The sequence below is a fragment of the Paenibacillus sp. LHD-117 genome (assembly GCF_030929555.1).
GTDB lineage: Bacteria > Bacillota > Bacilli > Paenibacillales > Paenibacillaceae > Pristimantibacillus.
Genome location: NZ_JAVFVT010000029.1, coordinates 1 through 57671 on the forward strand (window position 1 = coordinate 1; position 57671 = coordinate 57671).

57 protein-coding genes, 1 tRNA gene and 1 rRNA gene (1 of these 59 running past the window's edge) are annotated in these 57671 nt (G+C 52.9%); 42 read left to right on the top strand and 17 right to left on the bottom strand.

All coding sequences use genetic code 11. From position 1 onward, the window contains the following. The 3 genes from RB620_RS20800 to gyrA all read right to left on the bottom strand — a co-directional run. Window positions 1–76: ribosomal RNA gene (locus RB620_RS20800) — 16S ribosomal RNA — on the bottom strand; the annotation flags it as partial. Between the two features lie 297 nt (window positions 77–373). Continuing rightward, window positions 374–1441, bottom strand: coding sequence for an HD-GYP domain-containing protein (locus RB620_RS20805; RefSeq protein ID WP_308097652.1), 1068 nt, complete (start codon window positions 1439–1441; stop codon window positions 374–376). A 69-nt stretch (window positions 1442–1510) separates the two neighbouring features. Further along, complete coding sequence (gene gyrA / locus RB620_RS20810; RefSeq protein WP_308097654.1) at window positions 1511–3994, bottom strand: DNA gyrase subunit A; 2484 nt, start codon at window positions 3992–3994, stop codon at window positions 1511–1513. Window positions 3995–4403: 409 nt separating this feature from the next. Here gyrA and RB620_RS20815 point away from each other — a divergent pair, with 409 nt between their 5' ends. Beyond that, window positions 4404–5183, top strand: a complete 780-nt coding sequence (locus RB620_RS20815) for a YheC/YheD family protein (protein WP_308097656.1) — start codon at window positions 4404–4406, stop codon at window positions 5181–5183. A gap of 35 nt (window positions 5184–5218) precedes the next feature. On the opposite strand, the gene gyrB is transcribed toward RB620_RS20815, so the two are convergent. From gyrB to dnaA, 6 genes are all read right to left on the bottom strand, one after another. After that, on the bottom strand, window positions 5219–7126 hold the full coding sequence (gene gyrB, locus RB620_RS20820; RefSeq protein ID WP_308097659.1) for a DNA topoisomerase (ATP-hydrolyzing) subunit B: 1908 nt from the start codon (window positions 7124–7126) through the stop codon (window positions 5219–5221). 38 nt (window positions 7127–7164) lie between these two features. Beyond that, window positions 7165–7416 (bottom strand): extracellular matrix regulator RemB, encoded by a 252-nt coding sequence (remB, locus tag RB620_RS20825; RefSeq protein WP_087572529.1) that lies wholly within the window; start codon window positions 7414–7416, stop codon window positions 7165–7167. A 73-nt stretch (window positions 7417–7489) separates the two neighbouring features. Next, window positions 7490–8599, bottom strand: a complete 1110-nt coding sequence (recF, locus tag RB620_RS20830) for a DNA replication/repair protein RecF (protein ID WP_308097663.1) — start codon at window positions 8597–8599, stop codon at window positions 7490–7492. Window positions 8600–8617: 18 nt separating this feature from the next. Continuing rightward, window positions 8618–8839 carry a S4 domain-containing protein YaaA gene (yaaA, locus tag RB620_RS20835; protein ID WP_308097666.1) on the bottom strand — a complete coding sequence of 74 codons (222 nt, stop codon included), beginning with the start codon at window positions 8837–8839 and terminating at the stop codon, window positions 8618–8620. 31 nt (window positions 8840–8870) lie between these two features. Beyond that, window positions 8871–10007, bottom strand: coding sequence for a DNA polymerase III subunit beta (gene dnaN / locus RB620_RS20840; RefSeq protein WP_308097668.1), 1137 nt, complete (start codon window positions 10005–10007; stop codon window positions 8871–8873). Window positions 10008–10199: 192 nt separating this feature from the next. Continuing rightward, window positions 10200–11552 (bottom strand): chromosomal replication initiator protein DnaA, encoded by a 1353-nt coding sequence (gene dnaA, locus RB620_RS20845; protein ID WP_308097670.1) that lies wholly within the window; start codon window positions 11550–11552, stop codon window positions 10200–10202. Window positions 11553–12123: 571 nt separating this feature from the next. On the opposite strand from dnaA, the gene rpmH reads away from it, so the two are divergent. From rpmH to RB620_RS20905, 12 genes are all read left to right on the top strand, one after another. After that, entirely contained in the window at window positions 12124–12258 is a 135-nt protein-coding gene (gene rpmH / locus RB620_RS20850) for a 50S ribosomal protein L34 (protein WP_087572533.1), read from the top strand. Window positions 12259–12359: 101 nt separating this feature from the next. Then, a complete protein-coding gene (gene rnpA / locus RB620_RS20855; RefSeq protein WP_308097673.1) occupies window positions 12360–12707 on the top strand; it encodes a ribonuclease P protein component in 348 nt (115 codons plus the stop codon). Window positions 12708–12979: 272 nt separating this feature from the next. Beyond that, window positions 12980–13759: a YidC/Oxa1 family membrane protein insertase gene (locus RB620_RS20860; RefSeq protein WP_308097675.1), complete on the top strand. Its 780-nt coding sequence runs from the start codon at window positions 12980–12982 to the stop codon at window positions 13757–13759. Then, window positions 13756–14376 (top strand): RNA-binding cell elongation regulator Jag/EloR, encoded by a 621-nt coding sequence (jag, locus tag RB620_RS20865; RefSeq protein ID WP_308097677.1) that lies wholly within the window; start codon window positions 13756–13758, stop codon window positions 14374–14376. Before RB620_RS20860 ends, jag begins: the two co-directional genes overlap by 4 nt. A gap of 122 nt (window positions 14377–14498) precedes the next feature. Beyond that, on the top strand, window positions 14499–15878 hold the full coding sequence (mnmE, locus tag RB620_RS20870; RefSeq protein ID WP_308097801.1) for a tRNA uridine-5-carboxymethylaminomethyl(34) synthesis GTPase MnmE: 1380 nt from the start codon (window positions 14499–14501) through the stop codon (window positions 15876–15878). Window positions 15879–15890: 12 nt separating this feature from the next. Further along, the gene (gene mnmG / locus RB620_RS20875) at window positions 15891–17786 is read left to right on the top strand and encodes a tRNA uridine-5-carboxymethylaminomethyl(34) synthesis enzyme MnmG (RefSeq protein WP_308097678.1); all 1896 of its coding nucleotides are present in this window, start codon (window positions 15891–15893) and stop codon (window positions 17784–17786) included. After that, window positions 17787–18509, top strand: coding sequence for a 16S rRNA (guanine(527)-N(7))-methyltransferase RsmG (rsmG, locus tag RB620_RS20880; protein WP_308097679.1), 723 nt, complete (start codon window positions 17787–17789; stop codon window positions 18507–18509). A gap of 548 nt (window positions 18510–19057) precedes the next feature. Further along, window positions 19058–19876, top strand: coding sequence for a nucleoid occlusion protein (gene noc, locus RB620_RS20885; RefSeq protein ID WP_308097680.1), 819 nt, complete (start codon window positions 19058–19060; stop codon window positions 19874–19876). 187 nt (window positions 19877–20063) lie between these two features. Beyond that, window positions 20064–20837, top strand: coding sequence for a ParA family protein (locus RB620_RS20890; RefSeq protein ID WP_308097681.1), 774 nt, complete (start codon window positions 20064–20066; stop codon window positions 20835–20837). Further along, window positions 20818–21672, top strand: a complete 855-nt coding sequence (locus RB620_RS20895; RefSeq protein WP_308097683.1) for a ParB/RepB/Spo0J family partition protein — start codon at window positions 20818–20820, stop codon at window positions 21670–21672. The genes RB620_RS20890 and RB620_RS20895 overlap by 20 nt, the downstream gene beginning before the upstream one ends. 262 nt (window positions 21673–21934) lie before the next feature. Further along, complete coding sequence (locus RB620_RS20900; RefSeq protein WP_308097685.1) at window positions 21935–23107, top strand: aminotransferase class V-fold PLP-dependent enzyme; 1173 nt, start codon at window positions 21935–21937, stop codon at window positions 23105–23107. A 15-nt stretch (window positions 23108–23122) separates the two neighbouring features. After that, window positions 23123–23605, top strand: a complete 483-nt coding sequence (locus tag RB620_RS20905; protein ID WP_308097687.1) for a DUF4446 family protein — start codon at window positions 23123–23125, stop codon at window positions 23603–23605. A 7-nt stretch (window positions 23606–23612) separates the two neighbouring features. Here the strand turns inward: RB620_RS20905 and yyaC are convergent, their stop codons facing one another. Further along, window positions 23613–24221, bottom strand: coding sequence for a spore protease YyaC (gene yyaC, locus RB620_RS20910; RefSeq protein WP_308097689.1), 609 nt, complete (start codon window positions 24219–24221; stop codon window positions 23613–23615). Window positions 24222–24326: 105 nt separating this feature from the next. On the opposite strand from yyaC, the gene RB620_RS20915 reads away from it, so the two are divergent. From RB620_RS20915 to RB620_RS20935, 5 genes are all read left to right on the top strand, one after another. Beyond that, on the top strand, window positions 24327–24566 hold the full coding sequence (locus RB620_RS20915; RefSeq protein ID WP_308097691.1) for a putative Se/S carrier protein: 240 nt from the start codon (window positions 24327–24329) through the stop codon (window positions 24564–24566). A 52-nt stretch (window positions 24567–24618) separates the two neighbouring features. Next, on the top strand, window positions 24619–25473 hold the full coding sequence (locus tag RB620_RS20920; RefSeq protein WP_308097693.1) for a mechanosensitive ion channel family protein: 855 nt from the start codon (window positions 24619–24621) through the stop codon (window positions 25471–25473). 2 nt (window positions 25474–25475) lie between these two features. Beyond that, complete coding sequence (locus tag RB620_RS20925; RefSeq protein ID WP_308097695.1) at window positions 25476–25694, top strand: DUF951 domain-containing protein; 219 nt, start codon at window positions 25476–25478, stop codon at window positions 25692–25694. Between the two features lie 179 nt (window positions 25695–25873). Continuing rightward, window positions 25874–25964: transfer RNA gene (locus tag RB620_RS20930), tRNA-Ser, on the top strand. A gap of 93 nt (window positions 25965–26057) precedes the next feature. Continuing rightward, window positions 26058–26768, top strand: coding sequence for an ankyrin repeat domain-containing protein (locus tag RB620_RS20935; RefSeq protein ID WP_308097696.1), 711 nt, complete (start codon window positions 26058–26060; stop codon window positions 26766–26768). A 287-nt stretch (window positions 26769–27055) separates the two neighbouring features. Here RB620_RS20935 and RB620_RS20940 read toward each other — a convergent pair whose 3' ends face one another. After that, window positions 27056–27238 (bottom strand): YjzC family protein, encoded by a 183-nt coding sequence (locus RB620_RS20940; RefSeq protein ID WP_308097697.1) that lies wholly within the window; start codon window positions 27236–27238, stop codon window positions 27056–27058. Between the two features lie 242 nt (window positions 27239–27480). Here RB620_RS20940 and rpsF point away from each other — a divergent pair, with 242 nt between their 5' ends. The 3 genes from rpsF to rpsR are packed head-to-tail and all read left to right on the top strand — an operon-like array spanning window position 27481 to window position 28662. Next, on the top strand, window positions 27481–27765 hold the full coding sequence (gene rpsF / locus RB620_RS20945) for a 30S ribosomal protein S6 (protein ID WP_108994426.1): 285 nt from the start codon (window positions 27481–27483) through the stop codon (window positions 27763–27765). A gap of 36 nt (window positions 27766–27801) precedes the next feature. Continuing rightward, window positions 27802–28350, top strand: a complete 549-nt coding sequence (ssb, locus tag RB620_RS20950) for a single-stranded DNA-binding protein (protein WP_308097700.1) — start codon at window positions 27802–27804, stop codon at window positions 28348–28350. Between the two features lie 27 nt (window positions 28351–28377). Continuing rightward, entirely contained in the window at window positions 28378–28662 is a 285-nt protein-coding gene (gene rpsR / locus RB620_RS20955) for a 30S ribosomal protein S18 (RefSeq protein WP_068681551.1), read from the top strand. A gap of 151 nt (window positions 28663–28813) precedes the next feature. Here rpsR and RB620_RS20960 read toward each other — a convergent pair whose 3' ends face one another. The 3 genes from RB620_RS20960 to RB620_RS20970 all read right to left on the bottom strand — a co-directional run bounded on the left by RB620_RS20960 (window position 28814) and on the right by RB620_RS20970 (window position 31199). Beyond that, entirely contained in the window at window positions 28814–30205 is a 1392-nt protein-coding gene (locus tag RB620_RS20960) for a TrkH family potassium uptake protein (protein WP_308097702.1), read from the bottom strand. Continuing rightward, complete coding sequence (locus tag RB620_RS20965; protein ID WP_308097704.1) at window positions 30192–30854, bottom strand: potassium channel family protein; 663 nt, start codon at window positions 30852–30854, stop codon at window positions 30192–30194. Before RB620_RS20965 ends, RB620_RS20960 begins: the two co-directional genes overlap by 14 nt. 87 nt (window positions 30855–30941) lie before the next feature. Next, entirely contained in the window at window positions 30942–31199 is a 258-nt protein-coding gene (locus RB620_RS20970) for a hypothetical protein (RefSeq protein ID WP_308097706.1), read from the bottom strand. Between the two features lie 320 nt (window positions 31200–31519). On the opposite strand from RB620_RS20970, the gene RB620_RS20975 reads away from it, so the two are divergent. Genes RB620_RS20975 through mnhG form a run of 6 tightly spaced genes read left to right on the top strand, consistent with a single transcriptional unit; the run spans window position 31520 to window position 37204 of the window. Further along, window positions 31520–34399: a Na+/H+ antiporter subunit A gene (locus tag RB620_RS20975; RefSeq protein ID WP_308097708.1), complete on the top strand. Its 2880-nt coding sequence runs from the start codon at window positions 31520–31522 to the stop codon at window positions 34397–34399. A 2-nt stretch (window positions 34400–34401) separates the two neighbouring features. Further along, complete coding sequence (locus tag RB620_RS20980) at window positions 34402–34740, top strand: Na(+)/H(+) antiporter subunit C (RefSeq protein WP_308097710.1); 339 nt, start codon at window positions 34402–34404, stop codon at window positions 34738–34740. Continuing rightward, the gene (locus RB620_RS20985; protein WP_308097712.1) at window positions 34733–36211 is read left to right on the top strand and encodes a Na+/H+ antiporter subunit D; all 1479 of its coding nucleotides are present in this window, start codon (window positions 34733–34735) and stop codon (window positions 36209–36211) included. Before RB620_RS20980 ends, RB620_RS20985 begins: the two co-directional genes overlap by 8 nt. Before the next feature lie 6 nt (window positions 36212–36217). Beyond that, window positions 36218–36553 carry a Na+/H+ antiporter subunit E gene (locus tag RB620_RS20990; RefSeq protein ID WP_308097714.1) on the top strand — a complete coding sequence of 112 codons (336 nt, stop codon included), beginning with the start codon at window positions 36218–36220 and terminating at the stop codon, window positions 36551–36553. Beyond that, complete coding sequence (locus RB620_RS20995; protein WP_308097716.1) at window positions 36550–36834, top strand: Na(+)/H(+) antiporter subunit F1; 285 nt, start codon at window positions 36550–36552, stop codon at window positions 36832–36834. The genes RB620_RS20990 and RB620_RS20995 overlap by 4 nt, the downstream gene beginning before the upstream one ends. Before the next feature lie 4 nt (window positions 36835–36838). Then, entirely contained in the window at window positions 36839–37204 is a 366-nt protein-coding gene (gene mnhG, locus RB620_RS21000; RefSeq protein ID WP_308097803.1) for a monovalent cation/H(+) antiporter subunit G, read from the top strand. A 64-nt stretch (window positions 37205–37268) separates the two neighbouring features. Here mnhG and RB620_RS21005 read toward each other — a convergent pair whose 3' ends face one another. Continuing rightward, window positions 37269–37622, bottom strand: coding sequence for a DUF4870 domain-containing protein (locus tag RB620_RS21005; protein ID WP_308097718.1), 354 nt, complete (start codon window positions 37620–37622; stop codon window positions 37269–37271). 233 nt (window positions 37623–37855) lie between these two features. Between RB620_RS21005 and RB620_RS21010 the strand changes: the two genes are divergently transcribed. The 14 genes from RB620_RS21010 (at window position 37856) to RB620_RS21075 (ending at window position 55296) form a co-directional block, all read left to right on the top strand. Further along, a complete protein-coding gene (locus RB620_RS21010; protein ID WP_308097719.1) occupies window positions 37856–38908 on the top strand; it encodes an LCP family protein in 1053 nt (350 codons plus the stop codon). A gap of 7 nt (window positions 38909–38915) precedes the next feature. Then, on the top strand, window positions 38916–39326 hold the full coding sequence (locus tag RB620_RS21015; RefSeq protein ID WP_308097720.1) for a CBS domain-containing protein: 411 nt from the start codon (window positions 38916–38918) through the stop codon (window positions 39324–39326). 147 nt (window positions 39327–39473) lie between these two features. Beyond that, window positions 39474–40379 (top strand): DUF2232 domain-containing protein, encoded by a 906-nt coding sequence (locus RB620_RS21020; RefSeq protein ID WP_374121442.1) that lies wholly within the window; start codon window positions 39474–39476, stop codon window positions 40377–40379. A 19-nt stretch (window positions 40380–40398) separates the two neighbouring features. Next, window positions 40399–42360 carry a DHH family phosphoesterase gene (locus tag RB620_RS21025; RefSeq protein ID WP_308097723.1) on the top strand — a complete coding sequence of 654 codons (1962 nt, stop codon included), beginning with the start codon at window positions 40399–40401 and terminating at the stop codon, window positions 42358–42360. Further along, complete coding sequence (gene rplI / locus RB620_RS21030; RefSeq protein WP_308097725.1) at window positions 42357–42800, top strand: 50S ribosomal protein L9; 444 nt, start codon at window positions 42357–42359, stop codon at window positions 42798–42800. Before RB620_RS21025 ends, rplI begins: the two co-directional genes overlap by 4 nt. A gap of 48 nt (window positions 42801–42848) precedes the next feature. Next, window positions 42849–44210, top strand: a complete 1362-nt coding sequence (gene dnaB / locus RB620_RS21035; protein WP_308097727.1) for a replicative DNA helicase — start codon at window positions 42849–42851, stop codon at window positions 44208–44210. A gap of 394 nt (window positions 44211–44604) precedes the next feature. After that, window positions 44605–45891 carry an adenylosuccinate synthase gene (locus tag RB620_RS21040; protein ID WP_308097730.1) on the top strand — a complete coding sequence of 429 codons (1287 nt, stop codon included), beginning with the start codon at window positions 44605–44607 and terminating at the stop codon, window positions 45889–45891. A gap of 165 nt (window positions 45892–46056) precedes the next feature. Next, window positions 46057–46773 carry a hypothetical protein gene (locus tag RB620_RS21045; RefSeq protein ID WP_308097731.1) on the top strand — a complete coding sequence of 239 codons (717 nt, stop codon included), beginning with the start codon at window positions 46057–46059 and terminating at the stop codon, window positions 46771–46773. A gap of 143 nt (window positions 46774–46916) precedes the next feature. Continuing rightward, window positions 46917–48509 (top strand): M23 family metallopeptidase, encoded by a 1593-nt coding sequence (locus RB620_RS21050; protein WP_308097733.1) that lies wholly within the window; start codon window positions 46917–46919, stop codon window positions 48507–48509. Between the two features lie 219 nt (window positions 48510–48728). Then, complete coding sequence (yycF, locus tag RB620_RS21055; RefSeq protein WP_308097735.1) at window positions 48729–49487, top strand: response regulator YycF; 759 nt, start codon at window positions 48729–48731, stop codon at window positions 49485–49487. Next, on the top strand, window positions 49484–51334 hold the full coding sequence (gene walK, locus RB620_RS21060; protein WP_308097737.1) for a cell wall metabolism sensor histidine kinase WalK: 1851 nt from the start codon (window positions 49484–49486) through the stop codon (window positions 51332–51334). The genes yycF and walK overlap by 4 nt, the downstream gene beginning before the upstream one ends. Further along, entirely contained in the window at window positions 51331–52899 is a 1569-nt protein-coding gene (locus RB620_RS21065; protein WP_308097738.1) for a YycH family regulatory protein, read from the top strand. The genes walK and RB620_RS21065 overlap by 4 nt, the downstream gene beginning before the upstream one ends. A 139-nt stretch (window positions 52900–53038) precedes the next feature. Next, entirely contained in the window at window positions 53039–53803 is a 765-nt protein-coding gene (gene yycI / locus RB620_RS21070) for a two-component system regulatory protein YycI (RefSeq protein WP_308097740.1), read from the top strand. 644 nt (window positions 53804–54447) lie between these two features. Further along, window positions 54448–55296 (top strand): MBL fold metallo-hydrolase, encoded by an 849-nt coding sequence (locus RB620_RS21075; RefSeq protein ID WP_308097805.1) that lies wholly within the window; start codon window positions 54448–54450, stop codon window positions 55294–55296. Here RB620_RS21075 and RB620_RS21080 read toward each other — a convergent pair. After that, window positions 55223–55444, bottom strand: coding sequence for a hypothetical protein (locus RB620_RS21080; RefSeq protein WP_308097741.1), 222 nt, complete (start codon window positions 55442–55444; stop codon window positions 55223–55225). The two genes, RB620_RS21075 and RB620_RS21080, sit on opposite strands and share 74 nt — an antisense overlap. Window positions 55445–55677: 233 nt before the next feature. Between RB620_RS21080 and RB620_RS21085 the strand changes: the two genes are divergently transcribed. Further along, the gene (locus RB620_RS21085; protein ID WP_308097744.1) at window positions 55678–57117 is read left to right on the top strand and encodes a S1C family serine protease; all 1440 of its coding nucleotides are present in this window, start codon (window positions 55678–55680) and stop codon (window positions 57115–57117) included. A gap of 543 nt (window positions 57118–57660) precedes the next feature. On the opposite strand, the gene RB620_RS21090 is transcribed toward RB620_RS21085, so the two are convergent. Next, a protein-coding gene (locus RB620_RS21090; RefSeq protein ID WP_308097746.1) for an SDR family oxidoreductase crosses the window boundary here: on the bottom strand, window positions 57661–57671 show its 3' portion. It continues 748 nt past the right edge of the window; 11 of the gene's 759 nt are visible here — the last part of the coding sequence; its start codon lies off the right edge, out of view; the stop codon is at window positions 57661–57663.

Below are 57671 nucleotides of genomic sequence, written 5' to 3' on the forward strand. Positions count from 1 at the left end.
ATCAGATCCGCTCGACTTGCATGTATTAGGCACGCCGCCAGCGTTCGTCCTGAGCCAGGATCAAACTCTCCATAAAAGTGTTTGATAGCTCTAAAACGTTGTTGCTATTTCGATCATTAAAGCTTGCGAAGTGTTTTGCTTCGCAAAACTTTAGATCGGGCAGTTTCGCTCGTTGTTCAGTTTTCAAAGAACAATTTCTTGTCTTTCGTTTCTTGCGTGTCGGCCGTTTTTCTCATCGGCGACTTTTATAATATATCACGTTCGCCTAGTGAAATGCAAGTCCTTTTTTTCATTTTTTTCGAGAAAGTTTTCTGCCCCATAAAAGGACATAAATATACGCTTCCGCATGAAGCGGAAGCGTATGAGTTCAACTCTATTTTAATACTTCTTTGATATGCAATTGACGTTCGGTGGCTAGATTCACGATCTTGCCGTCAATCGAAACCCAAGGACGCGTAGGATGCGTACGATCCGAGAATACAATCTCGCCTACCCGGTCATCGCTCAGCCGTACAACCGTTCCATTATGGAACTGGGTTACTTTCTCTACGAACGTTCTCACATAACCCGGATCGAGCTTTCCGAACGCATCGCTCTGAATTTGTTCAAGTACGAGATAAGGAGAAACGGCTTTGCGATAGCCTCGATTCAATGTCATCGCATGGAAGATATCCGCGATACACACGATCTTCGCATACGGGTGAATCTGGCTAGCGTCGATACCTAGCGGATAACCCGTCCCGTCCACCTTCTCATGGTGCTGAAGAGCGGCGAGTTTAACGCCTTCGTTGAGAGCTGCGACATTCTTAAGCAATTGATAGCCCAGAACCGTATGACGCTTCATCTCCTCCAGCTCGTCCGCCAATAGCGGAGTAGGCTTGGAGAGAATGGATCTGTCGATGCGCACGTTCCCGATATCTTTGAGCAGACCCGCCAAGGCAACCTGCATCCAATCCTTCTGCGGGAGCCCTACCCACTGAGCGATCAAATAAGAAGTCATCGCGGAGGTTACGTTATTATGAAGCAGGTAATCCCGCTCTTGGAACATCCTTGGCGCAAAAGTGAGCACCTTATAATCGGCGATATAGCCAAGAAGCTTCTCGAGCTGGACTCGAATATCCATGATCGGCATGCCTTGCCCGGCAACATAGGTACTAAACAGTTTCCTTAGCACCTCGATCATCTTCTCATACTCCTGCTGTAAGGGAGTAGCTGGCTGCAAGCTCGGCGATGTTGGCTGTGCAGGCTGCCCTTCAACAGATTTCGAATCGCCGTTGCTATTCTCGACGACTACCGCAGGTACTAAGAAAGCTTGCAAAATATCCAGTTCCTTCGGAGTAATCACTTTTCCCTTGTGAAACAATAGGCCGCCAAGGGGGGTGAGAACATCTTCCCCGATCTTATCGCCTAGTTTTAGCTGCGCAACCGCTACTGCAACCATACCTGTCCCCTCCCCCATGAGCTAGAGTATACAAGATGTGTGTTGGATCTGAGCTGCTCGTGCCGTTCGTTATTCGGAGTCAGGAGCATCCGTCTCTTGCTCTTCTTCAGACGTTGCGCCTTCGCTCTCTTCGCTCCGCGCTACGCGAGTAACGGTAGCAACCGTGTCGTCCTCGCGCGTATTAATGAGCTTCACGCCTTGCGTATTCCGGCCCATCGTGGAGATTCCCTCCATGCTGGTACGAATCAGCGTGCCGAGAGCCGTCATGATCATCAGGTCCTCGTCGTTCTCTACGACCTTCAGCGAGACGATCGGTCCATTCTTGTCCGTCACGTTAAGCGTCTTGATTCCTTTGCCGCCGCGGTTCTGGATCCGATACTCTCCTACCGGCGTACGTTTGCCGTAGCCTTTGGACGTAACGATGAGCACATCTTTATCCGGTACGACGACGTCCATGTCGATGACGGTATCGTCATCGTCCAGGCCGATACCCTTCACGCCGGTTGCCGAACGTCCCATGGAACGAACATCGTTCTCCGAGAACCGAATCGACATCCCCTGAGCGGTACCCATGATGATCTCTTGATTGCCATCCGTCAGCTTCACGCCGATCAGGTCGTCATCCTCGCGCAAGGAGATCGCGATCAATCCGACTTTGCGGATATTGATGTAATCGTCGAGAGGCGTCTTCTTAACGACGCCTTGTCTGGTCGCGAAGAACAGATAATGATCCGCATCGAAGGCTTGAACCGGGATAACCGCGTTAATCGTCTCGCCTTGCTCGATCTGAATCAAGTTGATGATCGGCGTTCCTCGAGCTGTACGGCTGAGATCCGGAATTTCGTAGGCTTTGAGCTTGTACACTTTGCCTTTGTTCGTGAAGAACAGCAAGAAGTGATGCGTGTTCGACACGAAGAGATGCTCAACGAAGTCATGCTCCTTGGTGTCCATGCCCACGACGCCTTTGCCTCCGCGCTTCTGGCTGCGATAAGTCGTAACCGGAAGACGCTTGATGTATCCGGAGTGCGTAATCGAGATGATGACGTCCTCGCGCGGAATCAGGTCCTCGTCCAAAATTTCTTCGTCGCTGGCCGTAATCTCCGTGCGGCGTTCGTCTCCGAACCGCTCTTTGATTTCGTTCAGCTCCGTGCTAATAATATCGAGCACCAGCTGCTCGTCCGCGAGAATCGCCTTGTATTCGGCAATCTTGGCCAAGAGCTCGGCGTATTCGGCTTCAATCTTGTCCCGCTCCAGTCCGGTCAGACGCTGCAGGCGCATGTCCAGAATCGCTTGCGCTTGCTCGTAGCTGAGCTGGAACCGGCCGATCAAACCTTCGCGCGCTTCTTCCGTCGTACGCGATCCGCGGATGAGGGCAATGACCTCGTCCAGGTTGTCCAAAGCGATCCTCAAGCCTTCCAAAATGTGCGCGCGCGCTTCGGCCTTCTTCAGGTCGTATTCGGTACGGCGGCGGATGACTTCGATCTGATGCTGCAAATAATGATAAAGCATGTCGCGCAGGTTCAGCGTCTTCGGCTCGCCGTTCACGAGGGCCAGCATGTTGATGCCGAAGTTCGACTGCAGCTGCGTATGCTTGTACAAGTTGTTCAGTACGACGCTCGGGTTTACGTCCCGGCGAAGCTCAATGACAACCCGCATGCCGTTGCGATCGGATTCGTCGCGCAGATCGGTAATGCCTTCGATCTTCTTCTCGCGTACGAGCTCCGCGATTTTCTCTACGAGTCTTGCTTTGATAACCTGGTAAGGAAGCTCGTGCACGAGAATTCGCGCCTTGCCGTTATGTTCTTCGATCGTCGCGCGCGCACGCATCGTAACCGATCCGCGACCGGTCAAATACGCTTGGCGGATGCCCGAAAGTCCCATGACATACGCGGCGGTCGGGAAATCCGGTCCCTTCACGTATTCCATCAGCTCAAGCGACGTAATTTCAGGATTGCGGATGAGCGCCTGCGCCCCGTCGATAACCTCGTTCAGGTTATGCGGCGGTATATTCGTAGCCATGCCCACGGCAATACCCGTTACCCCGTTCACCAGCAGGTTAGGGAAACGCGAAGGCAATACGACCGGCTCTTGTTCTTCGCCGTCATAGTTCGGTGCGAAGTCGATCGTTTCTTTGTTAATATCGCGAAGCAGCTCCATGGCCATTTTAGAAAGACGTGCTTCCGTATATCGCATGGCCGCCGCCATATCGCCGTCGATCGAACCGAAGTTGCCATGTCCGTCAACAAGCATATATCGCATGGAGAAATCCTGCGCCATCCTAACCATGGATTCGTAAACCGCGGAATCGCCGTGCGGATGGTACTTGCCGATGACTTCCCCTACAATTCTCGCCGACTTCTTGTGCGGCTTGTCCGGTGACATGCCAAGCTCCGACATCGCGTACAAAATACGACGGTGCACCGGCTTAAGCCCGTCCCGCACATCCGGTAACGCGCGGCTCACGATAATGCTCATCGCGTAGTCCATAAAGGAATCCCGCATCTCCGTGCCGATATCGCGGTCTGTCACTGACATTCGTTGTTCTTCCGCCATGCTTTACCTCCCTGACGTCATCTATCTGGTCAATCGTCAACCATTTCCATTACCGCATAAGAATCTGCTTCCGAAGTGGCTTTGCTTTGCAAAGCTGTAGGTCGCTCATCTAAGAGTTGCCTCGATATAGGCTTTATCATATTACTTTCACAAATCGGGCTTGCGTAAACCCGCAGGCGCTGCGGACGCTCCCTGCATTCAAAAAATAGGCCAATCGTTAAGCTCAGAACGCGAAAAATGGTCATAGATTAAATAGACCCAACTTTTATTATACCATTCATTCCAGAGTCTGTCTTGTGCTTGGACCGGAGCGGAACAGAAAAAACATTCGCGAAAACGCGGCCTTTTGCAGGCTATTCTGCGACATCCGATCATTTCGAGTTGCATCCCATAGAAAGAGGTGAACCCATTGGCCATTCGACGCGTGAGAAGCAAATGGGCGAAAACAAAAGTATTGCTGCGCTCTCCCAGGATGCATGCTTATATCCCTCACACGAAACGCTACGGCAAGGAATCCTTGTACCGCATGCTCCAGGATTACGAGATGGTCTACGTCAAGCCGATTAGCGGCACTTACGGGGACGGCGTTATCCGCGTGGAACGATTAAACGATCCGGCAGAGGGCTACAGGTACCAGATCGATACGACGTCCCGCACCGTATCGTCCTTCGAAGCGCTCTACCAAGCCTTGCAGCGTTATGCCAGCCGGAAAGGCTACATCGTGCAGAAAGGCATAGACATGCTGAAGCATCGCAACCGGAGATTCGACCTTCGCGTCATGGTGCAAAAAAACTTAAACAACAAATGGGAGACTTCGGGCATTATCGGGAGATTGGCTCATCCGCGCAAGATTATTACGAACTATCATAGCGGCGGAACGTTGATGGCATTGGAGAAGCTGATGTCCGACCACCAAGCTGCAGCCGAGACAAACGCACTCAAGGCCAATATCCGGAAGCTAGGCGTCAGAATCGGCAAGCAGCTTGAGGCCGCTTACCCGGGCTTGAAAGAGCTTGGCGTCGACGTTGCGCTCGACACGAAATTCCATCCTTGGATCCTTGAGGTCAATACGAAGCCGCATCCCTATGTCTTCAACAAGCTGGCCGATAAAACAATGCATCGAAGAGTAACCCGATACGCAGCTGCCTATGGCGGCATTAAGCGCAAATGTTCATGGAGCAAAAAATAAAGCAGCCACCTTCATTCGGGTGGCTGCTTGCCTAATTAAATATCCAGATTCGCGTATCTGGCGTATTTCTGTATGAATTCCCGCCGCGGCTCGACGTTGTCTCCCATTAGCGTATCGAAGATCGTATCCGCCTCGATCGCGTCCTGGATCGATACCTGCAGCATGGAACGGCTCTCGGGATCCATCGTCGTCTCCCATAGCTGGGTCGCGTCCATCTCTCCCAAACCTTTGTAACGCTGGATGTTCACTTTCACGCCTTCGCCGAATTCCGCAATGATTTGATCGCGTTCCTTCTCCGTAAGCGCGTAACGGACAACCTTGTTCCGCTCGATCTTGAAGAGCGGCGGCTGCGCGATATAGATAAAACCGGCTTCGATGATCTCCCTCATGTAGCGATAGAAGAAGGTCAGCAGCAGCGTGCGAATATGCGCGCCGTCGACGTCGGCGTCCGTCATGATGATGATCTTGTGGTAACGCGCCTTCGCGATGTCGAAGTCGTCGCTAATACCGGTGCCGAGCGCTGTAATGATCGCCCGAATCTCGGCATTGCCGAGAATGCGGTCGAGACGTGCCTTCTCCACGTTCAAAATCTTGCCGCGCAGCGGCAGGATGGCTTGGAAGTGGCGGTCGCGGCCTTGTTTGGCGGAGCCGCCGGCCGAGTCGCCTTCGACGATGTACAGCTCGCTGATCGCCGCGTCCTTCGACGAGCAGTCCGCCAGCTTGCCCGGCAGCGAGCCTACTTCGAGCGCGCTCTTCCGGCGCGTCAGCTCGCGTGCTTTGCGTGCCGCTTCGCGCGCGCGGGCAGCTTGCAAGCCTTTGTCCACGATTCTACGCGATACGCCGGGATTCTCTTCGAGGAATTCCTGAAACTTCTCCGCGAAGAAAGATTCCACGATGCCGCGAACCTCGCTGTTACCGAGCTTCGTCTTCGTTTGTCCCTCGAACTGAGGTTCCGGAATCTTCACGGAAATAATCGCCGTCAGCCCTTCCCGGACGTCGTCGCCTGAGAAGTTGGAGTCGTTTTCCTTGATCAGGTTCATCTTCCGCGCGTAGTCGTTGATAATCCGCGTCAGTGCGCTCTTGAAGCCGGATTCGTGCGTGCCGCCTTCATGCGTATTGATATTGTTCGCGAAGGAATAAATATTCTCCGTGTAGCTGTCGTTATATTGCAGCGCGACTTCGACGTGGATATGATCCTTGGCGCCTTCCACGTAGATCGGCGCTTCGTGCAGCGCCTCGCGGTTGCGGTTCAAATAGTTGACGAACTCGATGATGCCCCCTTCGTACTTGAAGGAGTTCGATACGCCCGTGCGTTCGTCGGTCAGCGTAATCTCGATGCCCTTGTTCAGGAACGCCAGTTCGCGGATCCGCGACTGAAGCGTCTCGTAGTCGTAAACCGTCGTTTCCGTGAAGATCTCGGGATCCGGCTGGAATGTTACCGTTGTGCCCGTCTCCTGTGATTCGCCCACGACCTTGATATCATATTGCGGAGCGCCTCTGCGGTATTCCTGCTGATAGAGGTTTCCCTCGCGCTTGACTTGCACGATGACGGATTCGGACAAAGCGTTCACAACCGACACGCCTACGCCGTGCAGACCGCCGGACACCTTGTAGCCTTCGCCGCCGAACTTGCCGCCGGCATGAAGGACAGTCATTACGACCTCCAGCGTCGACTTCTGCAGCTTCGCGTTCATGCCGACCGGAATGCCGCGACCGTTGTCGATGACGGTAATGCTATTATTTTCATGAACGATCACATCGATCTTGTTGCAATAACCGGCCAGCGCTTCGTCGATACTGTTGTCGACGACTTCCCATACGAGATGGTGAAGTCCTTTGCCGCTGGTGGAGCCGATATACATCCCCGGACGTTTGCGGACGGCCTCCAAACCTTCGAGAACCTGTATCTGACTCTCGTCATACGTATGCTGTTCCAAAGACATGCAAGCTCACTGCTCCTCTCGACTGCTCTTCCTGTTCGTTATCCATTCGCCGCAAAATGATGCGCTCGTTTCTTGAGTGTAGAGGATGAGATAGGCGAATAATAAATTTTTTTCTTCGTAACCACGATGGACTTCGGCTCTTCTTCGCCGATCGTCTCCACGTCCTTGCGCTTATGGGCACCCGCGACGAATTGTTTGGACAGCTTGGAGGATTGCTCGATAGATATATCAAAGATGGCAACTAGCTCTACGGCCCTGATGATCTTCTCTCCGCCCAGATGAATATACATGCCTTCCCCCGCCTCTCCTAAAGCCCAATTTTGATCACGAAGCATCCAAAGACCGGGCTTGTGGAATGCCTACTCATACGGTCACTCTGCCTTCGCGCACATAATAGATACCGGCATCGTGGAGTTTGCTCGTGTTGACGCTCTCCAGGCCGGTTGTTGTAATAAAGGTCTGCACCTTGCTTTGGAAGGTTTCTATGAGCTGCGTCTGCCGATTCTGATCCAGCTCCGACAATACGTCGTCGAGCAAGAGCAGGGGATATTCCCCAATCTCCTCATGGATCAGCTCGATCTCGGCCAGCTTCAGCGATAAGGCCGTGGTGCGCTGCTGCCCCTGCGAGCCGAATACATGGGCTTCCTTGCCGTTGATGAAGAAAGCCAAATCGTCGCGATGAGGTCCGGCGAGCGTAACGCCTCTCCGAATCTCCTGATCTTTCACTTGTGTTAACTTTAACATAAATTGATCAAATAAAACAGGTTCATCTTGCGTGGCGTCCGTATCGAAGGATGGCCGGTACTCGATGGTCAGCTTCTCGGAGCCGTTCGTGATGCCGGCATGAATTTGTTCCGCATAGATTTGCAGTTTATGTATAAAGTGTTTCCTCTTTTTCATGATTTTAACACCTAGCTCGGCTAGCTGCATGTTCCATACTTCCATCATCGTCGCGTTGACGCTGCCTGGTCCTGCGCCCTTCAAGTAGTTGTTGCGCTGTTGGAGCACCTTGCCGTATTGCTGCAGCGTATACAGATAACCGGGCTGCACCTGTCCGATCTCCATGTCGAGGAATCGGCGGCGCACGCCCGGCGTGCCTTTCACTATCTCGAGATCTTCCGGCGCGAACATGACGACGTTGACCGATCCGATGAAGTCGCTCAGCTTGCGCTGCTCCAGCCCGTTAATCTTCGCCTTCTTGCCCTGCGAGGAGAAGAGAAGATCGAGGGTGATGGCGCCGTAACGTTTGTCTACCGCCCCCGATATCCGTGCGGAGTCTCCTTGCCAGCCGATCAGTTCCTTGTCCTTGGAAGTCCGATGCGACTTCGACAAGGCAAGCACGAAGATTGCTTCGAGCAGATTCGTTTTGCCTTGGGCATTCGGTCCGAGGAAAACGTTTACTTGATTCGACGTAGCCAGCTCGAGGCTGGCGTAATTTCGATAATTTTGCAATTCGATATGTGTCAGAAACACGATTCGACCTCCCGGTCCCTACGCGAATTCACGCGCAACGACAAATGTGCCGCAGCCTTCGACTTCCACTTTGTCGCCCGCGTACAGCTTGCGGCCCCGGCGGTTATCCACTTCCCCGTTTATGTGGATAACGGTCTCCAGCAAGAAAAATTTCGCTTGTCCACCTGTGGATATACAATCCGCCAGCTTCAGAAACTTCCCTAATTCGATATATTCCGTCCGAATCGGTATCTCTTTCATCCTCTTCGCTTCCTTTCGGGCTTTCCTGGGATTAACTTGTCGTGCGGTAAGGCAAAATGACGTACATGCTGTACGGATGATCCATCGGACGCACGATAATCGGCCTCATCGCGCCCGTGAATCCGATGAACAATTGTTCGCTGTCAATGACTTTCAGCACATCCAGCATATATTTTGAGTTAAATGCGATGCGGAGCGGATCTCCCGTCATTTGTTTCGCGTCCAGCTGCTCCGTTACGCGTCCGAGCTCGGTGGAACTGGACGAAATTTCGATCATTCCGTCCTCCATTGTCGAGAGCCGGACGATATTCGTTTTTTCTTCGCGGGACATGAGATAGGCGCGGTCGATCGCATCCATGACGTTCCGGGTATCGAGGACGAGTTCTGTTTCGAACACTTGCGGAATAATCTTGGAAGTATCGGGATACGTGCCGTCCAGAATCCGGGTATAGAACAGAATGTTGTCGACCTTGAACAACACCTGGTTGTCGGCCACGACGACGTCGACGAGCGTATTCTGGTCGGGAATTAGACGCGACAATTCGTTTAGCGTCTTCGCCGAAATGACGATGTTGCTAAAGCTCAGGTCGGAATCGACTTTTGTCGTTCGGCTTGCAAGGCGATGTCGGTCCGTCGCCACAAACTTCAGTTCGCCTTCGTGCAAATTCCAAAGCACGCCCGTCAGAATCGGCGTTTGTTCGCTTGTCGAAGCGGCCAGAATCGTCTGTCTAATCATCGATTTGATCAAATCGCCAGGAATTTGAAGCACGTCGTTCTGTTCGATGGACGGAAGCACCGGGAATTCCTCAGGGTCGAGACCCACCATCTGGATCTCGGTCGAGCCGGAACGGATGATCGTTTGGAACTGGCTGCTTACGTCGATCATGACTTGGTCGGAAGGCAGCTTCTTGACGATTTCGACAAAAAATTTGGCCGGCAGCACTACGCTTCCGGGTTTGTCGACTTGCGCGATTATCGTATCTCCTTGTTCTACGGAGATAAAGCTCTGAATAGATATATCAGTATCGCTGGCTGTTAGCGTTACGAATTGATGGTTCACGTCGATCTTGATGCCGCCGAGAATCGGAATGGCCGGACGAGCGGAGACGGCTTTGGCGACTTGTTGGATCGCATCGTTTAGTTCGTTTTTGGAGATCGTAAGTTTCATTTCGTCACCTGTTTCTACAAGATTTTTAGGCGATAGCCGCAAACGACGAAGTCGTTAAATATAGGTATTATTTTAAAAGATTTTTAGTAGACGTAGTAGTAGGGGCCCTGAATATGTGGATAACCCCATTTAACGCTGATAAAGCAAGCCTATCCACATGTGCATAGCGTGTGCATAGGCTTGCTTAGTTGTTCACATTTGATTTTTTACTTTTTCAGTCAAATTCTGAATGATCTTGTACAGCTCTTGGTCAATCTTCAGTTGCTGCGTAATTTTCTCGTGGGCGTGTATGACGGTCGTATGGTCGCGTCCTCCGAACGCCTCGCCGATCTTCGGCAAGGAATAGTCGGTCAGCTCTCTGGAGAGGTACATTGCGATCTGTCTTGGATAGGCAACCGCTTTGGTCCGTTTCCTTGCCTTGAACTCCTCCATGCGAAGCCCGTAGAATTCCCCGACTTTTACCTGAATGTCCTGTATTGTAATCATGCGCGGCCGGCTGGAAGGAATAATGTCCTTGAGCGCTTCCGCTGCCAAGTGCGACGTGATGTCGGCGTTAATGAGCGAAGAATAGGCGACGACCCGGATCAGCGCGCCTTCCAGCTCGCGTATGTTCGTGTCGATCTGATTGGCGATGTAGTTCATCGCTTCGTTCGGGATATCCAAATTCTCGGCTTTCGCTTTCTTGCGGAGAATGGCGATGCGCGTCTCCAGATCCGGAGGCTGAATATCGGTGATGAGACCCCATTCGAACCGGGAACGGAGGCGATCCTCCAGCGTGGGGATCTCTTTCGGCGGTCGATCGCTGGAAATGACGATCTGCTTGCGTTCTTCATGCAAGGCGTTAAAGGTATGGAAGAACTCTTCCTGCGTTTGTTCCTTGCCCGCCAGGAACTGAATATCGTCGATCAGCAGGACGTCGATGTTACGGTATTTCGTTCGAAAACTCTCGCCCTGGCTGTCCCTGATGGCGTTAATGAATTCGTTCGTAAATTTCTCGGAAGAAATATAGAGAACCCTCGTATTCGGGTTATGGTCCATAATGTAGTGCCCGATCGCATGCATTAAGTGCGTCTTGCCAAGCCCGACGCCGCCGTATAGGAACAGCGGATTATACGCTTTGGCCGGCGCTTCCGCGACCGCGAGCGATGCAGCGTGCGCGAATCGGTTGTTTGCACCGATGACGAACGTATCGAACGTATACTTCGGATTCAGCATATGGGTATGGGGTTCATCGGACGAGACGTGATGGTGAACCTGTTTCGGCGGGAATACGATGCTCTGTTCGGCCGACTTCGGTTCATCGATGGAGAATCGCACGTCGATCTGCCTTCCGAGGAATTCGTACAGCGTCGTCCTGATCAGCTTCGTATAACGACCTTCCAGCCATTCTGCGGCAAATGTGGTCGGCGCGGTAACTTCAAGCACGGAATCATCGACGAAAGAAGCTTTGGTCGCTTTGAACCAAGTGTCAAAGCTGGGTTTGCTAAGCTTCGTTTGGATGATTGACAATACTTGTTGCCATAAGTCATAAGTATGGCTGTCCACAGACTGTCACTCCTTATCTTCTATCGCCCAAAGGCGGGGCCCGCGCGGAAACTTGTCGAATACCTATCTTTATGCACGAAAATATCCACATTCTGACGGATATTTGAGAAGTGAGTTATAAATAGGGGATAATTTTGTTCACAATGTTATCCACAGGCTGTTAATAATTTAGCGCGGAATTGATGCTCATCCACAACGAAAACATATCCATCATAGCAAAAGATGCCTTATATTTCAACGGATTTGCTTATATTATCCACATACTCAAGAGCTTGTGTATAAAAGTTATCGACAACACTAGATATTGTTTATATCTTGTTAAGAATTCGACAAAGTTCGATTAAGCCGCCGAAATTCTGTCCACATGTTATTAGTTTCGGACGAACGGGGATGATTCATTCATTTATCCACAGCTGAAAAACGAAAAGATTTGGCAACGGCTCCCCCGGGGACCGAACATTGACTTTTGCCCGGCTGCGTGGTTTAATAGTAAAAGCGTATTTTTATGTAAGATCGCGGCGGTTGCCGCTCAACGTTTCGATTCACATGTAATATAGGAGGTGCAGCATAAATGAGACCTACATTTAAACCGAATGTAAGCAAACGTGCTAAAGTGCATGGCTTCCGCAAGCGGATGAGCACGAAGAACGGTCGCAAAGTTTTGGCGGCTCGTCGTCAAAAAGGTAGAAAAGTACTGAGCGCGTAAGCAGAAGACCACGTCTGGTGGTCTTTTTTTTTGCTCGCATTTAGAGCTGCGCCCATTTGGAAATACTGATGAGAACGAAGAAGGAACGGTGGATATCAGACGTGCGTAGAAAATTGCGTCTTCGCAGCCGCGAAGATTTCAATCGGATCTATCGGGGTGGCAAGTCGTTCGCGAACGGCCAATTCGTCGTATACTGGTCGAGGCAGAAGATCGCCGATCCGTTCCGGCTCGGCGTGTCGGCCAGCAAAAAAATCGGCAACGCCGTCATGCGCAACCGGATGAGGCGTATGGTGAAGGAAATCGTACGGCATATGGAGGACCGGATCGTGCCGGGGACAGACTTCATTTTAATTGTAAGAAAGCCCGCGACGGCCATGAAGCTGAGAGAGATGGAGAAGAGCGTGGGACATGTGCTTAAGAAAGCCGGTTTATTGAAGAAAACCGACTGATCGGGCAGGAGTTCGAACGCGTTTGCATGCGATTCGGAATACGTTCGGCCCGCCTCGAATGAAAGCGCCGCGATTTGCTGGAAGCAGCCGCCGACGCTTGAAATATAGGAAAGTATATGATTTGCCATACTTTCTCTATATTTCTCGGAATGAAACTTACCGCGCCGCCAAAGGACGGCGACAGCCATTTCACCTTGTTTATTTGTGTTATAAATTATGGTATAGTCTATCTTGGAATAGAACTATGCAGAAGCTCTCAGAGAGGAGATTTAATGTTGTTTCGGAATTCAAAACGAAAATGGCTTCTAGTGCTTGGCCTGGTCATGATGATTGGCCTGCTTGCAGGTTGTGCTCCGGCCGATCATACGATGGACACGCCCGATTTGCTTAAGGGTAACTTCTGGGAGAAAAACGTCGTTTATTATTTCGCCATTACGCTTGATGCTTTCGCGAGGTGGATGGGCGATTCCTACGTCCTGGCGATCTTGCTTCTGACGATTATCGTGAGGACGCTTATTCTGCCGTTGACGCTGAAGCAATACCGCAGCTCCAAGGCAATGCAAGCGCTGCAACCTCAAATGGCGGATATTAAAAAGAAATATAAAGATAACCCGCAGAAGCAGCAAGAAGAGACGATGAAGCTGTTCCAAACGCACGGCGTGAACCCGATGGCTGGATGTCTTCCGCTGATCGTGCAGATGCCGGTATTCATCGCGCTTTACAATGCGATTTATTGGAATAAGGATATTCGGACCGAAGAGCTGTTCGGCTTCGGGCTCGGAGAGCCAAGCCCATGGTACTTCCTGCCGGTGCTTGCCGCGCTTACGACGTTCGTTCAGTCGAAGATGATGCAGAAGCAGCAGACGCAGCAGATGCCTGGCATGGGAATGATTCTGACGATTTTCCCGGTGCTCATCTTCGTCATGTCGATGTCGTTCCCGGCCGCATTGCCGCTGTACTGGGTATTCAGCAACACGTATACCATCGTTCAAAACTATTTCCTGTACGTACGTTCATCTGACAAGGGTAAGAAGGAGGTCCTTGCGAAATGAAGAAAATCGTTGCATCGGGCAAGACGATAGACGATGCTGTGCGTAATGGATTGTCACAATGGCAAGTAACGGAAGACCGTGTTAAGGTTGTCGTGCTGGAACAGCCGTCGAAAGGGTTGTTCGGACTGATCGGAGTGAAGGAAGCAAAGGTGGAGCTGGAGCTTATTCCGGATCCGCTGGCGGAAGCCGAGCAGTTCCTTACCGAAGTGGCGCGTACAATGGGACTTTCAGTTCAGATCGATCGCAAGCAAACGAAAGAAGGCTTCTATCTGTCCGTATCGGGCAGCGGAGACCTAGGCATGCTGATTGGACGCCGGGGAGGCACGCTCGACGCGTTGCAGTACCTGGTGAATATTGTGGCCAACCGTTATTCAGACAGTCATCTTCGAATCGTCCTTGATGCAGAGGATTTTCGCGAACGCCGTCGCAAGACATTGGAAGAGTTATCCGACCGTCTGGCGGGGCGTGTCATCCGCACGAGAAAAGAAGTTGTTCTCGAGCCAATGTCGCCGCATGAACGCAAGGTCATCCATTCGCAGCTTCAGAACCATCCCAAAGTAAGGACGTTCAGCAAAGGCGACGAGCCCAATCGGCGCGTAGTCATTGCTTTGAGGTAATGCGAAGTCTTACCAAGTCTTACCTTCAACCATACCGATATAACCGATTCGCAGCAATGGCTTCCAAGGTCATTGCTGTTTTTCCATTCTGCATGAGAAACATGAAGAGGTGCTGATTGAACATGATTCATGATACGATTGCCGCGATTTCCACCGCTGTCGGGGAAGGCGGGATTGCGATCATTCGGGTAAGCGGACCGCAAGCGATTAGCGGAATCGCTCGAATTTTTTCATCCAAAATAAGTCTGAACGATGCGGAATCGCATACGGTGCATTACGGGTATATCGTCGATCCCAGCTCCGGCGAGAAAGTTGAAGAAGTGCTCATCACGCTGATGCGAGGCCCACGTTCGTTCACTGCGGAGGATGTCGTCGAAATCAATGCGCACGGCGGCGTCATAGCGGTGAAGAAGGTGCTCGACATTGTGCTGCTGCAGGACGATATTCGTACCGCGGAGCCTGGGGAGTTCACGAAGAGGGCATTCCTCAACGGGCGTATCGACCTGATGCAGGCGGAGGCCGTCATCGACTTGATCCGTTCGAAGTCGGATCGGGCATTCTCGGTGGCGCGTAAACAAGCGGAAGGCGTTCTGTCGAAGAAGATTAAGGCGCTGCGCCAGACGGTCATCGAACTTTTGGCCCATATCGAGGTCAATATCGATTATCCGGAGCATGATGTCGAAGAAATGACGAGCGCGTATATTCGCGAACAGTGTCAGCTTGCGATCGGCGAAATCGACAAACTGCTAAAAACGGCGAATGAAGGCAAAATATTGCGTGAGGGGATTATGACGGCCATTGTCGGAAGACCGAATGTCGGCAAATCTTCGCTTATGAACGTGTTGACGCAGGAGAACAAAGCGATCGTGACGGATATTCCGGGTACGACGAGGGATGTCATCGAACAATTCGTTACGCTGAACGGGATACCGCTGCGCTTGCTCGATACGGCAGGCATTCGGGAGACAAGCGATGTGGTGGAGCGAATCGGCGTGGAAAGGTCGCGCGACGCGCTTCAGGAAGCGGATCTCATTTTGTTCGTGCTGAATTACAATGAACCGCTGCAATCGGATGATCGGCAGTTGCTGGAGCAGCTCGAAGGACGATCGGTCGTGGCGATCATTAACAAAACCGATTTGCAAGGGTTTTTGGAGCTTGATGAAGTAGAGCGTTACGTGCCGTCTGATCGCATTGTGCGCATGTCCGTTTTGGAGGAACGCGGGCTCGATGGATTGGAATCGACAATAAGCGAGATGTTTTTCGAAGGTCAGTTAGAGGCGAATGATCTGACTTATGTCAGCAACGTTCGACATATATCGCTGCTGAAGCGAGCGAAGCAATCACTGGAAGATGCGATCGATGCTACTTATTCGGGTATTCCGATTGATGTGATACAGATTGATGCAAGGCTCGCATGGGAGTCGCTTGGCGAAATATTGGGCGATGAAGCGGGGGATTCGCTGATTGATCAAATTTTTTCTCAGTTTTGTCTTGGAAAGTAGGAGGGATCCATAATGGGATATGTGGCAGGTGAATTTGATGTTATCGTCATCGGAGCGGGGCATGCGGGCTGCGAGTCTGCGCTTGCTTCGGCTAGAATGGGCTGCGAGACGCTGCTCTTGACGATCAATTTGGACATGGTTGCGTTTATGCCATGCAATCCTTCGATCGGCGGTCCGGCGAAGGGTCATGTCGTGCGCGAGATCGACGCGTTAGGTGGAGAGATGGGACGCAATATCGACAAAACGTTTATCCAAATGAGGATGTTGAACACCGGGAAAGGACCGGCCGTTCACGCGCTTCGCGCGCAAGCCGACAAGTTCTCTTATCAACATTTGATGAAGAAAACAATCGAAGAAACGCCGCATTTGACGCTTCGGCAGGGAATGGCGGAAGAGCTGATCGTGGAGGATGGCAAGTGCGTGGGCATCGTCACGAAATCGGGCGCGGAGTATAGGGCGAAAGCCATTGTTGTCACTACTGGCACCTATCTGCGTGGCAAAATCATCATGGGTGAGCTGATGTACGAGAGCGGACCGAACAATCAACAACCGTCCGTCCGTTTGTCCGCCAGCTTGAAGGAGCATGGCTTGGAGCTGATCCGCTTCAAAACCGGCACGCCTCCGCGGGTGCATAAGGATACGATCGATTTCTCCAAAACGGAGATTCAACCCGGCGACGAGAAACCGAAATTTTTCTCGCATGAGACGGAGTCGTCCGATAATGAGCAACTGCCGTGCTGGCTGACGTATACGTCGGAAGATACGCATCGCATTATTAACGACAATCTGCATCGTGCGCCGATGTTTTCTGGTGCTATCGAAGGGACAGGACCGCGTTATTGCCCGTCCATCGAAGACAAGATCGTTCGTTTCGCGGACAAACCAAAACATCAGATTTTCTTGGAGCCGGAGGGCAAGCACACCTCCGAATATTATGTACAAGGGTTATCGACCAGCATGCCGGAAGACGTACAACTCAGCATTTTACGTTCAATTCCAGGATTGGAAAAAGTTGAGATGATGCGCACCGGTTACGCAATCGAATACGATGCGGTTATCCCCACTCAGCTATGGCCATCGCTGGAGACAAAGGTGATTGACGGCTTATTCACAGCTGGACAAATCAACGGCACTTCCGGGTACGAGGAAGCGGCAGGGCAAGGCATTATTGCAGGCATTAACGCCGCGCGCAAGGTGCAGGGGAAAGAAGCGGTTATCATCGGTCGTTCCCAAGGTTACATTGGTGTCATGATCGATGACCTGGTGACCAAAGGCACGAATGATCCTTATCGTTTGCTGACTTCGCGTGCCGAATACCGACTATTGCTTCGCCATGATAATGCCGATCTGCGTCTCACGCCGGTAGGCCACGAAATCGGATTGATCACGGAAGAGCGTTACGAGAAGTTCTTGAAGAAAAAAGAGTTGGTGGAGCAAGAGGTTGAACGTCTTCGTAGTACGAAGGTGAAACCAGAAGAGATGGAGAACGTACTTCTGGAAGCGGGATCCGCTCCGATGACGCAGGGCGGAGATGTATTGTCGTTGCTTCGCAGACCGGAAGTGACCTATGCGATGCTGGAGACCGTCGTCCCTTCACCTTATGATTTGACGGAAGAAATGAAGGAGCAAGTCGAGATTCAAATCAAATACGCCGGTTATATCGAGAAGCAGCTGCTACAAGTCGAGCGTCTTAACAAGATGGAGAAAAAGAAGATCCCCGACGATATCGATTATGGGGATGTTCGCGGATTGGCTTCCGAAGCGAAACAGAAGCTTGGCGTGATCCGCCCATTGTCGATCGGCCAGGCATCACGGATCGCTGGCGTAACGCCTGCCGATATTTCCATCCTGCTTGTTTATATGGAGCATTATAATCGCGTAACCGCGGCAAGAAAGTCAGGGGCTTAAATGGATACAACAACGACTTGGTTTATCGAAAAGCTGGGGGAGAAGGGGATAGCCCTTTCCTCCCGACAGCTTGAGCAGTTTGAAGCCTACTACGAAATTTTGGTGGACTGGAACGAACGAATGAATTTGACCGGAATTACCGAGCGCAATGCCGTTTACGAAAAACATTTTTACGATTCGGTTTCGCTTTCTTTTTTTGTGGATATCGATAAAGTGAATAACATTGCCGACATCGGTTCGGGCGCCGGATTTCCCAGCATTCCTCTTAAGATTTGTTTTCCCCATTTGAAGGTTTTAATCGTAGATTCCTTAAACAAACGTATTTCATTCCTGAACGCTTTGGTTGAACGATTGGGATTATCCGATGTCGAGTGCGTCCATGGCCGTGCGGAAGATATCGCACGGATGCCGCAATACCGGGATCGTTATGACCTTGTTACTGCCCGAGCGGTTGCACGACTGAATGTACTGAATGAATTTTGTTTGCCATTCGTTCGGCCAGGCGGCAATTTCGCGGCGATGAAAGGTTCGCAGTCTCAAGAAGAAGTAAAAGAAGCAGCCTTCAGCCTTAAGGAGCTAAAAAGCAAGGTGTTGCGTGAGCATGGCATGGTGCTGCCGAACGAAGGTTCCGAACGACATATTATTGTTGTCGAGAAACTAGGAGAAACGCCACGCAAATATCCTAGAAAAGCTGGGGTTCCGTTGAAACAGCCTCTCGCCTAATCAAATGACCAGTATTCAAATTCTGAGCGTTCAGAAAACAGAAATCCTGTTGCGATAAATAAGTTCTGACGCTCGTACATACCAGAGTTGATTCTATTTTTTGAGATTGTTTAACTCCTCCTAGTAGTTTTAGTAGGATGTTACTTCAATAAGTGGCCAAAGAGCTTGAGATGAAGCACAAAGGGGAGTCGCCAGAGTCGGCAACCGGCGGCGTTCTTACGGAAAAAATGTTTCACGTGGAACATATTTACCGTCATAAGTAGTTTCACAGTTAATTCTGTAGACAATAGAAACTAGATTTGAGAGGCTCCAATTGGCCGACAGCCTACTTTGATTGTGTTGATGTAGACCACTCATCCATGTTGTTCAAGGAAGTAGATTTGTCACAACTTGTCCATGTAAATGACTATGTAAATCTACTGTCAAGCAGGATTTCAATTGAAGAGAGTCGAATTATAAGGTAAAGGTTACAATACTCTCAGATAGCTGGGAAGTCTATCGCGCGATATCGCGAATAGATTTATCACATGATCGGGTGGTAGTCATCGATGAAAGAACAATTTTCCCGTCTGTTCGGCTTGTCCGAGCAGCGCTCTACACAAGAAGAAGTGCGGCAAATATCGATTCATGAAATTGATACGAGTCCATTTCAGCCTCGTACCTTGTTTGATGATGACCGTATAGAAGAATTATGCCAAACGATCAAGACGCATGGCGTTATTCAGCCTATCGTTGTTCGAATGCGAAATAATCGCTATGAGATCATTGCGGGTGAACGCCGTTGGCGCGCGGTAACGAAGCTAGGGTATGAGACGATTCCGGCTATCGTGCGCGAATTCAACGATTCGCAGACTGCTTCAATTGCGCTTATTGAGAACTTGCAGCGCGAGAATCTGACGGCTATCGAAGAAGCGGTTGCTTATCAAAAGCTGATCGAACTGCATCAATTAACGCAGGAAAGTTTAGCTCAACGATTAGGGAAAAGCCAATCGACTATCGCGAACAAGCTTCGTTTGCTGATGCTTCCTGATTCGGTTAAAGGTTCTTTAATGGAAAGAAAAATTTCGGAGAGACATGCGAGAGCACTATTATCGCTAGATTCGGAAGAGCTCCAACAGCGGGTACTCGAAGAAATTATTACGAAGGACTTAAACGTAAAACAAACCGAAGTTCGAATCGCATTCTTGAACGAATCGAACAAAAACAAAAAGGTGAAACGAATCTCCTTTACGAAGGATGTTAGGCTTGCACTGAATACGATTCGTCAATCGATCGACATGGTTTCGGGATCCGGATTAAAGATCAAAACAAATGAAAAGGATCATGAAGATCATTATGAAATTGTGATTCAGATCCCTAAACGGTAAGCGAGTATTAAACTTGCGACAATTCTATTGCAGGATGCCTCAAATTAGAAATTAGATTTCTATCACAGATCTATTTAATCCATTCTTCTGTGGTATAATAGATCGAATATATACCGATTATCTGCCGCCTTCCGTGAAGGCGGCGATGCCATTTGTACAAAAGTTTCACACATGAGGTGAATTAGAATTGTCGAAAATTATTGCAATAGCCAATCAGAAGGGCGGGGTCGGCAAGACGACAACGTCCGTTAATCTAGCAGCTTGTCTAGCATCGATCGGGAAAAAGGTGTTGTTAGTCGACATCGATCCACAGGGAAATACGACAAGCGGACTTGGTATTAACAAAGCAGATGTCCCCAATTGTATTTATGACGTATTAATTAATGAAGTGCATCCGAAAGATGCGATGGTCGAGACGAATGTCCCAGGTCTGACGGTCATTCCGGCTACGATTCAACTGGCAGGAGCGGAGATCGAGCTAGTACCTACGATTTCTCGCGAATTGCGATTGAAGAAGTCGCTTCATATGGTGAAGAACCAATTCGATTACATCTTAATTGATTGCCCGCCGTCTCTCGGTATTCTTACGATTAACTCTCTGACAGCGGCTGATTCGGTATTGATTCCGATCCAATGCGAATATTATGCGCTGGAAGGATTAAGCCAATTGCTTAATACCGTTCGTCTAGTGCAGAAACATTTGAATACATCACTACAGATTGAAGGCGTTCTCTTAACGATGTTGGATGCTCGTACGAATCTCGGAATCCAAGTCATTGAAGAAGTGAAGAAGTATTTCCAACAAAAGGTGTATCAAACGATTATTCCTCGTAACGTTCGATTGAGCGAGGCGCCTTCCCATGGTCAGGCCATTATCACATACGATCCAAAATCCAAAGGTGCAGAAGTTTATCTTGAACTTGCGAAGGAAGTGGTTATGTATGAGCAAGCGGCTAGGTAGAGGTCTTGACGCGTTAATCCCGTCTCTTTCCGTCAACGATGATGATAAAGTAGTTGAGATTTCGCTCACACAGCTTCGTCCGAACCCTTATCAACCACGGAAAACTTTCGACGAAGATTCGATTAAAGAATTAGCCGAATCGATCAAACAACATGGCGTCATTCAGCCGATTATTGTTCGTTCCGTACTAAAAGGTTACGAAATCATCGCTGGTGAACGACGATTCCGGGCGTCTCAGTTTTGCGGGAATACGACGGTTCCTGCGGTCGTTCGCAGCTTTAGCGATCAACAAGTTATGGAGATCGCGTTAATCGAGAATTTGCAACGCGAAGACTTAAATGCCATTGAAGTTGCCATCGCTTATCAAGCCCTTATGGATAAGTTTAAACTAACGCAAGAAGAGCTAAGTTTGAAGGTTGGAAAGTCACGTTCTCACATCGCTAACTTTGTTCGACTGCTGAGTTTGCCGACAGAGATCAAAGATTATGTTTCACGTGGAACAATTTCAATGGGACATGCAAGGGCGCTCGCAGGGCTGAAGGATGTATCCGTTCAGAAACAATTCGCCGAACAAATTGTTGGTTCGGAATGGAGCGTACGTGAACTGGAGGATGCTATTCAAAAGCTTGATCATAAAGGAAAAGATCAGCCGGAGAAACAGCAAAAACAGAAGAAGCGGGATCCGTACATTGATCACTTGGAGGAGACGCTTCGCGATCGATTCAAGACGACGGTGAAGATTAAACAACAGAAAGAAAAAGGCAAAATCGAGCTTCAATATTACAATAAACAAGATTTGGAACGGTTGCTAGAGCTGTTGCAGCAGCTGGCCTAGATCGCCCAAAGAATGGCATATCTAAGTTGTAATCTTTCTTGCGAAGGATTAAACTAAGGTATGCCATTGTTGTTGGATTGAAGCATATTTTGCGGTTATAAATGAAACGATTGTGAGCATGAAAAAACATGAAATGAATGACGAAATATAGATGTCCATTTACGAGTCATAAATCCATGTTTTCGGAATGAAATTTTATGTTGTCTGAGGAAGACAATCTGCTGCGTTGACAGCCGGTTTAGAAGGGGAGGGTGCAAGAACTATGGATGCGGGTCAACAAAACGTGATTTATCTCGATCATGCGGCTACTTCATGGCCAAAGCCTCCGGGAGTGATTGAGGCGGTTATGGACGCTATGATGAATCATTCAGCCAATCCAGGCAGAGGTAGTCATGCCATGGCAGTTAGAGCGAGCCGGATCTTGTTCGATGCCCGGAAGTCACTCGCCAAATTGTTCGGCATCCGAAATCCGAACGATATTGCATTTGCAGCTAATACGACGATGGCTCTAAACATGGCGATTAAAGGAATTCTGAAACCTGGCGATCATGCTATTACTACGACGGTCGAACATAACTCCGTCAGACGTCCGTTGTATCACCTGGAGCAAACGGATGGGGTTGAAGTGACATTCCTTAAGACGGATGAACGAGGCAACATCAATTTATCCGAGCTGGAAGGAGCGATTCGCCCCAACACGAAATTGATCGTAGCAAATCATAGCTCGAATTTGCTCGGAACGATACTCCCAATCGGAGAAATCGGCGAGATAGCCAGAAAACATGGCGTTAAACTGCTAGTTGATGCGGCACAAAGCGCGGGCATCGTACCGATCGACGTAAAGGCGCTTGGCATCGATATGCTGGCGTTCCCAGGGCATAAGGGGTTGTTAGGTCCGCAGGGCACTGGAGGGCTTTATATAGCCCCGGAAATGGATTTGGAACCGTTGCTGCTCGGAGGCACTGGAAGCCAGTCTGAAGCGCCGTACCAGCCTCTGGTAAGGCCTGATCGCTATGAGGCGGGAACGCAGAACACGCCTGGGCTCGCAGGGCTAAAGGCGGGTGTTGATTATGTGCTGAATGAGACGGTTGAGAACATCCATACTAAGGAATGGGCGTTATCGCAGCGCTTAATGGACGGATTGCTTTCGCTGCCGAGTATCCGTATCCTAGGCCCGAAGCTTGGAGAGGAAAGAACGGGAATCGTGGCTTTCCAAGTCAACGGCATTGATCCGTCCGAACTATCTTTTATCTTGGATCAGCATTATCGAATAGCGGTACGATCGGGCTACCATTGCACCCCGATGGCGCATGAGAGCGCGGGAACCTCGGAGGCGGGAGCGGTAAGAGCAAGCGTAGGCGTGTTCACGACAGAAGGGGATGTGGACGCGTTAACCGTGGCGATGAGAGAAATAACAAAGCAATATGGCATCTAAGGGATGGGGTAAATCATGGACGAACAGATCTTGAACGTTTTTTATTTGGTATGCATGGCGCTTGCGGTGCTTGTTATTGTGTTGCTCATCTGGGTGGCGACGCTTGGCGCGCGGCTCAAAAAATTAAGGAAACAATACGTAGCGGTCATGGGCAATACGGGAATAACGAATATCGAAGATGTTGTCATGGAAGTGAAAAATAGGCTGGAAGAGCAACGTCAACATTCGGAGAAGCTGACAAAGCGAGTAGAAACCATAGAATCGGAATTGCCTCAAGTGAAAGGAAAAGTCGGGATTGTTAGGTTTAATCCATTCTCGGATGGCGGGAGCGATCTCAGCTTCTCCCTCGCGATCGTAAACGAGGAGAAGGACGGTGCGGTATTCTCGAGCCTGCATAGCAGGGAGAATTCATATGTCTACGCGAAACCGGTTGTGAAGGGCGAATCCAATTATCCGCTGACGCCGGAAGAGAAACAAGCGATACTAGCAGCCAAATAAATGGACTTTAGGAGAGATCGGCCGCCGCGGTTTGATCTCTCGCCGAAGGCGATACATGGACATAACTTGTGATGGCCGACATCAGGCTGGAGGCGATGACCTCGGACATCCGAATGACAAGATGAAGCCGGGTATTCTGCAGGACAAAATATTCCATGAATCCGCCAACATTGACGATGCCTGTAACGTGGATATCGCCTACAGGAGGAAGTTCTTTGTTCACGCCTGCGCCGGGCTTGACTGGGCCTTGGCCGATCTGGATGCATCCGACGCTGGACACTTGGCCGAGACAGGCATCGATGCCGATGACAAAAGGTTTGTCGAACTTGCGATTGATTTCTAGCAGCGTGTCCTCCAAATTCATCGCATGTACGGGATCCTCAAGCGTGCCGAAAAGATGAAAGTGCGGGCTTCTGTACTTGAGCAAGGCAGTGCCGATTAGAGGGCCAAGCGCATCGCCTGTCGAGCGGTCCGTGCCGATACAAACGATGACAATGGGGCGATTCGACGAAAGATCCTCCAGAAGCCCAGTTAGCCGATGCACAAGCATGCCTGTGATGTTCGCATTCGTATAAGGCACTTTAAACGGCGCGTCTTTCATGAATGGAAGCTTCATAGAATCCCTCCAATAGGTAATATGTTACTAGTATATGGATGGGACAACCATTTTATACGCATGCTTATGGAACAAGGGAAAAAATGAAGAGATGAGGTCTGTGGTATGTTAATTGCGTTTGATTCCACCCAACAGGCTTTAAGAGCGGAGATGCTGCTCGAATACGCGGATATCGAGATCGATATTTGTCCGACGCCAAAGGAAATAACGGCCGGCTGCGCGTTGTCGATCCATTTCCCGGAAGAGGATTTGCACATGGTCAAGGATGTCATCAAGCAGGAGCAGGTGGAGATCAGAGGTATATTCCAGCCGGTAGGGGAAGGCTACCAAGAGGTAGAAAGTTAAGGACAAACGATAGAGTCCGATCATTGATTGAGGCAGATGAGGTGAATGAACAATGAATAAACTATATCAGCAATTTACGGCATGGATTACGGATAACGAAATGTGGCAAAACTTCGGCATTACATTACTTCGAATTGCCATCATTCTGATCGTAGGTCGAATCCTAATCTGGCTGTTACATAAAACGGTGGACCGGATGGTCCTCGAGCGTGCGGGCAAGCAGCCTCCGCATCATGCAAGGCGAATGACGACGGTCGGCAAGCTGCTGAAGAACGTATCGTCGTATATTATCTATTTCATTATTTTTATGCTGCTGCTCTCGGAGATCGGCATCAATCTTGGACCCCTGCTCGCAGGAGCAGGAGTAGTGGGCATCGCGATCGGTTTCGGCGCGCAAAGTCTGGTGAAGGATATCTTAACCGGATTCTTCATTATCCTCGAAGATCAGTTCGCGGTAGGCGATGTCATACAGACAGGTACCTTCAAGGGTACTGTGGAAGTGATAGGGCTGCGCACAACCAAAATCCAAAGCTGGACGGGCGAAATCCATATCGTGCCGAACGGTATGATTAACGAGGTAACGAATTTCTCCATTCATAACTCGCTTGCGGTCGTAGATACTTCGATCGCCTATGAAGCCGACGTGGACAAAGCGCAGGAGATCATCCGCGAGACCATGGCGCAGTTCAAGCACGATCATCTGGTGAAGGAGCCGGAAGTGCTCGGCGTGCAGCTCGTATCCGCTGCATCGGTTAATATCAGAATTATTGCGGAATGCAAGCCAACGATGCAGGGAATCGTGGCAAGAGCGATGAATAGGGATATCAAAGAAGCACTCGACCGGAACGGCATTGACATTCCGTATCCGAGAATGGTGATGGTTGGACGAGCGAACGGGGAGGGGTAGCGGTGGAGCGGAAACAATTCGACCTTGGCGATATCGTACAGATGAAGAAGCAGCATCCATGCGGGACGAACGAAATGGAAATTATCCGAATGGGGATGGACATTCGCATCAAATGCGTCGGCTGCAAGCATAGCGTACTTATACCGAGAGCGAAGTTCGAGAAAAACATGAAAAAGGTGCTGCGTTCGAACCCAAAGGATGATGAGGGAGCAAGCCTGTAATGCGTGGCGGGTTGTATCGTGCACCTTTTTGATTGGCGATAAACTTCCGCTATGCTTACGAAGCAGCTTTGCTTTGCAAAGCTGTAGGTCGCACATCCTCTTCGATTGGAGATTTTCTAATACCCACTTGCATGAATAGATGTGTCTGTGGTACAATCTTTCTTGTGTCACCTATACGCGGAGAGGTACCCAAGAGGCCCAAGGGGGCTGACTCGAAATCAGCTAGGCGTGTCAAAGCGTGCGTGGGTTCGAATCCCACCTTCTCCGCCATAACATTTTAATTGAGACTCTTCTACAGAATGATGTAGGAGAGTTTTTTGATTTTATACATGACCCATTCGTTAGAAGAGGGGTGCTTCTTATATGAAACTTATGAATAAGGAACCATTGGCGATTGAGGTTGTCGGTGCGATACGGTCAGGCGATCCAGAGCGCTTGTCCAAGCTGCTCCAAGAGCATGAGGGGCTAGCGACGGCAGTAATTGAAACAAAGGGAATAAGCAGCAGTGGCATACGTTCGTTGCTGCATATTCTGACGGATTGGCCTGCGGACGTTCCCAATGGCGCATCGATGGCAAAGGTATTAATTGAAGCAGGGGCAGACGTAAATGCCAGGTTCGGGGGAACCCATTCGGAAACGCCTCTCCATTGGGCTGCGAGCTCGAACAGCGTCGAGGTGTTGGACGCATTGCTCGATGTCGGCGCGGAGATCGATGCGGATGGAGCGGTTATCGGCGGCGGAACGCCGTTAGACGATGCGGTAGCGTTCGGACAGTGGGATGCAGCGAACCGGCTCGTCGAGCGCGGAGCCGCCATGAAGCTGTGGAATGCCGCAGCCTTAGGCAGATTGGAATTTATTCAAACGTACTTCGCGGAAAACGGCAAACCGACGCAAGAAGAGATCACGCAGGCGTTCTGGCTGGCTTGCCATGGGGGACAGAGGAATACGGCGGAATTCCTGCTCGGGCACGGTGCCGATATCCATTGGGTCGGATATGACAAGCTGACTCCGCTGGATGCGGCGCGACGAAGCGAAGCAGACGAATTGATCCGGTGGCTGGAATCGATCCAATAAAGCAAGAAGAGGGCTCCTTTTGATGAGGAGCCCTCTTGCTTTGACGGTGTTTTTAGATTGGTAACGTCGTGTATCCTGTCTCACTTCAAGTCATGAACGAAATGTGGTGGTTACGGACCGTAGTCTTTAGCACAACCCCTCGCTTTACGAGTAGTGGATGAAATACTCTCCTTCAGATCCTTGCACCTGTTGGTCCAATGGAACTACACCTCTCTTGCACCGTCGATAATTATGATGCCCGGATTCGAGCGTGTTATTCACAATAACTTAAAAAAATGTTTAGAACGTCATTTTGGCATTCGGATCCACTTGCGTTCATGGTTCGTATTTTCCGGGAATCGCTCGCCTTTATGCAGCTGTACCTTCTTCGGATGCTGGATACCCATGTGGTAGGAATTAACGCCAGTCTCTATATAGGTACCGTCGTTCGGCGCTCTGTCGCCTTGATTAAATATGGTAAACTCGCCCATGCTTTTTCGCACCTCCGTTAGATGAATAATCGGTTGGCCATGGCATGCGGGGATCAAGGGTACATGCATGTCCATGGTTTAGTATGGTCCGTCGCGATGATTCGCATGATTAGCAGATAACGGTGGATCGGAATGGACACTTGTCATGGCAAGTCAAATTTGATATAGTATAGAGATGCGAGCCCAAGGCTCGTTCCTTGCTCCATTCGTGGGGCCGTTAGTCCAAAAGGAGGTGAAACACTATGCGCAAATATGAAGTGATGTACATCATTCGTCCAGACGTCGAGCAAGAAAACGTTCAAGCTCTCGTCGAAAAATTTAATGGCATCATCTCCAATGGCGGAGAGGTCACTAAGTCTGATGTGATCGGCAAACGCCGTCTTGCGTATGAGATCAACAAGCTTCGTGATGGGTACTTCGTACTGGTACATTTCAACGCAACGACTGAAGTTGTGAATGAACTTGACCGTATCATGAAGATCCAAGACGAAGTTATTCGTTCGTTGATCGTCAGAGACGTAGCTTAAGACTAGTCCACGCATGGGATATGGGAGGTCGATGAGATGTTGAACCGTGTCATACTGATTGGCAGATTGACGAGAGATCCTGAGCTTCGTTATACGCCTGCAGGGGTTGCGGTCACGCAATTCACGCTGGCAGTAGACCGGCCATTCTCGTCTGGTCAAGGCGGAGAGCGCGAGCGCGAAGCGGATTTCATTCCAGTCGTCACTTGGCGCCAGCTGGCAGAAACCTGCGCTAACTATTTACGCAAAGGCCGTCTAACGGCGGTTGAGGGTCGCATTCAAGTACGGAACTACGAGAACAACGAAGGAAAACGTGTGTATGTAACGGAAGTTATTGCAGACAATGTCCGGTTCTTGGAGTCCAATCGCGAAGGCGGAGCTCCGCGTGAAGAAGGCGGCGGCGGTGGATATGGCGGCGGCAATTCGGGTGGCGGATATGGTGGAGGAAGCAACGCTGGCGGCGGCGGTGGCTCATCCTATGGCGGCGGAAGCCGTTCGGGTGGATCGCGTAACGACGGCGGCAACAGCGATCCGTTCAAGGATGACGGACGTCCAATCGACATTTCCGAAGATGATTTGCCATTTTAATTTTGAACGATAAGGAGGATGTACACCATGGCTTTCAAACCAAGAGAGAACGGCGGCGACGAGCGTCCAGAGCGTAAGTTCAGCGGACGTAAAGGCGGACGCAACAAACGTCGTAAAGTTTGTTTCTTCACTGTGAACAAAATTACTCACATTGACTATAAAGACACGGATCTGCTTAAGAAGTTTATTAGCGAGCGCGGCAAAATCTTGCCACGCCGCGTAACTGGCACAAGCGCGAAATACCAACGCTTGCTGACGATTGCGATTAAACGTTCCCGTCAGATCGCATTGCTGCCTTACACGACTGAATAGTTTGTGCAAGCGGCAAGAAAGAAGGGCCTTCCTCGGAAGGCTCTTTTTTTATACGTAACGCAGAATAGGCTCGTAAGTAAAAAGGGCTGCTTAGCGAGGTCATACCCGACCTGCCGCTTAGCAGCCCTTGTTGGTTTAAGAATGACCGAGATCAACCAACAAGGATATGATCCTCGGGATAGCCGATTTTGGACGTTTGTTTTTTCTGCGACAACGCATAGGCGAGCGTAAGAGGGCCTAACCGGCCGATGAACATCGTAATCGAAACGATGATTTTTCCCGCGTCGGTCAACTCGCCGGTGAGCCCCGTCGATAATCCGGTCGTACTAAAGGCGGAGGTCGCTTCGAACAGCACTGCAAGGAAGTTGTCCTTCGCTACGTCTTCCGTAATCGTAAGCACCAGCGTGACGAACAAAACGAAAGCTAACGCCGCCATGACGACTGCAAGCGCGCGCATGACGGACTCTGGCGAGATACGTCGTCCATAGGCATGGATTTGCCCGCCGCCTCTGAACGTCTGGATGGTCGACAGGATGAGTATGACGAGCGTATTCGTTTTGATACCGCCACCCGTGCCGCCCGATGCCGCGCCGATGAACATGAGTATAATGATGATGAACTGGGAAACGGCCAGCATGCTACCGATATCGATCGTATTATAACCTACGCTTCGCGGCGTCGTGCTCTGGAAGAGCGCGGCCAGAATACGCTCTCCTGTCGAGAGGTTGCCGAAGGTGTGGTGATTCCAACTCTCCAGCAGAAGGATGAGAAGGAAACCTACGATGATAAGAACGGCCGACGAGACCAGGACAACCTTCGAGTGCAGCGCCAGCTTCCGCCATGAACGCTTCCGGAGAACATCGAGAATGACGATATACCCGAGACCGCCTATGATAAACAACAGAATCATGGTGATGTTGACAACCGGATCGCCTACGAATCGGCTCAGGCTATCGGGCCATAACGCGAATCCCGCATTATTGAAAGCCGAGACGGAATGGAACAAGGCATAATAAGCGGCGCGCCCGAGTCCCAGTTCGCTTTCCCAATGAAGCGTCAGAATGAGCGTGGCGATCGATTCGAATACGAAAACGATTAGAACCATGTAAAGCGATAACCGGACCAAACCTCGAGCGGACGTTGACTGTGTCGTCTGCTGAATGATGAGCCGCTGCTTGAGTCCGATCTTCTTGCCAAGCAAGATGGCAACCATGACTCCCAGGGTCATGAAGCCGATGCCTCCGACCTGAATTAGACACATAATAATGATTTGTCCCGCTAACGAGTAAGTCGAGCCGGTGTCCACGACGACAAGTCCGTTCACGCACACGGCCGATACGGAGGTGAACAGCGCGTCGAGCAGCCCGACGGACTTGCCGTTGCTCGAGGAGAACGGCATACTGAGCAGAATCGCCCCAACCCAAATAAGTCCGAAGAAGACGATCGTAATCAGCTGCGGCGGACTAATATTGTTTTTTAATCGGTTAATGACTCGTTCTAGAATCGGCAGATCCGATTGCCTAGGGCGTCTAAGCACGTTCATAATCGTTCTCTAGCTCCCGAATATCGTCGTTGCTGCCGATAATAAGCAACACGTCTCCAGTTTGGATGGCGTCTTCCGCTTTCGGTGAAACATTAATGCGGTCACCCGTCTTAATGGCCATGATCGTGCAGCCGTAACGGGCGCGAATATTCAATTCTTTCAGAGACAACCCATTCATGGCGGGAGGAGCTGCGATTTCCGCTAGATTATAGTCGGGCGAAAGCTCAATGTAATCGATCAGATTGTCCGAACTGAGCTGATTGCCGAGGCGTATGCCCATATCGCGCTCCGGGTAAATGACATGATCCGCGCCGATCTTGTTGAGCACGTTGCCGTGCATTTCGTTGCGCGCTTTGGCCGTTACCTTCGGGACCTTTAATTCTTTCAAGAGCAATGTCGTCAAAATGCTAGCTTGCAAGTCATCTCCGATCGCTACGACCGCATGGGTGAAGTTGCTGGCGCCAAGCTCGCGAAGCACGGATTCGTCGGTGCAATCAGCCTGCAGGGCGTGAGTCGCAATCGGCGCCATCTCTTGGACGAGCTGTTCGTTCTTGTCGACCGCAAGCACCTCGTGCCCGTTGCTGACGAGCGTGCGAGTCAAGCTGGATCCGAATCGCCCGAGTCCGATCACCATAAATTGTTTTTTCAAGAGCTCACATCCTATCTTGAATTCAAGAGTATCGTCCCTGAAACTTTTGCTATAGATGAACTGTGTAACATGATAGGGAACAATTGGTTATTTGTCAAAGGGATTCAAGGGACTTCGCTCGCGGTTTACGATCTTTACGTATTCCCGGGGGAGATAGGGGGTACGAAGCTGACCTGATTCGACGGAATCGAGAGAAGAATAGTTCCGGTAAGAACCGCCGGGAACAGGCGACTTCATGACGTAATGGCTTCGATTCTCTTGAATCATGCGGTTCAGCCAAGACCCTGAAGCCAGCATGAAACTAAAGAGAAGCGCGCAGATCAGCCATTTGGAACGCAGCTGCATGGCAATCACTCCTTATAGATTAGAGTAATCCCCTTACCGCGGTCATTTCATTCGGAAAGCAAGCCGGAATTTTGACAAAAATGACTCCTCCGGGCTATAATGGATGTGATTTTGAGGACGGAGAAAGCCTTGTACGTATTCCGAATTTCATATGATGCAACAATCGGAGGAGCCTGCCAACGCGGGCTCTTTTTGCCTTTTTTCGGTGACTGGCGGTTTGAAGTTGACGCGAGAGTATGAGCATAACTCCCATAAGCTGGCATTAGCGAAGTGTGCCTTGGCCATACTAAGGGAGATAGACGGATCAAGGAGGATCGAGTGTGTCTGCTATTCATATCGTTATTATTTTGCCTTTTCTTTTCACTTTGTGCGGACCGCTCTTGAATAAAGGGATAAACCGTATTCATATGGGCTGGCTGATGCTTCCGCTGCCGGCCATGTTATTCGCTTATCTGCTAAGCTGCATTCCTGCGGTGAAGGAAGGGGAATTCTTGCAAGGCTCCATCCCGTGGATCCCATCGCTCGGCATTGACTTTACCGTATACGTCGATGGGCTAGGCTTGCTGTTCGGCTTGATGATTACAGGCATCGGCGCGCTCGTGATCCTCTATTCGATCTATTACTTGGATAAGCGTAAAGAGAAGCTTCAGAACTTTTATGTTTATCTCATGTTGTTTATGGGCGCGATGCTGGGGCTGGTCTTATCCGATAACGTGATGGTATTGTACGGCTTCTGGGAGCTGACCAGCATTTCGTCGTTCCTGTTGATCGCCTTCTGGGATAAACGCGAGAGATCCAGGTACGGGGCGCTCAAGTCGATGGTCATTACCGTCGGCGGAGGTCTTGCGATGTTCGCGGGTTTCGTGCTGCTTTACGTCATCTCCGGCACGTTCAGTATCAGGGAGCTGATAGGCGACGCATCCGGGATTGCGGCACATGATTTGTTCGTGCCGGCGATGCTGCTCATCCTGCTCGGAGCGTTCACGAAGTCGGCGCAGTTCCCGTTCCATATTTGGCTGCCGGACGCGATGGAAGCGCCGACACCGATCAGCGCCTATCTCCATTCGGCGACGATGGTGAAGGCGGGCATCTATCTGGTCGCCCGGCTCAGTCCGGTGTTCGCGGGACAATCCATCTGGCTATGGACGGTATCGGGCATCGGTATCTTGACGCTCGTCTACGGCTCATACCGGGCGATGAAGCAGACCGACCTGAAGGCGATGCTCGCATTCTCGACGATCAGCCAATTGGGCCTCATCATGAGCTTGTTCGGATTCGGATCGGCTGCGGCGTTCTATACGGGCACGAACCAATATCTGTTCTTCACGAAAGCAACGACGGCGGCCATCTTCCACATGATCAATCATGCAACCTTCAAAGGAGCGTTGTTCATGACGGTCGGCATCGTCGACCATGAGACCGGCACGCGGGATATCCGCAAGCTCGGCGGGCTGATGGCCATTATGCCGATCACCTTCACGATTGCGATCATCGGAACCTTCTCGATGGCGGGGATTCCACCGTTCAATGGGTTTCTGAGCAAGGAGATGTTTTTTACGGCGCTGCTGAACATACGTGAAATGAACCTGGCCGGCATGAACACCTGGGGGGCGCTGTTTCCGATCGTCGCGTGGGCAGCCAGCGTCTTCACGTTCGCGTACAGCTTGCTGCTCGTCTTCCGCACGTTCGGCGGGAAACCGCAATTCGGGAAGCTGGAGAAGCAGCCGCATGAGGCGACGCTTGGATTGTTGTTGCCTCCGGTCGTGCTCGCTTCGCTCGTCGTCGTATTCGGCCTCTTCCCGAATCTGCTGTCTTATTCGATTATCGAACCCGCGATGGCGGCGGTTCATCCGAGCGGACTGCTGCCGAACGAGCAATTTAGCGTATCGATCCATCTCTGGCATGGCTGGACGACGGAATTGTATATGACGATGGCCGTTGCCGCGGCGGGCATCGCCTTGTTCGCCATGCACCGCCGCGCCGGATGGCTGAGCCGGCCGCTGCTGAAGCGGGCATCGCTGAACGGCATGTACGACAAAGGATTGCGCATGCTGGATGCTGGCTCCAACCGGCTGACGAGAACGTACATGACGGGCTCGATTCGTCATTATCTGATTTATATTTTCGTATTCATCGTGTTGTCGCTGGGGACTATGCTGTTCATGGAGGGGGGATTTGCGTTTGATGCAGCTGGGTTCGCGGACACCTCGTTCTACGAAGTCGTGATTATCATCGCGCTAATGCTGTCGACGCTGGCCGTTCCGTTCACGTACTCCCGGCTCATCGCGATCATTCTGACGGGGATGTCCGGGTATATGGTCACACTATTCTTCGTCATCTTCCGGGCGCCGGATCTGGCGCTTACCCAGATGATCGTGGAAACGGTGTCCGTTGCGCTGTTCTTGTTATGCTTCTACCATCTTCCTAAGTTGAAAAAGGAAGTCGTCAAACTGCCCTTCAAGCTATGGAATCTGCTTATTGCGGTTTCGGTCGGCACGGTGATGACGTTGATTGCGTTAAGCGCGACCAGCAGCCGGTCGTTCGAGTCGATTTCGCATTATTTCCTGGAAAATAGCTACAAGCTGGCCGGCGGCAAAAACGTCGTCAACGTCATTCTCGTCGATTTTCGCGGATTCGATACGATGCTGGAGATCATCGTGCTCGGCATCGCGTCGTACGGCATCTATTCACTGATCAAGCTGAAGCTCAAGGGGGACGAAGAAGAGGGTCTGCGGCCGCCAAGCTCTTCCGAGATGAAGTATGACGTCTATGCGGGCATCCGGAGCAACGACGTTATTCTGCGAACGATCGCCAAGCTAGCAATCATCTTGATCCTGTTATACTCGCTGTACTTGTTCTACATGGGACACCATCATCCGGGCGGAGGGTTCATCGGAGCGCTGATGGCATCGGGGGCGCTTCTTCTTATGGCGATGTCTTTCGGCATGGATCGATTGCACCGGATGATACCGATCGACTTCAAAAAGCTGACGGCGGCAGGCATAGCGATTGCCTTGCTCACCGGAACGGGATCGTTCTTGTTCGACGCTCCGTTCCTCAGCCATACGTTCGATTACTTCGAAATTCCGCTCATCGGGGAGCTGGAGCTGGCGACGGCGACGCTGTTCGACCTTGGCGTCTATTTGACGGTGATCGGCGTCGCATCGACGATTATTTTCACGATTGGGGGGGATAAGTAACGATGGAGCTGTATATGTCCTTGGCGATCGGCGTGCTGTTCACGGTCGGCGTCTATCTGATTCTATCGAAGAGCTTGCTCCGAATCGTGCTCGGCACATCGTTCCTGACGCATGGCGTACATCTGCTGCTGCTCACGATGTCGAGACTGAAATCGGGCGCTCCCCCGCTGCTCGGAGAGAAGGCGGGCGCGTACGTGGATCCGCTGCCGCAAGCGTTAATCCTGACCTCGATCGTCATCAGCTTCGGCGTGACGTCATTCTTGCTCGTGCTCGCGTACAAAGCTTACCAAAAGCTTGGAACCGACGACATGGAGCAGCTAAGGGGGGGCGAGAATGAATAATTGGCTCGTCATGCCGCTGCTCGTCCCGTTGTTCACGGCGGTATTGCTCGTCCTGTTGAAACGGCATATTCGTTGGCAACGATGGGTAAGCGGGGCGAGCAGCCTTGGAAACGTTGCGGTAGCCGTCCACATCGTCGCGCAAGTGAAACGGGAGGGCATCCAAACCCTGTATATGAGCGGTTGGGTGCCTCCGTACGGCATCGTATTCGTGGGGGATATGCTGGCTGCGCTGCTCGTGTTGGCCGCATCCGCCATCGGCGCGTTCATCGTATTTTTCTCTTTCTCCAGCATCGGCGAGGAGAGGGAGAGTTATTACTACTATCCATTATTGCAATTCCTGCTTGTCGGAGTAAGCGGTTCGTTCCTGACGGGGGATATATTCAACCTATTCGTCTGCTTCGAGGTGATGCTGGTCGCCTCCTACGCGCTGCTCGTGCTCGGAGGAACGGGACTGCAGTTGAGAGAAACGCTCAAATATGTGCTTATGAACGTTATTTCATCCGCGCTGTTCGTCGCTGCCGTCGCGTATCTCTATGGCGTGACGGGAACGCTGAATATGGCCGATCTGTCCGTTCGCGTAACGGAAGCGGGACAAGGAGGCATTCTGAACGTCATCGCGGTCCTGTTCCTGATCGTGTTCGCGCTTAAAGCGGGGCTGTTCCTGTTCTTCTGGCTGCCGGGATCCTACGGCGCGCCGCCGGCGGCGGTCACGGCGATCTTCGCCGCGCTGCTGACGAAGGTCGGGCTGTACGCGCTCATCCGAACCTTCACGCTGATCTTCCATCAAGACCCGAACGCCACGCATGGCTGGATCGCCTGGATGGCGGGAGCGACAATGGTGCTAGGCGCCTTCGGTGCGCTTGCGTACAAGGATATACCGCGCATCTTGAATTACAACGTCATCATCAGCGTCGGTTTTATCGCCTTCGGCTTGTCGACGGCTAACCGGGATTCGTTGGAAGGAGCCGTCTTTTATTTGGTGCACGATATGTTCGCCAAAGCGCTGCTCTTCATTTTGGGCGGTTTGATTATCACCGCGGCGGGCACGAATAAGCTGTCCGAGATGGACGGCTTGATGAAACGGAATCCGCTGCTCGGCTGGATGTTCTTCGCAACGGCGCTGGCGGTCGCCGGCATTCCGCCGCTGAGCGGCTTCGCGGGCAAGCTGTTGATCGTCCGGGGCGGTCTTGCGGGTGAGCAATACGCGCTTGCGGCCATCTCGCTTGCGACCAGCTTCATCGTGCTGTACTCGTTGGTACGACTTTTCATCGGTGCTTTCTGGGGAGAAGAAAAAACGATGCCTGATGCCGCAGAGACAAGAAGGGCAAGCCTGATGCTGCCTGCGGCTGGGCTGCTGGCGGTCGTTGTCGCAATGGGGCTGGGTTCGGAGTGGGTATACGGGTTCGCCGAGCAGGCGGGTCGTACGCTGCTGGATCCGTCGATCTACGTGAATGCGGTGCTGAAGGAGTAGAGGCGATTGAGAGGGATCAGAAAATCGTGGGCGGCAGTGAAGCTGTTCGCCCTGTTCATGAAGGAGCTGCTCGTGTCCAGCGTAGCTGTTCTGCAGCTGGTGATGAATCCGAAGCTGAACATCCGCCCCGGCATCTTCAAGCTGGATACGGAACTGAAGACGGACTTCGAAATTACTTTGCTGTCCTGCCTCATCTGCCTGACGCCGGGCACGATGACGCTCGACGTGTCCGGCGACGGTCGAACCTTGTATATTCACGCGATCGATATCGATGACGCGGAAGGGCTTGCGGCACAGATCAAAGGATCGTTCGAGCGGGCGATCATGGAGGTGACGAGATGATGCAGACGCTGCTGTGGGCTTCCCTTATTCTGTTGTCGCTTGCGGTGCTGGGCTGCTTGTACCGGCTGCTGCTCGGCCCGTCCATCTCGGACCGCATAACGGCGCTGGACACGATCGGTGTTCTGCTGTTGTCGATCATTGCCGTCATCGGCATGGTGACCGGAACGCAAGCCTATCTCGACATCATCTTGGTCATTGGTATCCTGACGTTTATTGGAACGACGGCATTCGCCAGATATATCGAGAGGGGGGTCGTCATTGAATCCGGAGACGATCGATAATATCATGGGGATAATCATCGGCGTGTTGGTGCTGCTCGGAGCGCTTGTTTCGGCCATCAGCGCTTTCGGGCTCATTCGGCTCCCAGATGTGTACCTTCGTTCCCACGCGGCCACGAAAAGCGCGACGTTAGGCGTGTTCCTTGTTCTCCTGGGAGCGTTCGTCTACTTCTGGCTGTTCGAGGATCATGTCAGCATCAAGCTGCTGCTTGGCATCTTCTTTGTATTCCTGACATCGCCGGTTGCCGGTCACCTGAACGCGCGTGCGGCGTATCGTTCGGGCGTATCGCTTTGGAAGGGAAGCGTTCGCGACGATTTGAAGAAGGAAGTGAAGCGCGAGCGGCTAGAAGAGATCAAGCAGATGAACACCTGATCGGCCAAATAGAAGGGGCTGCCCGGCGTCGGCGAGACGTCAGGCAGCCCCTTTTTTTGGAGGATTAAAACTTTCTGGCTTGATCCTCTGCCCAATCACCGATGAACGGAAGCTTGAACATCTTCCCTTGCAGGGCCAGCAGCATGAGCGCGATCCAGAGAATGAAGGTAAGGGGCGTAATAATCAGCGGGACAATTAAACCGATAATCGGGATAATGCCGAGAATGAAGTTCAGAACGAGCAGAACGACGAATACGGCGGTGGATTGCATCGCATGGAACTTCACGAATCGGCTTTGTTTCTCGATGACGAGGAAAATGATTCCTGTAATGAAGCAAAGCGAGTAACATAGCAGGCCTGCTACTTTGGGGTCCAAACCTGTGGAAGACGGATCCGGATTCACTTGTACCGGTTGCATGGCGGACGATTCACCCTCTCTTGGACATAGTGTTGCAAGAATTGTATTCGATTCCGGAGCGCAATAGACCTTTTTTAAAAATATAAGAAAGGTTCGTCTTGTGCGACATTTTTCCACAATTGGGATAAAGTTTTGTCACGGGTTTGTAACCCCTGGCTAGTTCCTTTCGTCTACAATGGGGAAGGAGCTGCCGATAGACAGATAGACGGGAAAAAAGATGGAGAGTGGAGATTATGAAAAAACATAAACGGTTATACGCAATTGGAATCATCGCGGTCGTCCTGCTGGCCGCGGCTTACCTCAATCGGGAGACGCTGGCGATGGCCGGCTTCGACTGGTTCGTGCAGGATTCGCTCGAGAAGAAGCTGGAGACGACGTACAAGCCGGCGGAAGGCCGCCAGCCGAAGCCTGTCGGTCTCGACCTGAAGAAGGAAGAGCCGTTCTCGATGCTGCTGCTGGGCGTCGATCAGCGCGATAACGAGGTGGGACGTTCGGATACGATGATCTATTCGGTCGTGCGCCCTGCGGATGGCAAAATGCTGCTCGTGTCGATTCCGCGCGACTTGTACGTCGAGATTGTCGGCAAGGATCGCGAGGACAAGATCAACCATGCGTACGCCTTCGGCGGAGCGGGAATGACCATGGATACGGTAGAAGAGCTGCTGGATGCACCGGTTAATCATTACGCGTCGGTCAACTTCGAAGGTTTCCGCGACGTCATCGACGCGATGGGCGGCATTGCGCTTCCGATCGAAGAGGACATGGTCAACGACGATTACGGGCACGAGAAGTTCGTCATTGAGGGCGGTCAGGATCTGTATGACGGCAAGGACGCGCTGAACTTCGTGCGGTACCGGGAAGACGCTGGCGGCGACATGAACCGAACGGAGCGACATCAGCAGTTCCTTCATGCTATTATAGAAAAGGCGACAAGCATGAAGCAGTGGAGCAAGATTCCTTCCCTGATCGACATCATGGGAGAGAACTTCAGCACGGACATGATGCCGAGCGCCCTGATCGACATGTCGCAAGCCATGCTGACGAAAGGAGACCTGACGATGTACAGCCATACGATGCTGGGCCAAGGCGGGCGTCTGAATAACGGCGGGGCTTGGTATTATTTCGTCGATGAAGAAGATTTGGCGCAAGTACAGACGATGATCCACAATTGGCTGGATGCCGATACGCCGTCCGCCAGCCTGATCCTCCCTCCGAAATATACGATGCAAGAGGAGAAGGAGGTAGAGTCGCTATCCAGCGCGGCGGCGACGAATAGAACGGAGTGAACGAAACATGAATATCGCGTTTTTCCTGCTGCCGAAGCAAGAGGTCGTATGCCTGACGCATGACACCACGCTGCGGCAAGCGCTCGAGCGGATGGAGTTCCACCGGTTTTCCGCGGTCCCGATTCTTCATGCCGACGGAAGCTACTACGGTACGGTAACCGAAGGCGACCTGCTATGGTTCATGAAGAGCAGGCCGGATCTTACGTTCGAGAGCACGAATAAAGTGAAGCTGAGCGAGGTGCCGCTTCGGGTCACGAACCGCGCGGTCAATATCGACGCCAACATGGACGATATGATCTCGCTGGCGAAGGCGCAGAACTTCGTCCCCGTCGTGGACGACCGCAATCATTTTATCGGCATTGTACGAAGAAGCGAAATCATTGATTATTGCCAGAAGGGACTGTCCCAGCGGAGCTAGTAAGCTCCCGGGACAGTTTTTTTTCTTGAGATATAGGACGCAAATGTTGGCATGGACGGGATGCGTGCGAGAAGAAGCTTTTGTGCTATAATGGGTTGTGAATGCCTGATACCGGGTAACGAAACGAAGTCGTAAGAGGTGAACGGATTGAAAACTGGGCTCAAACCCTTGTTATGGAGCGGAGCGGCGCTCCTGCTGCTATTGCTCTTGGCTGTACCCGTACTAAACTTGCCCGCGCTGCTGTTCATAATGGTTCCGTACGTCGTCCTCTATTCGACGCTGTCCAGAGGAGCCTTCGTCTTGCACGTGCTCCCGGTCTGGATCGCCGCGGCGCTCATCGCGGGTCCCGCGGTGCTGATTATCGGCTTGTTCTTCCTGGTGCCCGCCATCGTGATGGGCCACTTGTACCGCAAGCAGACGCCCGCGGCCAAGGTTATCCGGGTCGTTGGCGTCATTATTCTGGCTCAGCTCATGCTGGAGCTGCTCGTGTTTGAGCTTGTGCTTGACCTATCGCTGCTGGATGCGATGAGCACGACCATCCGCGATACGTTCGACAGCGTCATGGCGCAGAGCGCGCTAGCAACGGAGTGGAGCCCCGAGCATACGGAATTGCTGATCTCGACCATTATTAACATGATTCCGCTCACGTTTATCGTGCTGGCTTATGTGTACGCGGTATTGTCGCATTACGTCGCGAGAAGAGTGGTAATCCGAAACGGGCTGGACGTGCCTGCGTTCGCCAAAGCGAAGGATTGGCGGCTTCCGCGTGTGTTAGTCATCTATTATTTGATCGCTTATGTGCTGGACCTGTTCATGAATAGCACCAGCGAATCGTTCCTGGCCGTCGCGCTCATGAATCTCGTGCCGCTCCTCAGTTACGTGTTCGCGATTCAAGCGATCGGTTTCTTCTTCTATATTGCGCATCATCGCGATTGGAATAGGGCGGTTCCCGTTCTCATTGCCATCCCTGTGCTGCTGATTCCGCCGCTTAGCTTGATTGGCGTTCTGGATACCGCCTTCCCGATCCGGAAGGCGTTCACTAAATCACACTAGCACAGGAGCGATTCGCATTATGCCCAAGTTTCTTGTAACGAGATGGCACGGCATGCACCATGTTGCGGCGCTCGCTGTGCTCGTCACTCTCTCAGCCGTGCTGGCCTGGTTCCACTGGGCGGCCGGACTTGCCGGCTTCATCCTCGCGATCGGGGTCGGCGTTTATAGTTACTTCGCGGAGCGGGCGTTCCGCAAGGATCTTAAGACGTATCTGGGCACGTTGTCCTACCGCGTGAAGAAAAGCGGCAACGATGTCATCAGCGAGCTGCCGTTCGGCATCATTCTCTATCATGAAGAACGTACCGTGGAATGGCATAATCCATACATCGCGAAGATTTTCGAACGGGAGAACGTCATCGGCGTGCCGCTGACGGAGCTGTTCCCGACGCTGCAGCATGCCAAGGATCGAGAGGGCATCATCGAAGCGGCGGTCGGCTCGCAGATGTACCAGCTGATCTTCCGTCCGAAGGATAGAATCCTGTACGTCAAGAACATCACCGAGCTCTGGCAGCTTAGCCGCAAGTACGAGGACGAGAAGCTGTCGCTCGGCGTCGTCATGATCGACAACTTGGAGGAAGTGACCCAGGGTCTTGACGATCACCAGCGAAGCTCGCTGCTTGCGAAGGTCACGACGGAAATTACGGAGTGGGCGCAGCAATACAAGATCTATTTGAAAAGGCTCACGTCGGACCGGTTCCTGCTTATTACGGATCATAAGACGCTCCGCCAGCTTGAGCATTCCCGGTTCGTCATTCTGGACGAGGTAAGGGAGATGACGGGTGATCAGAAAATACCGGTCACGCTCAGCATCGGATTCGCCGCCGGGGCCGAACAGATTACGGAACTTGGGCAATGGGCGCATACAAGCCTCGACATCGCGCTCGGCCGAGGCGGAGATCAGGCGGCCGTTAAGGTTGCCGGCCGGCAATCGTTCTACGGCGGTAAGACGAACGCCGTCGAGAAACGCACGCGCGTAAGGGCGAGGGTCGTGGCGCATGCGCTGCGGGATCTGATGCGCGAGAGCCACAATATTATCATTATGGGTCACAAGTTCCCTGACATGGACGCGATAGGCGCGGCGGTAGGCGTGCTAAAGGCCGCCCAGCTGTTCGGGAAGGAAGCATACATTGTGCTGGAAGGCGTCAATCCTTCAATCGAGAAGCTGATGGAGCTGCTGCGTGAAGAGGAGAAGCTGTCGAAGCGGTTCATCTCGCCGGAGCAGGCGCTCTCGCTCATGACGCCTCAGTCGCTGGCCGTTGTCGTCGATACGCATAAGGCATCTTTGGTGAAGGAGCCGAAGCTGCTTTCGCTGACCGAGCGGATCGTCGTCATCGACCATCATCGCAGAGGCGAGGAATTTATCAATAATGCCATTCTCGTCTATATGGAACCGTACGCGTCTTCGACTTGCGAGCTCGTCACCGAGCTGTTGCAATATATCCACGAACGCGTCGGACTGGATGTCCGTGAAGCGACGGCGCTTCTCGCCGGCATTACGGTAGACACAAAGAGCTTCTCGATGCGGACGGGAGCGAGGACGTTCGAAGCGGCTTCGTTCCTGCGGCGGGGCGGCGCGGACCCGATGGTCATTCAGCGCATGCTGCAAGAGGATCTTGAAGGATACGTAAGCAAGGCCGAAATTATCAAACACGCGGAAGTGCTGTACGACCATGTCGCGATCGCCGTCGTCGAACAGGGCATACGCAATTCGCAGCTGCTCATCGCGAAATCGGCGGATACGCTGCTCAACATGACCGACATTCTGGCTTCGTTCGTCATCGGCGAGCGGCCGGACGGCCTCATCGGCATTAGCGCCCGCTCGCTCGGCGGCATGAACGTTCAAGTCGTCATGGAACGGATGGGCGGAGGCGGCCATCTGACCAACGCGGCGGCGCAGATGGAAGGCACGGTCTACGAAGTTGCCGGCAAGCTGAAGCAGGTACTCGAACAAATTGAATCGGAAGAGGGGTTATTCGAATGAAAGTAATCTTCCTGCAAGACGTGAAGGGTCAAGGGAAAAAGGGCGAGGTAAAAGAGCTGTCCGAAGGATACGTGCGCAACTTCTTGCTGCCGAAAGGTCTCGCGAAGCTCGCGTCCGACGGAAACTTGAAGACACTGGAGGTTCAGAACGCATCGGAAGTGAAGCGCAAGGCGAAGGAGAAGGAAGACGCGCAGGCGCTGGCCAAGAAGCTGGAAGAGACGACAGTCGTCGTAAAAGCGAAAGCGGGCGAAGGCGGCCGCCTATTCGGCGCCGTAACGAGCAAGCAAGTTGCCGAAGCGCTGGCCGCGCTTGGCGTGAAGATCGATAAGCGCAAGATCGAGATGGACGATCCGATCCGCACGCTCGGCGTGACGCAAGTGCCGGTGAAGCTTCATCCGGAAGTAAAGGCGAAGCTGAACGTGCAGACTTCGGAAGAATAGTCCCGCATAACCATCATGGTCCGCCATGATTGAAAGGAGAAGCGCTAGATGAGTACGGAATTGATGTTCGACCGGGTTCCACCGCAGAATATGGAGGCTGAGCAGGCTGTCATCGGGGCGATCCTGATCCAGCCGGAAGCGCTCATCACCGCGATGGAACGGGTACGCAGCGAAGACTTCTACAGCAGCAGCCACGGCCGCATCTACGAAGCGATGATAGAGCTAGGCGAGAATAACCAGCCGGTCGACCTCGTGACCCTTACGGCGCATCTTCAGGATCAGGGCCTGCTCGAGGAGATTGGCGGCGTCAGTTATTTGGCCAAGCTGGCCAATGCGGTGCCGACAGCCGCCAACGTCGATTATTACGCGCAGATCGTCGAAGAGAAATCGATGCTCCGCAGGCTGATCCGCACGGCTACTAATATCGTGTCGGATGGGTATGCTAATGCGGAAGACGTGGGTGTCCTTCTTAGCGACGCCGAGAAGAAGATTCTCGAAATATCGAACCGCCGCTCCAGCAGCGGCTTCATCTCCATCCGGGACGTGTTGATGGAAGTATTCGAGAAGGTCGAGTTCCTCTATACGAACAAAGGCGGAACGACGGGCATTCCGTCGGGCTTCGTCGATCTCGACAAGATGACGGCCGGCTTCCAGCGAAGCGATCTGATCATCGTCGCGGCGCGGCCTTCCGTGGGCAAGACAGCCTTCGCGCTTAACGTCGCCCAGAACGTGGGCGTGAGAGCGAAGGAAACCGTCGCGATCTTCTCGCTCGAGATGTCCGCGGCGCAGCTCGTGCAGCGGATTATCTGCGCCGAGGCGAACGTCGACGCGACGCGGATGCGGACCGGCAGCTTGGAGGGCGACGACTGGGAGAAGCTCACGATGGCGATCGGCGCCTTGTCGGAAGCCCAGATTTTCATCGACGACACGCCGGGCATTACGGTGGCCGACATCCGCGCGAAGTGCCGGAGGCTGAAGAAGGAGCGCGGGCTTGGCATGATCCTGATCGATTACCTGCAGCTCATTCAAGGCCGGGGCAAAGCCGGCGAGAACCGCCAGCAGGAAGTATCGGAGATTTCCCGTACGCTGAAGATGATCGCGCGCGAGCTTGAAGTGCCCGTGATCGCGTTGTCCCAGCTTAGCCGGGGTGTTGAGCAGCGCCAAGACAAGCGGCCGATGATGTCCGACCTTCGGGAATCCGGTTCCATCGAGCAGGATGCCGATATCGTCGCGTTCCTTTACCGGGACGATTACTACGATAAGGAATCCGAGAAGAAAAACATTATCGAGATTATTCTCGCCAAGCAGCGGAACGGGCCGGTCGGCACGGTCGAGCTGGTTTTCCTCAAAAACTTCAATAAATTCGTCAACTTGGATCGGACCCATCAGGATCCGTCGCAAGCATCGTAAATATCCGAACAATTGTGTAGACACCTGCGCAATTGTTCGTTTTTCGTTTGACTTCTGATAGGCTGACTGCTAAACTAATAATGCTGTCTTCTGGCTATTGCCGCAATAGAGGATGTTCAAAAAAGCCGCTTTTGATCACGAAGCTTAACAAGAAGCTTATTCGACTTCGAATCTTGAACTCAGCCGGAACAAGCGTATGCTTTCGAAGTATGTTTCCTCCGGAAACATTGCAGGTGCTCACGTAGCTCCACTACGCTCCGCTCCTCAGTTCTCGGCTTCGTCCAACCTTCTTGGTGCTGAAAACCGGATTTTTTTAACTCGAATTTATGGCTTTTTGCGGCCGCCGAATGACGGTAATTTTCGATGTCTATGCGCATCGGACGGGGGTATGATTATGTCTACGGTTGTTGTTGTCGGTACGCAGTGGGGAGACGAAGGGAAAGGCAAAATCACCGACTTCCTGGCAGAGGGAGCCGACGTTGTTGCTCGTTACCAAGGAGGAAACAACGCCGGGCACACCATTCTCATCGACAATAAGAAGTACAAATTAACGATGATTCCATCCGGTATTTTCAATCACGATAAAACTTGCGTCATCGGCAATGGCATGGTAATTAATCCATCGGCGCTGATCGACGAAATTAACTATATTCACGATAACGGTTTCTCGACGACGAATCTGAAGATCAGCGACCGCGCGCATGTCATCATGCCGTATCACCTGGTACTCGACGCGCTCGAGGAAGACCGCAAGGGCGACAACAAGATCGGCACGACGCGCAAGGGAATCGGTCCTTGCTACATGGACAAAGCGGCGCGCAACGGCATCCGGATCAGCGACCTAATGGACGCCGAGGAGTTCGAAGCACGCGTGCGCAGCGTTATTGTCGAGAAGAACAACCTGATCAAGCAAGTGTACGGCGGAGAACCGCTTGACGCGGACGGGATCGTCAAAGACTACCTTGGTTACGCGGAAGTGCTTCGTCCGTACGTGACGGACACGTCCGTCGTGCTGAACGACGCGATCGACGAAGGCAAGAAAGTGCTGTTCGAAGGCGCGCAAGGCGTCATGCTCGACATCGACCAAGGCACGTATCCGTTCGTTACGTCCTCCAACCCTTCGGCCGGCGGCGTATGTATCGGATCCGGCGTAGGCCCATCCAAGATCCAGCAAGTCATCGGCGTAGCCAAAGCGTACACGACACGCGTAGGCGACGGTCCGTTCCCGACGGAGCAAGATAACGAGATCGGCCAACTGATCCGCGACAAAGGCCATGAGTACGGCACGGTCACGGGCCGTCCACGCCGCGTAGGCTGGTTCGACACGGTCGTCGTCCGCCACGCGCGCCGTGTTAGCGGCATTACGGGCCTGTCCCTCAATTCGCTTGACGTATTGACGGGGCTGGACACGGTGAAGATCTGCACGGGCTACAAATACCGCGGAGAAATTATCGAGCATTACCCGGCAAGCCTGAAGACGCTGGCGGAATGCGAAGCGGTATACGAGGAATACCCGGGCTGGAGCGAGGATATCTCGGGCGCGAAGAAGTTGGAGGATCTGCCCGCGAATACGCTTAGCTACCTAAACCGCATCTCTGAACTGACGGGCATCCCGATCGCGATCTTCTCGGTCGGCCGCAACCGCGAGCAGACGAACCCGGTTCGTCCGATCTACGAATAGGAAAAATGACATACGAGCCATTGGCCGGAGTGTAAGACGCTCTCGCCGATGGCTCTTTTTTTCGCCTAAGAGAATGTCCTCTCTCAACCTTGACCATAATGATAGATAACGGCGATTGCTTACGAGGGTAGGTTTGCCCTGCAATCATGATGGGAGTTGAGGGATATGTTAAGAGGAATTGCGTGGATCGCGAAGCTGGTGGCCGCGGGATTGATCATCAGCTTCTTGTCGATATGGACGACGGGATATATCGTGACGAGCTACGTCGAATCGGTGCTCAAGCAATTCGAGCTGCCGATCGAAGTCCCCCCGATGGCGATGTCGGGCGTATGGGGCAAGCTGTGGGGCTCCGACCCGCTTATGACTGGCGGCGCGACCGTCGACGAAGACGAGGGGAATGCGCCGGATAAGGGCAACGGTTCAGCCGATGGAGCGGGCAACAAGGCGGAGCCCGATGCGGAGGAGGCATTCGGCCAGACCGAGCAGCCGCCGCTGACGGATATCGGCATAGGCGGAGGCAGCGAGGCAGGCGGAGGAGCGGAAGCGCCAGGGGGCGGTACGGAAGTGCAGGAAGGCGTTGCGGGCGCCGGAACGAACGGAGAAGCGGGCGGTACGGAAGGAACCGGCGGGATCGATGGTACGGAGACGGCGGTCACGGAAGGCGAATTGACGGAGACGAAGGATAAGATGAGCGAGGAAGACAAGAACAAACTGTTCGAAATGCTGTTGACGAAGCTGCCTCAGGAATCGATGCAGCAGATCTCCGCCTATATGGAAGAAGGGCTTACGGAACAGGAATTGACCAACATTCAACAGATTATGGCACAGCATCTCGACAAGGAAGAATACGAGAGTATGATGGATATTCTGAAAAAATATTAATATTACGTTATGATGGCAACGGTTGCCCCTTTTGTTAGGCTTGTGTTAAAGTATTAGGCGAGTGATCCGACGGGAACATTCGCCTTTTTTTTCATTGTCGGAACACACAAATCTCTCAGAAGCGATGCGAAAAGGAGACTATCATGACCGGTTTCAGGGACATGAGTCGTATGAAGAAGGCATGGGAACAAGCAACCCGGTACTTTCGACATATAGGCTCACAAGGCTTGGACAGCAAGACCGAACAGCATGCCGCTGACGTGGTCGTTTCTACCCCATTCTGGCGGAAGAAATCGATTCAACTGATCGGTGGAGCGGCGATTCTGCTTACGGCAGCCGGCATTATCGGTTACCAGCAATACTCGCAGTACGTAGAACGGAACACATTCGAATTCTATCACGTATATATGGACGGCGTTGAAGTAGGAACGGTAGGCACGCAAGAGGAAGTCGAACAATGGATCGCGTCGAAGACGCAAGAGGTCCAGCAAGCAAACCCAGAAGTGAACATGGAGCTAGACACTGGCGAGATTACATACGCAAGTGACCAAGCATTCAAGGCCGTCCCCGAGACGGAAGCTACGCTGGTGAAGCTGGCGAGCCAAGTCACTTCACATGCCGTCGGCGTGGAAGTCGTTATCGACGGCAACGTGATCGGCATCGTGAAGGACCAGGCAACCGCCGATAGCATCCTGGCCCGGGTACAGAGCAAGTACGCGCCGGAGCTGGCCGCGGCGTCGAAGAAGGAAGGCAAGACGGTCACGACGTTGTCGTATGACAATAACGGAAAGTCCGAGAGTGCGGAATCGAAGTCCGCGCCCGATCTGACGAAACCAGGCCGTGTCGTCACAGATGTCGAATTCGTGGAAGAAGTCGAAATCGCGGAGGTCGAAACGGATCCTTCGAAGATTGCCGACGCCGAAGCGATCTACAAGAAGATCGTGACGGGCAGCACGAAGCCGACGAAATACGTCGTGCAGGAAGGCGACTGCGTCGGCTGCATTGCGCAGAAGTTCGGGATTACCTCCGACTTCATCCGCCAGAACAATTCTTGGATCAAGGACGACAAAATTACGATCGGCGACGAGCTGGATCTGACGGTATTGCTGCCGGAGCTGACGGTTCTAACGACCGAGAATCTAGTGGAGCTGGAGAAGATCGCCGCTCCCGTCGAATACGTGAAGAACGCCAAGATGAGAGTCGGCGAGTCGAAGACGATCACGCAAGGCGTCGAAGGCGAACAACGTTTAACCTATCGCATCGAGAAGGAGAACGGTTACGTCGTCACGGAAGAGCTGGTGAACAAGGAAGTGCTGAAGGAACCGGTCACTACCGTAATCGAGAAGGGAACGATGGTCGTTCTCGGCGAAGGTACGGGACGGTTCAGCTGGCCGGTATCCGGCGCCCGCCTGACGAGCAAGTTCGGTTCCCGTTGGGGCCGCAGCCACAACGGCATCGACATGATCGGCGGCAAGACGATCAAGGCTGCGGACAACGGCATCGTCGAATTCGTCGGCACCAAGGAAGGCCTTGGCAAATGCATTATTATTAACCACCAGAACGGCTATAAGACGGTCTACGGCCATCTGAGCTCCTACAAGGTGAGCAAAGGCGACAAGGTCGAGAAGGGCGATAGCATCGGAGTAATGGGCAATACGGGCAATTCCACGGGGACGCATCTCCATTTCGAAGTACACAAAAACGGCGTCATGCAGAATCCCCTGAAGTACTTATAATTTACGATTATCCAATTGGCTTATATTTGAAGCATCTAGGGATGATTTCCCGAGGTGCTTCTTTTATTTTAGACGTGGATCGGCAGGGGATAGTTGCGAGGGAGATTAAGGATGACATCGCTCTAATTTCCAGCCCGAAGGCAATTTCATTGTGAATGCGGCCCCGTCGTATGTTAAGATAAAAGAAAACCAATTGGACTAGCGACGGGCGGTGTAACGATGCACGGTAAAATTTTGGTGGTCGATGACGAACAGCCGATTGCGGATATATTGAAGTTTAATCTGGAGAAGGAAGGGCATCAGGTGATCTGCGCCTTCGACGGCGGTGAAGCGGTGAGGCTAGCGTTCGAGGAGCAGCCGGATCTTATCCTGCTCGACTTGATGCTGCCCGTGAAGGACGGTATGGACGTGTGCCGCGAGGTGCGCTCGAAGCTGAACATGCCAATCATTATGTTGACGGCGAAGGACACGGAAATCGACAAGGTGCTCGGACTGGAGCTTGGGGCTGACGATTACGTGACGAAGCCGTTCAGCACGAGGGAGCTGCTTGCCCGCGTGAAGGCCCATTTGCGACGCCAGACGAAGAGCGCCCAGCTGCCCGAGATTGGAGCGGCGGCGGAGGAAACCGCCCAGGACCCGCATGCGGAGCAGCAGGGGCTTAAGCTGTTCAACCTGTTCATCGATACGGACATGTATGTCGTCTACAAGAACGGTGAACCGCTCGACCTGACGCATCGCGAATTCGAGCTCGTTCATTACATGGCGCGCAACAGCGGCAAGGTCATGACGCGCGAGCATTTGCTTCAGGCGGTATGGGGGTTCGAATACTTCGGCGACGTGCGTACGGTCGACGTGACGATCAGGCGTCTGCGCGAGAAGATCGAGGATGATCCCAGCCGTCCGGAATACATTATGACGAGGCGCGGTCTCGGGTATATGATGCGTAATCCGAAGTCGGGAGGTTTCGGGTACGGATGAAGGGTCGAAGCTTCTTCCGGACGATTCAGGTTAAGCTGGTCATTATTTATTTGCTGCTGATCCTCGTGGCGATGCAGCTTATCGGCGTTTATTTCATCAGCACGGTGAAGAATTCGCTTAATACGAGCTTTACGAATAACTTGAAGGAGCAGGCCAACATTCTGGCAGAATTCGCCGCGCAGAGCCTGCTTCCGAATCAAGAGGGCGACGGCGACTCCCCCGACAACACGACAGAGGACCTGAATCTGGTGGTGCGCAACCTGTTCAGCATCAGCGGCGCCGAAGTTCAGGTGCTCGATGCGAACGGGAAAGTCGTCGCGACTTCGCTTCAGGTCCATCAGTCGTATATCGGGCAGAAGAACAAGTCGCTTGCGGTTAGCCGCGCGCTCCAGAATATTCCGGACAACGAAGAGGAAATTATCGATGAAGACAATACGCGCAAGAAGATGATCGCGCTGCCCGTCACGCATAACGACAAGGTGGTCGGGGCGGTATACGTCGTGGCTTCCATGACGGAGCTGTATGTCACGGTGAACCGGGTCAACCAAATCTTCTTCTCCGGTACGCTGATCGCGCTTGGTCTCACGGGCGTGCTCGGCATATTGCTCGCGCATACGATTACGAATCCGATTCAAGGCTTAACGCGCCAGGCGGAGGCCGTCGCGGACGGCCGATTCGATCTCAAGGCGCCGGTGCACGGCGACGACGAGATCGGACGGCTCAGCATGGCGTTCAACGACATGACGATCCGGCTGAAGGAAGCGCTCTCGGTCAACGAAGAAGAGAACGAGAAGCTTGTCTCCGTCTTGTCCAACATGAGCGACGGCGTCGTGGCGGCGGACGAACGGGGCGTCATTATCGTCTGGAACCGCCGCGCGCTGGAGCTGCTGGAGGTGGAGACGTTCCAAGGGGCGCAGCTGTCGGAGCTGCTCGGCCTCTCGCAGGACAAGCTGTCCGAGCTGGAGCAAGGCCGCGGACAGACGATTCTGCTGACGCGGGAGCCGCATGAAGGCGGCGATGCGGGCGATGTCGCAGGCTTCATGCTGAAGGTGACGTTTACGCCAATCCACCGGAGGGACAAGGGCATCACGGGTACGATCGCGGTTCTGCAAGACGTAACGGAGCAGGAGAAGCTGGAGCAATCCCGCCGCCAATTCGTCGCGAACGTCTCGCATGAGCTTCGCACGCCGCTGACGACGATCAAAAGTTATGCCGAGGCGCTGGGAGACGGCGCGCTGGAGGAGCGGGAGCTGTCGACGAGATTCGTGGGCGTTATCAGCAACGAGACCGAGCGGATGATTCGGCTCGTGACGGATCTGCTCCATCTGTCCCGTCTCGATTCGAACCAAGCGCCGCTTCGCCGCAGACAAACGAATATTCTGGAGATGCTGGACGAGGTGGCGGACCGGTTCTCCTTCCAGCTGCGGCAGAAGTCGATCTCGGCAACCGTCGGCGTGGAGCGGGGACTGAAGAACGCGTGGCTTGACCGTGACCAGATCGACCAAGTGCTCGACAACTTAATGTCGAATGCGATCAAATATACGCTGGACGGCGGGCGAATTGGCTTGACGGCGCGGCGAACGGCGGATGCCTCCTCGCTTGAGATCAGCGTGAAGGATACCGGCATCGGCATTCCGAAGAAGGATCTGACGCGTATCTTCGACAGATTCTACCGCGTCGACAAAGCGAGATCCCGCAATATGGGCGGCACGGGTCTAGGCCTGTCGATTGCCCGGGAAATCGTGAAGGCGCATGGAGGGACGATTGCGCTATATTCGGAGCTGAATGAGGGAACGACGGTTACGTTCACGCTTCCTCTGCTGAAGGAAGGAGGCGAGCTCGAATGATGGAACGAATGAAGACGGGCGTATTGATTGCGCTTGTCGCGCTCAGCTTATTGCAGAGCTACTTGCTTGCCTATAGCATGCCTGGCCTAGGAGCGACGGTAAGAAGCGATCAGGATTACGTGAACGCGGAGCCGCTCGGGACCTCCTCCCATGTGGAGAATACGATTTTCCCCGAGGAATTGATCATCCATATGGGCGGCGACAAACATACGGTCATCTATCCGAACACGCAATTCTACGAAATGATTCTCGAACAGCGGCTGATGGGCCGCGAGTTCAAGGGGTTCCAGCGGGGCCCGATCACGCTGCTCGATTGGAACGAAGTGCGGAAGAACGATATCGGGATCGAGCTTCGGTTCGGCAACGGGATAGCCGTCGACCTGCTGCAGAAGCTGCTGAAGCTGGAGGGCGATCTGCTGTTCCTGAACGATAAAATCGACCGCATCTGGATCTTCAAGACGACGGAGACGGAAGAGATCCGTACGTTCTTCTTCAGCAGCGAAGACGGCATCGTCTACGAATCGGTGCGCGCGGACTTGACCGTCCGCGACGTACAGGATTACGTCGGTTTCGGGCAGCATCTGCCGAATTACCGGATGACGGATGACGGACTGTACGTGCCGAAGGAGCCGCTGCAAGCGAAGGAAATGGTGTTCCCTTACGAGATGTATTCGCCGGAGCAGATGCAGCGCAGCTTGTTCTTCGATCCGAGCACGACGAGGGCCATCGTCGACCGAAGCGGCGCACAGATCTTCACAGATGGGAAGCGCGGATTGAAGGTCGAGCAGAACGGCCTATGGATTAACTACACGAATCCGGCCGCGACGCAAAGCAATGAAGTGATGCTGAGCGAGAATGTGTACGCTTCGGTCGACTTCGTGAATCAGAACGGCGGCTGGGATGGCGTGCATGCGCTGATCGGCTCCGCGGCGGATGAAGAGGCGAAGCTAGTGACGTTCCGTAAATATTTGGAGCAATACCCGGTCATGATCGACGGTCCGTTCAAGTACGGTTATATCCAGCTGACGCTTCAGCAAGGCGACGTGACCGAATATTCCAGGTCGCTTATTACGCTCGGGGAACAGTCGGAGTCGCGGACGGTGCGGTGGCTGCCCGGAGGCGAAGCGCTGGAAGAGCGGCTGCAGCGGTATGCGCGGCGCGGGGAAGTGTCCGCCATGTTCCCGGCGCTGAAGGCAATACCGATGGAGAACAAGCGGCTGAGCTTCGAGCCCGTATGGGCGGTAAGGCTGTCCGACGGCACCGAGGAGGTGCTGGCCGAGGCTTATCCGGCAGGCTATACCCCTCCAGTTGAGACGCCGGCGAGCGGAGGCAACGTCGGGAACGATCCCGCTAGCGGCGGGGACGGCGAAGGCGGCGAAACCGCCGAGGGTCAAACCGGGGAGGAAACGGCTGTAGGCGGCGCAAGCGGCGAAACCACAGAGAATCAGACAGGTCTGGACACGACCGAAAGCGGCAGCGGGAATACCGCTTCTGTCGACACGAGGCTGGGCTCGGGATTAACCGGCGCGGTAGTCGAACGTTTCGGCAGTGCAGGCGATTTATAAAAATATAAGAAAGTATAAGTTTTCTCTATACAGAGCTTATATTTCTCGGAATGAAACGCGCCGCGCCTCTAAGGACGTCGACAGCCGTTTCACCTTGGCAATGGCGCAAGAAAGCGTATCGATATAGGAGGTGATGGGATTGGATTGGGGCAGAGCGAAAAGCGTGTTGATCATCTCGTTCTTAATGCTGAACGTGTTGCTTGGTTATCAGCTATGGAGCGATATTCGGGAGCAGCTGAACGCGAACGTAAACTCGGCGGAGCTGCCGCAGGATAAAGTGCTGCTAATGCAGCAGAAGCGGATTACGCTCTCGGCCAACCTGCCTTCCGACACGCCGAAGCTGGGCGACCTGACGTATCTGCTCCACTCCGATGTCCATCAGAAGTCTGGCCCGACGCAGCTGGAGACGCCGATCGACAGCTCGCTTATGTTTATTAACAAGGAAGAGTTGATCAAGGCGCTCGGCAGCGAGGTGCCGGAGCTGGAGCATTATGCGTACGACCTGCATAACAGCAGGGAAGGCGTGTTCGTTCTCCATCGGATGGTCGACGGCCGCCCGATGTTCAACGCGAAGCTGGAGCTGTACAACAGCAATCTCAAAATAACCGGCTTCCTGCAGGACCGAGTGGAGCTGATCGGCAGGGGCGAGGCAAAGCAGGTACTGCCCGCGGCGAAGATCGTGGCCAGCCTGATCGAGACGTATTTGAAGGAAGGCTCCGTCATTACGGATATTCAGCTCGGCTACCATGGCCAAATTTTCGACTCGGAGAAACAGGTGTCGGCCCCATCCTGGCGCGTCATGCTCGAGGACGGCAAAGTGTATTACGTGCACGCGATCAGCGGCGAAGTGGCGACGGACGGCACGGACGATGCGGAAGCGGGCGGCGGGAAAGCAGGCGGGTAGCGGCAAGGGCGAATTGCAAGTAAAATGCGAGGCATGGTGAGTTGCTGCAGGTGAGGTATGCAATTGAGCCGCGAAACGAAATGAGAAAGAGCAAGGCGAGATGCAAGTAAATCTGATGCCTGGCGGGTGCAGCGGGTATGGGATGCAATTGAGTCGCGAAGAGGTGCTGCAGGTGCGGGAGTGTGCGTAACGGACTGACAGGACGTTATTTCATTGAAAAGGCTCGTTTTGCTTTTCTAACGGACCCAGGTGCTCTTATTCGTGTTCTTTGAGGAGCGGTACGCCCAAATCGGGGCTAATAAGGTCACGTGAGTCCGTTAGAAGTCCGGCGACTGTTATTTTGGTCAAATAGCGTTCGCTCAGTCCGTTAAATGGTTATCGCGAACCAGACTGCGCCGGGGCTGATTGTGCAATTGGGAATAAGTTTGTATGGATGCGGCGGGGCTTGACATGGTTAGATAGAGTAGAGTCCTTTTCCGCTCCAGACGAATAGAATTTATGTATTCATAGACGGTTGTTTATACTTAAAAGCTTCATTGCGATTGTAATAGGTTAATAGGGAAATGGCGTTCGTTCGTATCGTTGGCGACCGGGCGTGACAATGGGTGTTGCCGAATGGGTAGCAGGAGAAGGGATTGGACGGTTTGGGACTTCGGTTTACGGTATTGGGGAGCGGCTCGACGGGTAATGCCACCATTGTGCAGGGGAACGATAAAACGATGCTGGTCGATGCCGGGCTGAGCATGAAGAAGCTGGAAGAGTTGATGCGCGAGCGGGGAATCGGCGGTCACGAGATCGACGCGTTGTTCGTGACGCACGAGCATTCCGACCACATCAAAGGATTGGGCGCGTTCGCGCGGAAGTACGAGCTTCCGATCTACGCGAACGAAGCGACCTGGGGCGCCATGGAGCGCCACATCGGGACGATCGCCCCGGAGAAGCGGGTGTTCATGGAGTCGGGCGAAGCGCTTTGCTTCGGCTCGATGCAGGTGCAGTCGTATCCGATCTCGCATGACGCGGCGGAGCCGGTCGGCTACTGCTTCGAAGAAGACGACGAGAAGCTGAGCTTGGCGACGGATCTTGGCTATGTCAGCGAGAAGGTGAAGCGCCAAATCATCGATTCGGATGTACTGGTGCTGGAATCGAACCATGATACCGAGATGCTCCGGATGGGCCGTTACCCGTGGAACATCAAGCGCCGCATCTTAAGCGACGTGGGCCATCTGTCGAACGTCGCGGCGGGCGAAGCGCTGATCGAGCTGATGACCGACCGGACGAAACGCGTCTATCTCGCGCACCTCAGCCTCGACCACAATCAAATGGATTTGGCGATGCTCACGGTCAATTCTATATTGGAGAACCACGGAATATTTTATAAGCAAGAGGAGTTTCCGCTGCGCCATACGTATCACGACCGGCCTACGCCATGGGATGAAGTGAAGCGGAAATCAGACTCTCCAGTTGCTCGTCCAGCTGCTCCGCCTTGGCGGTAAGCTCTTCGCGCGACAGCAGGCCCTTGTCGATAAACAGCTCGAGCATCGCGCTGAGCGTAAGCACCGTGCGGTAATGGTCCTCCTTCAGGTCGGCCAGCTTGGCCGCAAGCTGCACCTGTTCCCAGGCGGCGGGCGTGTTCTGTTTCATCGACATCTCTCCTTGTGTAAGGTGAAACGGCTGTCGCCGTTCTTTGGCGGTGCGGTTCGTTTCATTCCGAGAAATATGGGCTAAGTATGGAGAATACTTATACTTTCCTATATTTTAAAAAATGTTGTTGTCGCTGCTTCTAATCTATTATTATTTTAGTCATTTCTTCCGAAAACATTCCTAGATTACAAAAAAAGAGATATGGTTCGGTTCCAAGGAGAGGAGCGATTCCGATGAGCATTTTCGACGACGATTTTTATTCCACCAAGGTGTCCAAGCGAACCGTCAGGCAGAGCAGGCGGGAAGATACCAGGTTCATATACAAAAGCGGTGAGCGCAAGTGGTCGAATGTACGGATCGCGTTCATCTCATCCTTCACGAGCGCGGTAGCGGCGACGCTGCTGTTCGGGGCGATCTTCGGCGGCTTCGGCGGTGATTCGACGGCAAGCGGCAAAGGCGGCTCGACGCCAAGCGGTCTCGTCACGACGGGCGATCCATCGGAGCGGGCCATCAACGCCGCGGCGAAGGTCAGTCCGGCCGTCGTCAGCATCATCAACGAGCAGCTGTTCGGGCTCGGGCTCGGAAGCGAGCCGCTCGAAGGCGATGAGGCGAAGGAGGGCGAAGGCGTTCTGCGCGAAGCGGGCGTCGGCTCCGGCGTCATCATCAAGAAGAAGGACGGCAAAGCCTATATCGTCACCAACTACCACGTCGTGGCGGGCGCGCAGAAGGTACGGGCGGTGCTGACGAACGGTGAAGTGCGGGAAGCGAGCGTCGTTGGCATGGACCAAATTACCGATCTGGCCGTGCTGGCGATCGACGATAAAGGCATCGACACGGTAGCGGAAATCGGCGATTCCTCCGCGCTGCGCAAGGCGGAATTCGTGATGGCGATCGGCAACCCGCTCGGCATGGGCGAATCCATCACGATGGGCGTCGTGAGCGTCATCGAAGAAGTTGTGCCTGTATCGCTGAATCAGAACGGCGTCATCGACTGGGAGCAGGAAGTGATCCGGGTCGACGCCGCGATTAACCAGGGCAACAGCGGCGGACCGCTGATCGACATGAACGGCCATGTCGTCGGCATCAACAGCATGAAGATCGCGGACTTCGGCGTCGAGAGCATCGGCTACGCGATTCCGATCAACAAAGCGATGCCGGTCCTGGAAGAGCTGATGGACCAAGGCTACGTCTCGCGGCCGTACCTTGGCGTCTATACGCTTGATCTGGAGCAGTACTGGCAACAGCAGAACATGGACATGGACGATCTAGGCGATCTGTTCGGCGAGGACGGAGAAGGTTCAGGCTCCGCCGAGGTGGAACCTGGTGCGGGCGGCTCCGAAGAAGATTCTTCGGAAGGCAGCGGCGATGGAGCGCCTACGGAAGAAGATAAGTCCGATGATGCTGCAGCAGCGGCCGAAGAGCTCAATCTGCCGGATGACGTATTATCCGGGGTGATCGTCCTGGAAGCGGTAGGTCCGGCGCTGAAGGCGGGCTTGCAGTTCAACGATGTCATCGTCGAACTGGACGGTCACGCGATCGGCAGCACCATGGAGCTGCGCAAGTACCTCTATAGCCAGAAGAAGATCGGCGATAACATCGAAGTATCCTACTACCGGGACGGCGAGCTGAAGAAAGCGAAGTTTAAGCTGGGCGAGAACGAAGCGGAAGAGTAGGACGGGGTAACACGACGGAATACGCGCGGAATGCCGCGGAATACTGGGGAATACTTGTGGCACAACCGCGATCGAGCCCCGCAGTTAGAAAAGAGGCTGCCGCCTCCAAGCGAGGATGAGGAATCATCCAGCTTGGAAGCGGCAGCCTTCTTGTTTTTAGGGTCGAGTTCAAGGCAAGCGAAGCCGAGTAGAACGATCCTGAAATTCCGTAACCATCGCGACTTCGACGATCCTTCAAACTGTATGCCGAACTGAAAAGATGGCTAACGGAGCGCACAGCCGTTATTTTGCCTTTCATGCCTCATTCTAAAATCTAACGGAGCTACGCGCGCTTATTGCTCGGATTTCTAGGGAAATGGCACTGTTTGATAGCCAATAGCGACCTCCAGCTCCGTTAGAATTTCTAATCAATCGATTTGGACCAAATAACGACTGTGGCCGCCGTTAGCCATCTCAAACGGTTGCCATCGTGTTCAGATCATGGGCTGTATGGCAAATGTAGAGTAGTAACGGTAATTCTGAATCGAACTACTAGTGTTCGGCTTAGTAAGCCG

What these genes read in the sequence shown, in the direction of transcription:
- RB620_RS20805 (WP_308097652.1), bottom strand. Translation starts at nt 1,441, where the DNA reads ATGGTTGCAGTAGCGGTTGCGCAGCTAAAACTAGGCGATAAGATCGGG.
- gyrA (WP_308097654.1), bottom strand. Translation starts at nt 3,994, where the DNA reads ATGGCGGAAGAACAACGAATGTCAGTGACAGACCGCGATATCGGCACG.
- gyrB (WP_308097659.1), bottom strand. Translation starts at nt 7,126, where the DNA reads ATGTCTTTGGAACAGCATACGTATGACGAGAGTCAGATACAGGTTCTC.
- remB (WP_087572529.1), bottom strand. Translation starts at nt 7,416, where the DNA reads ATGTATATTCATCTGGGCGGAGAGAAGATCATCAGGGCCGTAGAGCTA.
- yaaA (WP_308097666.1), bottom strand. Translation starts at nt 8,839, where the DNA reads ATGAAAGAGATACCGATTCGGACGGAATATATCGAATTAGGGAAGTTT.
- dnaN (WP_308097668.1), bottom strand. Translation starts at nt 10,007, where the DNA reads ATGAAACTTACGATCTCCAAAAACGAACTAAACGATGCGATCCAACAA.
- rpmH (WP_087572533.1), top strand. Translation starts at nt 12,124, where the DNA reads ATGAGACCTACATTTAAACCGAATGTAAGCAAACGTGCTAAAGTGCAT.
- RB620_RS20860 (WP_308097675.1), top strand. Translation starts at nt 12,980, where the DNA reads ATGTTGTTTCGGAATTCAAAACGAAAATGGCTTCTAGTGCTTGGCCTG.
- jag (WP_308097677.1), top strand. Translation starts at nt 13,756, where the DNA reads ATGAAGAAAATCGTTGCATCGGGCAAGACGATAGACGATGCTGTGCGT.
- mnmE (WP_308097801.1), top strand. Translation starts at nt 14,499, where the DNA reads ATGATTCATGATACGATTGCCGCGATTTCCACCGCTGTCGGGGAAGGC.
- mnmG (WP_308097678.1), top strand. Translation starts at nt 15,891, where the DNA reads ATGGGATATGTGGCAGGTGAATTTGATGTTATCGTCATCGGAGCGGGG.
- rsmG (WP_308097679.1), top strand. Translation starts at nt 17,787, where the DNA reads ATGGATACAACAACGACTTGGTTTATCGAAAAGCTGGGGGAGAAGGGG.
- noc (WP_308097680.1), top strand. Translation starts at nt 19,058, where the DNA reads ATGAAAGAACAATTTTCCCGTCTGTTCGGCTTGTCCGAGCAGCGCTCT.
- RB620_RS20895 (WP_308097683.1), top strand. Translation starts at nt 20,818, where the DNA reads ATGAGCAAGCGGCTAGGTAGAGGTCTTGACGCGTTAATCCCGTCTCTT.
- RB620_RS20900 (WP_308097685.1), top strand. Translation starts at nt 21,935, where the DNA reads ATGGATGCGGGTCAACAAAACGTGATTTATCTCGATCATGCGGCTACT.
- RB620_RS20905 (WP_308097687.1), top strand. Translation starts at nt 23,123, where the DNA reads ATGGACGAACAGATCTTGAACGTTTTTTATTTGGTATGCATGGCGCTT.
- yyaC (WP_308097689.1), bottom strand. Translation starts at nt 24,221, where the DNA reads ATGAAGCTTCCATTCATGAAAGACGCGCCGTTTAAAGTGCCTTATACG.
- RB620_RS20915 (WP_308097691.1), top strand. Translation starts at nt 24,327, where the DNA reads ATGTTAATTGCGTTTGATTCCACCCAACAGGCTTTAAGAGCGGAGATG.
- RB620_RS20920 (WP_308097693.1), top strand. Translation starts at nt 24,619, where the DNA reads ATGAATAAACTATATCAGCAATTTACGGCATGGATTACGGATAACGAA.
- RB620_RS20935 (WP_308097696.1), top strand. Translation starts at nt 26,058, where the DNA reads ATGAAACTTATGAATAAGGAACCATTGGCGATTGAGGTTGTCGGTGCG.
- RB620_RS20940 (WP_308097697.1), bottom strand. Translation starts at nt 27,238, where the DNA reads ATGGGCGAGTTTACCATATTTAATCAAGGCGACAGAGCGCCGAACGAC.
- rpsF (WP_108994426.1), top strand. Translation starts at nt 27,481, where the DNA reads ATGCGCAAATATGAAGTGATGTACATCATTCGTCCAGACGTCGAGCAA.
- ssb (WP_308097700.1), top strand. Translation starts at nt 27,802, where the DNA reads ATGTTGAACCGTGTCATACTGATTGGCAGATTGACGAGAGATCCTGAG.
- rpsR (WP_068681551.1), top strand. Translation starts at nt 28,378, where the DNA reads ATGGCTTTCAAACCAAGAGAGAACGGCGGCGACGAGCGTCCAGAGCGT.
- RB620_RS20960 (WP_308097702.1), bottom strand. Translation starts at nt 30,205, where the DNA reads ATGAACGTGCTTAGACGCCCTAGGCAATCGGATCTGCCGATTCTAGAA.
- RB620_RS20970 (WP_308097706.1), bottom strand. Translation starts at nt 31,199, where the DNA reads ATGCAGCTGCGTTCCAAATGGCTGATCTGCGCGCTTCTCTTTAGTTTC.
- RB620_RS20980 (WP_308097710.1), top strand. Translation starts at nt 34,402, where the DNA reads ATGGAGCTGTATATGTCCTTGGCGATCGGCGTGCTGTTCACGGTCGGC.
- RB620_RS20985 (WP_308097712.1), top strand. Translation starts at nt 34,733, where the DNA reads ATGAATAATTGGCTCGTCATGCCGCTGCTCGTCCCGTTGTTCACGGCG.
- RB620_RS20995 (WP_308097716.1), top strand. Translation starts at nt 36,550, where the DNA reads ATGATGCAGACGCTGCTGTGGGCTTCCCTTATTCTGTTGTCGCTTGCG.
- mnhG (WP_308097803.1), top strand. Translation starts at nt 36,839, where the DNA reads ATGGGGATAATCATCGGCGTGTTGGTGCTGCTCGGAGCGCTTGTTTCG.
- RB620_RS21005 (WP_308097718.1), bottom strand. Translation starts at nt 37,622, where the DNA reads ATGCAACCGGTACAAGTGAATCCGGATCCGTCTTCCACAGGTTTGGAC.
- RB620_RS21010 (WP_308097719.1), top strand. Translation starts at nt 37,856, where the DNA reads ATGAAAAAACATAAACGGTTATACGCAATTGGAATCATCGCGGTCGTC.
- RB620_RS21015 (WP_308097720.1), top strand. Translation starts at nt 38,916, where the DNA reads ATGAATATCGCGTTTTTCCTGCTGCCGAAGCAAGAGGTCGTATGCCTG.
- RB620_RS21025 (WP_308097723.1), top strand. Translation starts at nt 40,399, where the DNA reads ATGCCCAAGTTTCTTGTAACGAGATGGCACGGCATGCACCATGTTGCG.
- rplI (WP_308097725.1), top strand. Translation starts at nt 42,357, where the DNA reads ATGAAAGTAATCTTCCTGCAAGACGTGAAGGGTCAAGGGAAAAAGGGC.
- dnaB (WP_308097727.1), top strand. Translation starts at nt 42,849, where the DNA reads ATGAGTACGGAATTGATGTTCGACCGGGTTCCACCGCAGAATATGGAG.
- RB620_RS21040 (WP_308097730.1), top strand. Translation starts at nt 44,605, where the DNA reads ATGTCTACGGTTGTTGTTGTCGGTACGCAGTGGGGAGACGAAGGGAAA.
- RB620_RS21045 (WP_308097731.1), top strand. Translation starts at nt 46,057, where the DNA reads ATGTTAAGAGGAATTGCGTGGATCGCGAAGCTGGTGGCCGCGGGATTG.
- RB620_RS21050 (WP_308097733.1), top strand. Translation starts at nt 46,917, where the DNA reads ATGACCGGTTTCAGGGACATGAGTCGTATGAAGAAGGCATGGGAACAA.
- yycF (WP_308097735.1), top strand. Translation starts at nt 48,729, where the DNA reads ATGCACGGTAAAATTTTGGTGGTCGATGACGAACAGCCGATTGCGGAT.
- walK (WP_308097737.1), top strand. Translation starts at nt 49,484, where the DNA reads ATGAAGGGTCGAAGCTTCTTCCGGACGATTCAGGTTAAGCTGGTCATT.
- RB620_RS21065 (WP_308097738.1), top strand. Translation starts at nt 51,331, where the DNA reads ATGATGGAACGAATGAAGACGGGCGTATTGATTGCGCTTGTCGCGCTC.
- RB620_RS21080 (WP_308097741.1), bottom strand. Translation starts at nt 55,444, where the DNA reads ATGAAACAGAACACGCCCGCCGCCTGGGAACAGGTGCAGCTTGCGGCC.
- RB620_RS21085 (WP_308097744.1), top strand. Translation starts at nt 55,678, where the DNA reads ATGAGCATTTTCGACGACGATTTTTATTCCACCAAGGTGTCCAAGCGA.